Below are 56,455 nucleotides of genomic sequence, written 5' to 3'. Positions count from 1 at the left end.
CCTGGGAGTCGGTGATCCGGCGCTGCGCCAGGACGCCCAGCTCGTCGCGGGCGGGATCGGCGGGGGCGCCGGCCGGCCACCACGCCACCACCGGCGCGTCCGGGGCCAGCAGCGGGAGCACCACCGAGCCGGCCTGGGTGGTGAGGTCGCCGTGCAGGCGCAGCAGCACGATCTCCCCGGACCCGGCGTCCGATCCCACGCGCAGCTCGGCGTCGAGGCGGGTCCGGCGGCGGCGTTCCGGGCCGCGGGAGGTCCGCTTGATCACCGCGATGATCCGGCAGGGGTGCTCGCGCGAGGCCTCGGAGGCCGCGCGCAGCGCGTCGTAGGCGTTCTCCTCGTCCGTGACGATGACGAGGGTCAGCACCAGCCCCATGGTGGGGCTGCCCACGGCGCGGCGGGCGTCGAGGAGCGCCCGGCCGATCTTGCTGGACGTGGTGTCGGTGAGTTCGGTCCGCATCCCCCGAGTCTGTCAGCGCCCGACGCGGGGCCGACAGCCGGTTCGCTCGACTCCGTCTGGAGGAGCGGCGGGGTGACGCGGGTTCAGCGGCGCCGCCGTGCCGTCCCGAAGACCGACCGCGAGATCTCCCGTCCCAGCTGTGTCCCGATCGACCGCGCCAGGGAGCGGAACAGTCCGCTTCCCACGACCTGTTGGACCAGCGAGGGTTCCGCTTCCGGCGCGCCGCGTGCGGCCCCGCCCGCCTTCCCCGCTTCCGCCGCGCGCTTGCGGGACTCCTCGGCCGCCGCGGCCGCCTCCGCCTCGGCCTCCGCGGCGGCCTGTTCGGCGGTGATCTTCTCGTACGCGGACTCGCGGTCGACCGGCTCGGCGTAACGCGCGTACAGGGGGGACGAGGTGACGGCCCGTTCCAGGGCGTCGGCGCCGACCGGCCCCATCAGCGACTGCGGTGCGCGCAGCCGGGTGGCCGCCACCGGGGTCGGGGCGCCCGTCTCGCTGAGCACCGTGACGACGGCCTCGCCGGTGCCGAGCCCGGTGAGCGTCTCCTCGAGGTCGTACGGGGAGCGGGGGAAGGTCTTCACCGTGGCCCTGAGCGCCTTGGCGTCGTCCGGGGTGAAGGCGCGCAGGGCGTGCTGGACCCGGTTGCCGAGCTGGGCCAGCACGTCCGCCGGGACGTCCTTGGGGGTCTGGGTGACGAAGAAGACGCCGATCCCCTTGGAGCGGATCAGCCGGACGGTCTGGGTGACGGACTCCAGGAACGCCTTGGAGGCCCCGTTGAAGAGCAGGTGCGCCTCGTCGAAGAAGAACACCAGCCTGGGCTTCTCCAGGTCGCCGACTTCGGGCAGCCCGCCGTAGAGGTCGGCGAGCAGCCACATAAGAAATGTAGAGAAAAGCTGTGGTTTGTCCTGAACGGCCGGGAGTTCCAGTACGGAGACCACTCCGCGCCCGTCGGCGGCGGTCCGGAGCAATTCGCTCGTGTCGAATTCGGGCTCGCCGAAGAATTCCGTCGCGCCCTGCTGCTCGAACGCGGTCAGGGCGCGCAGGATCACCCCGGCGGTGACCGTGGAGAGTCCGCCGATTCCCTTGAGTTCGGACTTGCCCTTGTCGGAGACGAGGAAGGCGACCACCGCCCGGAGGTCCTTGAGGTCGATCAGCTCCAGGCCCTTGGAGTCGGCGTAGTGGAAGATCAGGCCGAGGGACTGCTCCTGCGTCCGGTTCAGCTGGAGCACCTTGGACATCAGCACCGGGCCGAAGGCCGTCACGGTCGCACGGACCGGGATGCCGGGCCCGATCCCGCCCAGGGAGTAGAACTCGCCGGGGCATCCGGCCGCCTGCCACTCCTGCCCGACCTGCGCGGCCCGCGCCGCGGTCCTCCCGTCCGCCGCGCCCGGCGCGGTGATGCCGGAGACGTCGCCCTTGATGTCGGCCAGGAAGACGGGCACCCCCTGGGCGGACAGCTGCTCGGCGATCAGCTGGAGGGTCTTGGTCTTGCCGGTACCGGTGGCTCCCGCCACGAGCCCGTGCCGGTTGAGCATCGCCAGCGGGATGCGGATCTGCCGCTCGGGCAGGCACGTCCCGTCCCAGAGCAGGGCGCCCAGGTCGAGCGCCGGGCCCGTGAAGGCGTACCCGGCGGCGATGTCGGCGGCGATGTCCCCGGCGACCCCGGCGGCGGCCGGAGCGGACGCGCCGGACGCGCGGGGCGGTCCGGCCGCGCCGGCTTCCCCGGCCGGGCCGGTCGCGTCCGACGGATCGGGCGAGTCGGTGCCCTGGCTCATGCATCCCTCCCGGAATAGCCTTGTCTGCCACTTTTGCACCGACCGGGCGAGGCTGCGCCCGGAGGCACCGGCCCGGTAGGCTTTCCGTGTGATCTTCAAGCGCATCGGAAGCGGGCGGCCGTACCCCGACCACGGCAGGGAAACCACCCGGCAGTGGGCGGACGTCGCCCCGCGCCCGGTCCGGCTCGACCAGCTCGTGACCACCAAGGGACAGCTGGACCTCGAGACCCTGCTCGCCGAGGACTCCACCTTCTACGGGGACCTCTTCGCCCACGTCGTGAAGTGGCAGGGCGACCTCTACCTGGAGGACGGGCTGCACCGCGCCGTGCGCGCGGCCCTCCAGCAGCGCCAGGTCCTGCACGCGCGCGTCCTCGAGATGGACTGATTGCGCCTTTCGGGTCGCCCTCACCCGATCAACTCATCATTTAGTAGGCATCATTCCGGTACGGCACTACGCTGCCGCTCATGAGCATGCTCACTCCCCCCGGCATGGGCGGAAAGTACCGCGTCACGGGAGCTGCCTACCCCCGTATGAGCCGCCCCCGGCGGCGCCGGAAGATCGTCTTCGCCCTGCTGGGATGCGTCCTGGCCCTGGGCCTCCTCGGCTACGGAGCGCTGCAGCTCATCGACGTGTTCGGCGGCGACGGCAGCGGCGAGCGCACCACGGCGGCGGGCCGCGGGGACTGCCCGACGGCCTCCGCCAAACCCGCGAACGCCGTGAAGCCGGCCACCGCGCCCGACGCCGGTCCCGCCGCCTCCAAGGCCCCCGCGGTCACCCTCCCGCAGCCCGGCCAGATCACCGTCAACGTGTACAACGCGACCCCGCGCTCGGGCCTGGCCAAGGCCGTCGGCGACGAGCTGAAGAAGCGCGGCTTCACCGTCGGCCACGTCGGCAACGCCCCCGCCGACTTCGACAAGAAGGTCCAGGGCACCGGGATACTGCTCGGCTCGCCGCGCACCGACAAGGCGGCCTACTCCGTCCTCGGCACCCAGCTCACCGGGCTCACCACCCAGACCGACGCCCGTGAGGGCACGGACATCGACCTGATCCTCGGCGACGCCTTCAAGGAGCTCAGCACGAAGGAGGACGCGGACAAGGCGCTGGCCGTCCTGGCCAACCCCGCGCCCGCGCCCTCCGCGCGCTGCTGATCCCGCCCGGGGGAAGGACTACTCGGCCGAGCCGTACATGCGGTCGCCCGCGTCGCCCAGGCCCGGAACGATGTAGCCGTGCTCGTTGAGCCGCTCGTCCACGGCGGCCGTCACCACGGTCACCGGCGTGCCCGCCAGCTCGCGCTCCATGATCTCGACGCCCTCGGGCGCGGCCAGCAGCACCACGGCGGTCACGTCGTCGGCGCCGCGCTTGATGAGTTCCTGGATCGCGGCGACCAGCGTGCCGCCGGTGGCCAGCATCGGGTCGACGACGTACACCTGACGGCCGGAGAGGTCCTCGGGCATGCGCGTCGCGTACGTGGAGGCCTCGAGGGTCTCCTCGTTGCGGACCATGCCCAGGAAGCCCACCTCGGCGGTCGGCAGCAGCCGCACCATGCCGTCCAGCATGCCGAGGCCGGCGCGCAGGATCGGGACGACCAGCGGACGCGGGTGCGACAGCTTGACTCCGGTGGTCGGACCGACCGGGGTCTCGATGTCGGACGGCTCGGTGCGCACGTCACGGGTGGCCTCGTACGCGAGGAGCGTCACCAGCTCGTCGGCCAGCCGCCGGAACGTGGGGGAGTCGGTGCGCTTGTCGCGCAGCGCGGTGAGTTTGTGCGCCACCAAGGGGTGATCGACGACCTGCAAACGCACAACATCCTCCAAGACTCAGCCGGCTTCGATCTGCGATCCGCGAACTGCGAGACCCTGCCACCTGCGAAAACGGCCGCCTGTTCGCGACCCACTGACAAAAGGCTACGCGCTGTGCGCACCGCTCCGCGTCCGCCGCCGGCCCCGGGATGCGGGGCGCCGCGCCCCCCAGCACCCTGGAGTCGTGAGCAACGGACCGGTCATCGCGGCCGTCGACGGATCCGAGCACAGCCTCCGCGCCCTGGAATGGGCCCGCGGGGCGGCGGTGCGGCACGGCACCGGGCTGCTGGTCGCCCACGTACTGCCCGACGTCACCCAGCTGTACGCCGGCCGCCGCTCGGCCCTGCACGACCCGAACCAGCCCGAGGAGCACGCCGACCCGGTGACCGACCGCGTGCGCGCCGTCCTGGAGGCCTCCCCCGAACTGCCCCGGGAGGTCCGCTACGAGTCGCTGGAGGGCTCGGTGCCGGCGGCCCTGCGGGTGATCAGCGCCGAGGACTCGCCCCGGATGCTGGTGATGGGCTCCCGGGGGCGCGGCGGGTTCGCCGCCCTGCTGCTCGGCTCGAACAGCAGGGCCGTGGCCACCAGCGCGTCCTGCCCGGTGGTGGTGGTCCCGCACGCCGGCCGCGACGCGGCGTCCGGCGCCGCCGGGGAGGCGGCGGAGGCCTCCGCCGGCAAGGTGGTGCTCGGGCTCCACGTCACCGAGACCCCGGAATCGGTACTGGCCTTCGCCTTCGCGGAAGCCGCCGCACGGGCGACCACCGTCCAGGTGGTCTCCGCGTACGCCGTCCCGCCCGGCCCGACCAACCTGCTCGGCGCGCCCTTCGCGGTGGTCCCGCCCGAGGCGCTCGCCGACGCGGGGGACACGGTGCCGGCCGAACGGGAGACCCTGCGGGCCCAGACGCGGCGGCTGGAGCCGATGCGGGCCAGGTACCCGGACGTCCCCGTCGAGCAGGCCACCGAGCCCGGGAACGCGGCGGGGCGGCTGGTGGAGGCGTCCCGGTCGGCCGCGCTGGTCGTGGTGGGCCGCCACCACCCGCGCGTACGGTCGCTGCTGATCGGGTCGGTGGCGCACGCGGTGCTCCAGCACGCGCACGGCCCCGTGGCCGTCGTACCGACCCTCGCGGAGGAGGACGGCGGGCCCTGACGGCCGCCTCCCCGCCCCCGGTCCCGCGGCCCGACCCCTGACCTGGGGTGATCTGCGCGGAGGTGGCATCAAACGAGCCGGCCGGGGGAAGGTGGGCATCCGGGGGGTCTGCTTCGCGACGGCGGAGGAGGACGACCGGACCAGCCTGGGGTGGTGCCGATGCCGGAGACGCAGCCCAACGACACCGACGGGAGAGAGGCGTACGAGGCGCCGGAGACGGCGGCGCAGCGCAGGGCGCGACGCGCGCAGTTCCTGCGCGATCTGAACGAGGCCAGAGAGCTGCGCGACCGGGTCCAGCCTCGGCGCGCCCGCGCGGCCCGGATGCGGCAGCAGATGCGGATGCGGACCTTCCGCTGGTGAGCGGGGGTGCGCCCGGGCGCGTCGCGGCTCGCGCCGGCGGCGCCCGCCCCCCTCCCGGAACCGCCCCCGCGACCCGGCGTACGACCGGCGCCGCGACACGGCCGCCGTGCGGAAGACCTCTCGCAACGCCGCTGTTTCTGCCACGATGCCGATTGGGCGGGGTGCGGACGGCGGCGTCACGGCCGTGCACACCCCACCTTCCGGCCGGGGGGACCTCCAACCGGCACGCCTATGACCAGTGGGAGAGTCACGGTGTACTTCGCCGCACTGCTCGCGCGCACCGAAGACGGGTGGGAAGCGAGCGACATGGAACTCGACGACGTCGAGTCCCTCAGTGATCTGATCGATCTCGCACGGTCCGCCGCTGTCGACGACGACACGGTGGTCGCCCTCATCGAGCAGGAGGACGCCTGGTTCGGCGTCATCCGCGTGGACGGAGAGGAGGACCCTCGGTACTTCGTCTCGAACGCCTCCGTGGCCGACCGCAGCTCCTACGGATCGATGCTGACGAAGGAGCTGCTGGGCAGCGACGAGGAGGACGACGACCTCGACGCACTGGACCTGGACGGCACCGAGGACGGCGACGGTGAACCGGTCGCCGCCTACACGGACGAGACCGACGACGAGGACGACGAGCCGCGCTCCGGCTCCGAGCCCCTGCCCGCCGGCCCCCTCGGCGACCCCCGCCTGCTGGACGACCTCGGGGTGGGCCACAAGGAACTGCTGACCCTCGACGGAGACGCCCTCACGGAGATCGCCGACGCGCTCGGCGCCACCGAGGTACTGGAGGCCGTCCGCTAGTGATCTCCGAGCACCACACCCCGTACGACCCCGATCCCGTACGGGACCCCTGGCGGGACTCCATGCGCCTGGCGCTGAAGGAGGCCGCCCTGGCGGTACCGGCCGGCGACGTGCCGGTCGGTGCCGTCGTGCTCGGTCCCGGCGGGGAACTCCTCGCCACCGGGCACAACGAACGGGAGGCCGTCGCGGATCCCACGGCACACGCCGAGGTACTCGCGCTGCGCCGGGCGGCCGCCCGGCTCGGCGAGTGGCGGCTGACGGGATGCACACTGGTCGTGACCCTGGAGCCGTGCGTGATGTGCGCGGGCGCGCTCGTGCAGTCCCGCGTGGCGCGGGTCGTCTACGGGGCGGGGGACGAGAAGGCGGGCGCGGCCGGGTCGCTCTGGGACCTCGTGCGCGACCGCAGGCTCAACCACCGTCCGGAGGTGATCCGCGGGGTGCTGGAGGAGGAGTGCGCGCGGCAGCTCACGGACTTCTTCCGGGAGCGGTGAGCAGCGCCACGTGGCGCTGATTTGCAAACCACTCCCCACCGTGGGCTAGGATCTCTCTCGGTAGTGTGTCCGAGTGGCCGAAGGAGCTCGCCTCGAAAGCGAGTATGGGGCAACCCATCGGGGGTTCAAATCCCTCCACTACCGCTCTTGAGAGCCCCGGTTCGTACGAACCGGGGCTCTCGTGCGTCCCCGCCGTGACCGGCCGTCCGCTCGGCCGTTGACACGGCATGACCAAGACCCAGCGCATGCTCGCCGCCTTCGCCCTCGCGGGGGCCGCCGCGGGCCTCGCCGCACCTGCCGCCTCCGCCGCGCCCGTCGGCGTGACCCCCCTGGCCCTCCCGGACCTCCCGGCCGCCGCCCCGGGCATGCCCTCCGGCGCTCAGCCCTCCGTACCCGAGATCGGCGCGAAGCTGAGCGACGGGGCCAACCAGCTCAACCAGCTGGCCGCCCTGCCCGACCACCTGACCCCGGTCATCGCGCCCGTCGAGCCGGTCCTGGGCCTCCTGGGCGCCATCCAGTAACGCCGCCGCCACACCGGACGCCCCTCCCCCTTCCGCTACCCCGCCCCCTTCCCCGCCCCCGACGCGAAAAAGGCCCCGGCCGGAGCCGGGACCTTCGACGGTGGGGACGGGGGAAGTGGCCATCGGGGGGACGAGCCACTTCCCCCGGTGAGGACGGGACCCGCCAGCCCGGGCCGCGATCAGGGGGAAGCCCGCGGCCCGGACCCCGCAGTGAGGCCCGGTCCCTCACCCACCGGTTTCCTGCCAGAACCGGTGGGCTCGCGTTCCATCCTGCTGCTCCCCCGACCCGACGCTCAGCGGCAAAGGGCCCCAACCGGCGGGCCATTGGTCCTTAAAGGTCAGGTGAGTGACCAAACCTGACCGGTTAGACTCACCCGACTTTGCAGCGCCGGTTGGGGAGGCCGACACCGTTCATGGACACCAAGAAGCTCATCACGGGCGTCCTCACCGTGTTCGTCCTCTTCGTGATCATCACTCAGCCCAAGCGGGCGGCGGAGATGGTGGGAATAGGCTTCCAGGGCATATCGGACGCGGCCTCCGGCATCGGTGAGTTCATCACCGAACTGGTGAACTGAAACCGTACGCCGAAGCGATTTCCGGACTTCCAGGTCCCTCACTCCGACGGGTGGGGGATCTTTCGCGTTCACGGCCCGTGGAGCCGGTAAAAAGAATAACCCTAAATGCCCAACTTGCCCTCAACACGGCTATATACGGTGCTTGCACATAGTGCACATCTCTTGTGATGCTATGACCGCTTTTGACCGATGAGTTGACCGAAGGGGTGGCGTGACCGTGCCGGCCAGTACTGCGCCTCAGGTGCCTCCCCAGCAAGAGCTCCGCCCGCACGAGCCGCGCCGCCAGGAGCCGCGTACGTCGGAGCCGCGTACGAGCGAACCCCGGGCAGCGGAGCCGCGGGCGTCGGAGCCCCGGACGGGCGAGCCCCGGACGGCCGAGCCGCGGGCGTCGGAGCCCCGGACGGCCGAGCCGCGTACCGGGGCGCGTACCGGGTCCGGGCCGCACGAGCCGTGCCCCGAGTCCGGGCCGCAGGAGGCGTCCGAGGCCCCCTCGGAGCCCCTCCAGGACGCGAGCGAGGTGCCGGACGAGCCGCCGCAGCCTCCCGCGCGGCCCCAGGGCCGGGGCGCCGACACCAGGGCCCTGACGCAGGTGCTCTTCGGCCAGTTGAAGGGCCTGGAGCCGGGCACCAGCGAGCACCACCGGGTGCGCGGGGCGCTGATCGAGGCGAACCTCCCGCTCGTCCGGTACGCGGCCGCCCGCTTCCGCAGCCGCAACGAACCGATGGAGGACGTCGTCCAGGTCGGCACCATCGGCCTGATCAACGCGATCGACCGGTTCGACCCCGAGCGCGGGGTGCAGTTCCCCACCTTCGCCATGCCGACCGTCGTCGGCGAGATCAAACGGTACTTTCGCGACAACGTCCGGACCGTCCACGTCCCGCGCCGCCTCCACGAGCTGTGGGTGCAGGTCAACGCCGCCACCGAGGACCTCACCACCCTCCACGGCCGCACCCCGACCACCGCCGAGATCGCCGAGCGGCTGCGCATCGGCGAGGACGAGGTGCTGTCCTGCATCGAGGCCGGGCGCAGCTACCACGCGACCTCCCTGGAAGCCGCCCAGGAGGGCGACGGCATGCCCGGCCTGCTCGACCGGCTCGGCTACGAGGACCCGGAGCTGGCCGGCGTCGAGCACCGCGATCTCGTGCGCCACCTGCTGGTCCAGCTGCCCGAGCGGGAGCAGCGGATCCTCCTGCTGCGCTACTACAACAACCTGACGCAGTCGCAGATCAGCGCGGAGCTGGGCGTCTCGCAGATGCACGTGTCACGGCTGCTCGCCCGGAGCTTCGCCCGTCTGAGATCCGCAAACAGGATCGAGGCTTAACCGGAACGGGTGGAGCCGTCACCGCGTTTCCCTACAGAATCGGCTCATTCCGCTCGGTCGCCCCTCTGTCGCTGGAGATACTTGTCGACATGGCGCTACAGCGTGTTGCCGACATGTGACATTCTGCTGGAACCGCGTTTGCCGCAGCCCCGCCTCCGGTATTCAGGTGGAGGCTGCGTTCCTCCGACGGGCGCAGAGACGCGACCGTCCGCGACCTCAAGGGGGTGGCATGTCCGTAGAACAGGGCAGCTCCAAGGTGCTCACGCTCGACAAGCGTGAGCTGCCGGCAGTGGCCGACCGCTCGGAAGCCATCGACACCCGCACCCTCTCCCGCACGCTCTTCCAGCGACTCGCCGCCCTGGACGCGGACAGCCCCGAACGGGCGTACGTACGCGACACCCTGATCGAGCTGAACCTGCCGCTGGTGCGCTACGCGGCGGCCCGGTTCCGCAGCCGCAACGAGCCGATGGAGGACATCGTCCAGGTCGGCACCATCGGCCTGATCAAGGCGATCGACCGGTTCGACTGCGAGCGCGGCGTGGAGTTCCCGACGTTCGCGATGCCGACCGTCGTGGGCGAGATCAAACGATTCTTTCGGGACACCTCCTGGTCCGTCCGGGTCCCGCGCCGGCTCCAGGAACTGCGCCTCGCGCTGACCAAGGCGAGCGACGAACTGGCGCAGAAGCTGGACCGGTCCCCGACCGTCCCGGAGCTGGCGGCCGTGCTCGGCGTGTCCGAGGAGGAGGTCGTCGACGGCCTCGCCGTCGGCAACGCGTACACCGCCTCCTCGCTCGACTCGCCCTCCCCGGAGGACGAGGGCGGCGAGGGGTCCCTCGCGGACCGGCTCGGGTACGAGGACAGCGCGCTGGAGGGCGTCGAGTACCGCGAGTCGCTCAAGCCGCTGCTCGCCAAACTCCCGCCCCGGGAGCGGCAGATCATCATGCTGCGCTTCTTCGCGAACATGACGCAGTCGCAGATCGGCGAGGAGGTCGGCATCTCCCAGATGCACGTCTCCCGGCTGCTCACCCGGACGCTCGCCCAGCTGCGGACCGGCCTGATCGGGGACTGAGACAGGAGCGCGGGGTTCACATTTGACAGAGCGTCAGGAACACTGGCGCGATGCGAACGGGATCCCGCGCTGCGCTCGCCCTCGCCCTCACCCTCTGCTGCACGGCCTCCGGCGCCCTCACCGGCTGCGGCCGGGACCGCGCCGGCCACGTCGCCGTGGGCGCGGTCGCCGCAGGGCCCGAGCGGGGCGCGGGGGAGAACGTGCCGCCCGGGGGCCGGGTGGAGTTCCAGCCGCTGGCCTCCGCCGGATCGGCCGAATCCGCCGACGCCCCCGTTCCTACGCCTCCCGGCGCGCCCGGATCCCGGTCCCCCGGCGGCTCCGCCCAGGGCGGAGGGACGGCCGCCGCTCCGGGCGGCTCCGCGCCCGCACCCGGCACCCCGCCGGACCCGGGTTCCCCGGCCCTCCCCGGCGGCGCCGGGGGCGCGGGGACGGGCGGCACCGCCCCGGGCCCGTCCGGCACCCCGGGCCGGCCGGACCGGCCGACCCCACCCGGCACACCGAGCACCCCCGGCACCCCCGCCCCACCCACCCCACCGGCCCCACCGGCCCCACCCGCCCCCGAGCCGCCCGCCCCGCCGGCCACCCCGGCGCAGCTCACGCTCGGCGCCCCGGTCCGTACGGCGGCGTCCGACCGCTGGTGCGAGCGCGTCGCGGTGACCTTCACCAACACCGGCACCACGGCGGCCCGCTCCGGCACGGTCAGCTTCGCGACGCACGTCATCGGGGCCCTGGGCATCGACTGGGCCACGGTCACCACGACCCAGGCCCTGCCCGCCCCCCTCGCGGGCGGCACCTCGAAGACGCAGGTCTACACGGTCTGCGTGGAGCCCTGGCGGGTCCCGCTGGGCATGCACGTCGAGACCCGGAAGGTCACCGCCGCCTGGAACTGACCCCGGCGGCGCCCCCCGGCCCGACGGCGGTTTTCCGATTCCTTTACCGCTCCCACCCCCCGAATCATTTGCCTGTAGCAACCATGCGGTTCTATGGTTGCCTTAAGCAACAAGATGGGGGCGGTTCCCGGTGACCACGCAGACGGCCCAGCACACCCGCTACGAGGAGCTGGCCCGCCAGCTCACCGGAATCGGCGCGGTCAAACGCGACCTGGCCCGGATGCTGCCCGCGCAGTGCCCGCCCGGCTCGGCCACCGTCCTCACCATCCTCGACCGGCACGGCGAGATGCGGCTCAGCCGGCTCACCGAGTTCATGGGCGTCGACATCTCGGTCAGCAGCCGGCACGTCGCCCACGTGGCGCGCCACGGCTGGATCGAACGGGAGACCGACCCCGGTGACGGCCGCTGCCGGATCCTGCGCCTCACCGACGCGGGGCGCACCGTGCTCACCGAGCTCGGCGCCCGCTACACGGACGCGCTGGAGAGAGCCCTGGCCGACTGGCCGGCCGAGGACATCGACGTACTGAACACCCTGCTGGCCCGACTCCGATCGAGCTTCTAGGCAAAGGAAACACATGGCTACGACCACACCCGACGGTGTGCGGGGAGGCGGCCGGTCGGAGACCACGTCCGACGGCGCACCCATGACGCACCCGCAGATCATGAAGGCGCTGTCCGGGCTCATGCTCGGCATGTTCGTGGCGATCCTGTCCTCGACGATCGTCTCCAACGCCCTGCCCCAGATCATCAGCGACCTCGGCGGCACCCAGTCCTCCTACACCTGGGTCGTCACCGCCGCCCTGCTGTCGATGACGGCCGCCACCCCGCTGTGGGGCAAGCTGTCCGACCTGTTCAGCAAGAAACTGCTCGTCCAGATATCCCTGGTCATCTACGTACTCGGCTCGGTGATCGCCGGCATGTCCCAGAACACCGGGATGCTGATCGCGTGCCGCGTGGTCCAGGGCATCGGCGTCGGCGGCCTCTCCGCCCTCGCCCAGATCGTGATGGCCGCGATGATCTCCCCGCGTGAGCGCGGCCGCTACAGCGGCTACCTCGGCGCGGTCTTCGCCGTCGCCACCGTCGGCGGCCCGCTGCTGGGCGGCGTCATCACCGACACCGAATGGCTCGGCTGGCGCTGGTGCTTCTACGTCGGCGTGCCGTTCGCGGTGATCGCGCTGATCGTGCTCCAGAAGACCCTGCGGCTCCCGGTGGTCCGCCGCGACGTCAAGGTCGACTGGCTCGGCGCCTTCCTGATCAGCGGGGCCGTCTCGCTGCTGCTGATCTGGGTCACCCAGGCCGGGGACTCGTACGACTGGATCTCCTGGACCACCCTGGCGATGACCGGCGGCGCCGTGGTGCTCGGCCTGCTCTTCCTCCTGGTCGAGTCCCGCGCGAGCGACCCGATCATCCCGCTGCGGCTGTTCCGCAACAAGACCATCAGCCTGGCCTCCGCCGCCTCGCTCTTCGTCGGCATCGCGATGTTCTCCGGCACGGTCTTCTTCAGCCAGTACTTCCAGCTGGCCCGGAACGAGTCCCCCACCATGTCCGGCGTCCTGACCATCCCGATGATCGGCGGCCTCTTCGTCTCCTCCACGGTCTCCGGCCAGGTCATCACCAAGACCGGCAGGTGGAAGGCCTGGCTGGTCTCCGGCGGCGTGCTGCTGACCGCCGGGCTCGGGCTGCTCGGCACCCTGCGCTACGACACCCCGTACTGGCAGATCGCGCTCTGCATGGCGCTGACGGGGCTCGGCCTCGGCATGATGATGCAGAACCTGGTCCTCGCGACGCAGAACCAGGTGGCCCCCGAAGACCTCGGCGCCGCCAGCTCCGTCGTCACCTTCTTCCGCTCGCTCGGCGGCGCCGTGGGCGTCTCGGCGCTGGGCGCGGTCATGGCCAACCGGGTCACCCACTACGTCCAGGACGGGCTGGCCGCGCTCGGCCCGAAGGCGGCGGCCCTCGGACACGGCGGCACCGCCGGGGGCGGGATCCCCGACCTCGACAAGCTGCCCGCGCCGTTCCGCACCGTCATCGAGTCCGCCTACGGGCACGGCGTCGGCGACGTGTTCCTGTACGCCGCCCCGACCGCGCTGCTCGCGCTGCTGCTGGTGCTGTTCATCAAGGAGGTCGCGCTGAAGTCGAAGCCGTCCCTGCACAGCCCGGCCGCCGAGGGCGGCGGTACGGACGCCGCCGCGACGGCCGCCAGGAACCCCGCCTCGGACGCCGCCACGAACGCCGCCAGGAACCCCGCCACGGACACCGCCACGGACACCGTCCGGGCCGGGGCCTGAGCCGGACGGGCTGAAGCGGGCGGGCTCCGGGCGGCCCGGGCCGGGACCCCGACGGGGTTCAGGCCCGGGCCGCCGCCGTGTGCGCGGCCTTGGCCTGGATGCCGGCGATCAGGACGTCGAGGGCGAGGGCGAACTCCGCCTCGGCCGCCCGCCGGACCGTGCCGCCGCATCCGTTCAGGGCGCAGCCGCTGAGGAACTGGGAGACCGCCAGGTGCGCGCCGGTGCGGGCGGCGCCCACCAGGCCGGTGGCCTCCAGCATCCGGTGCAGGGCGGCGTCGAAGGCCCGGGCGTGCGGGCCGATGTTCGGGTAGGCGACGCTGAGCGGCGCCACCCACGGGTGTTCCGCGAGCAGTCGCCGGTAGCCGCGGGCGAGGGACCGCAGCCGGGCGGGCCAGCCGCCGCGAGGGGGCGGTCCCGCGGGCAGCCGCTGCTGGCCCAGCGCGCTGTCCAGGGCCAGTTCGAGCAGGTCGTGCTTGGTGTCCACGTACCAGTACAGGGACATCGCGGTGACCCCGAGTTCGGCGGCCAGCCGGCGCATCGAGAACCGGCCGAGCCCCTCCGCGTCCAGCAGCCGCACGGTGGCGGCGGTGATCCGGTCCCGGTCCAGGCCCGAAGGCGCCTCGCTGCGCCGTCTGGCGGGGGCGGCGGGCCTGGCGGCCAGCCACACACTGGTCCTGGTGTCGCCCGGATCGGCCTCGGTCACCATGGAGGCGCCCTCCTCACCACAAGGGGATCAGCCCGGAATGCCCGGTCCGCCCTCTTGATGCTAGGGGGTGGCGCGTGGATCGGGGGAGGATCAGGACGGGCCGGGGCCGGGGCAGGGGCGGGGCAGGGGCGGAAGAGGGGCGGGGCAGGGCCGGGAGAAGGACGGGGCAAGGGCGGGGCGGGGGCGGAAGAGGGACGGGGCAGGGGCGGCGCGGGGGCGGGGCGGGCGGGCGGGAGCCCTACTCGGCCGGTTTGATCAGGTAGCCGGCGCCGCGCCGGGTGTGGATCATCGGGGGCAGGCCGGTGCCGGCCTCCAGCTTCCGGCGCAGGTAGGAGATGTAGAGCTCCACCACATTGGCCTGGCCGCCGAAGTCGTAGGACCACACCCGGTCCAGGATCTGCGCCTTGCTCAGCACCCGGCGCGGATTGCGCATCAGGTAGCGCAGCAGCTCGAACTCGGTGGCGGTCAGCCGGATCTCCCGGCCGCCCCGGACCACCTCGCGGCTGTCCTCGTCGAGGCGCAGGTCGCCGACGGCCAGGACCGGACCGCCGCGCGCGGCCCGCGCCGCGCCGGAGCGGCGCACCAGCCCGCGCAGCCGGGCCACGACCTCTTCCAGGCTGAACGGCTTGGCGACGTAGTCGTCGCCGCCCGCCGTCAGGCCCGCGACGCGGTCCTCCACCGAGTCCTTGGCGGTCAGGAACAGCACCGGGACCTGCGGGAGTTCCCGGCGCAGCAGTCCCAGGACGGCCAGCCCGTCCATGTCCGGGAGCACGACGTCGAGCACCACCACGTCCGGCCGGAACTCCCCCGCCGCCCGTACCGCGCCGGCCCCGTCACCGGCGCCGCGGACCTCGCAGCCCTCGTAGCGCAGGGCCATGGAGAGCAGTTCGGACGGGGACGCCTCGTCGTCGACGACGAGGACCCGGCAGGGTCCGCCGTGCGGCCCCAGCAGGGCCGTCGGGGCGCCGGTGGACGGGGACGCGTGGGAAGTGGTCGTCGCGGTCATGACCCCACGTTGGCGTCCGCCCCTGAGAGCGTCCTTGCGCCTGTCTGTGAATCTCCTGAGAAACACCGGGCTCAGAGAGCGAGGCCGAACAGGCGGGCGCCGTTGTCGTGGCAGACCGCGCGCAGCCAGTCGTCACCCAGCCCGAGCCGTTCCAGGGCCTCAAGCTGGTGCTCGTAGGGGTAGGGGATGTTCGGGAAGTCGGTGCCCAGCAGGATCCGGTCCCCGAGGTCGGCGAGCCGCCCGAGCGCCCCGGACGGGAAGGCGCTGAGCCGCTCGGCGAAGTCGGTGAAGACCATGGTGGTGTCGAGGCGCACCTCGGGGTACCGGTCGGCGAGGTCGAGGAAGTCCGTGTACTCGGGCATCCCCATGTGGGCGACGACCAGCGGCAGCCGCGGGTGGCGGGCCAGCAGGCGGGCGATCGGCCCCGGTCCGGTGTGCTTGCCCGGGACCGGGCCCGAACCGCAGTGGACGACGGCCGGGATCCCCGCCTCGGCCAGCAGCCCCCAGACCGGCTCCAGCCGGTGGTCGTTGGGGTCGTAGCCGCCGACCTGGAGGTGCGCCTTGAAGACCCGCGCCCCGCCCGCCACGGCCTGAGCGGTGTACGCCGCCACGTCCTCCTCCGGGAAGAACGTCGCGGTGTGCAGGCAGTCGGGGGTGCGGGCGGCGAAGTCCGCGGCCCAGGCGTTGAGCCAGGCGGCCATCGCCGGCTTGTGCGGGTACAGCATGGAGGTGAAGGCACGGACCCCGAACTCCCGCAGCAGCGCCACCCGCTGCTCCTCCTCGTGGCGGTAGGTGATCGGCCACTCGACGCCGGTCAGCGGGCCGACGGCGTCGAAGTAGTCCCAGACCTTGTCCAGCACGCGCTCCGGCATGAAGTGCGTGTGGACGTCCACCAGGCCGGGCCGTCCGAGCCGCTCCCGGAAGGCGCGGACCGCGTCAGCCGTTGCGGGCAAAGCCGTGGCTCCGCTCGACGGTCGCGACGTGCAGGGTGTAGCTCTCGTACCACTGGGCGCGGCCCTGCTTCATAGCTGCCTGGTGCTCCAGGTCCTCCCGCCAGGCGCCGAGGGACTCGTGGTCGCGGAAGTAGGCGACGGTGATGCCGAGGCCGCCGGGCGTGCGGGCGGACTCGTAGCCGAGGAAGCCGGGGTTCTCCCGGACGATCTCGTTCATCCGGTCGCTGGTCTCCGGGTAGCCGCTCTCGTCAGAGGTGCGGACATTGCTGAATACGGCCATCACGTACGGCGGTTCGAACGCCGGAACGGGCTGAATGCTCATGCCCACACCCTCCGCGGAAGTCCCCTGGTGTGTCCACGAAAAGCGGCCTCCGCGGGCCAAAGGGATCCAAGTTTTGACCTTGCTCCCCGGAGCGGGAGGAGACCCGGGGGCGGACGGTGGGGGTCAGAACAGTCCGCCCTGTTCGGCCCCGGACGGCGCGGGCGCGAACACGGTGACGGGTGCGTCGGTCCGCGCCCCGTCCGGAGCGGCGGCGAGCTCCCATCCGGCCAGCAGCCGGGTGTCCACCACGAGCCCGTCCGCGAAGTGCAGGTCCGGCCCGGCGGCCCCCGCCAGCCGCCCCACGACGGCCGCGCCGGGCACCAGCTCCGTGACCAGGCGGACCGGGACCGGCAGCCCCGCCAGGGCGAAGGCCCCGGCATGGTCGGTGATCTCGCACCCCAGCCGTTCCAGGGACTCCGGCCAGCCGGGCAGCGCGGCGGCCCGCGCGTGCAGTGCGGCGACCTCCCGGGCCCGCTCGGGCTCCGGCGGCAGCTGGGCCCGTACGGCGCGCTTGCGGGCGTACGCGATCCGGTCGGGCACCCCCAGGGCGGCCCGCAGCAGCTCCTCGGTCCGGCGGGCCGCCATCAGCGGCCCGCGCCCCAGCCAGGCCCAGGTCACCGCCCCCTGCTCGAGCAGCCGCACCGGCCCGCGCTCCTCGGCGGTGATGCCGACCTTGACCATCCCCGGCCCGAACCAGGCCAGGTACACCCGATAGGTGCGCGGATCGGCGACGTTGGTGTCGGCGGCCACCGAGAAGGACCGGTCCAGCCGGGCGCACTCGGGGCACTGGGCACTCCCCGCGCGGCCCGGTACCGGGCGCGTCGCGGGACACGGCGTCCGCTTCCCGGCCCGCCGCACGCCCAGGCAGTGCCGCTCGCCGCGGGCGGCGAAGGCCAGCCGCTGCCCGGGGACGAGCGGGCTGCCGCGCTCCCCACGCCCGCACCACCCGATGGCGGGACCCCGCGCGCTCCACCGGATCCCGGTACACCACCAGCCCCCGGCGGCCGCGGTCACAGGGGGAGCGGCCGCTCGAAGAAGGTCTCCAGGACCACCGTGGCCTGCGTTCCGCTGACACCGTCGATGGCGTAGAGCCGGCGCAGGACGTCCTGGAGCTGCTCGGTGGTGGCCGTGCGCACCTTGACCAGCACCGAGGCGCTGCCCGCGATGATGTGCGCCTCCTGGATCTCGGGGATGGCGGCGAAGTCCTCCGCGGACTCGCCCATCCACGCGTTGGAGTCCACCATCACGTAGGCCAGCACCCCGCTGCCGACCGCGGCCGGATCCACGTCGACGGTGGTCCGCCGGATGACCCCGCGCTCGCGCAGCTTGCGTACCCGCTCATGGGTGGCTCCGGCCGAGAGGCCCACGGCCGCCCCCAGGGCGGCGTAGGACTGGCCCGCGTCCTGCTGGAGGCGCTGGACGAGCGCCCGGTCGATGTCGTCCACGCCGTCTTCCTCCCGTGGGGCCGCCGGCCCCTTGAGCCGCCTGAGACCTCGGTTCCGGCAAAGACGGTACCTGATCCTGCCATCGCGCCATCCAGCCGAACAGAATTCGGCGCTTCACCCAGCGGAGGGAATTCGGCGGATCATCCCTGACCCTCTTCCCGGACATCACGGACGACCACTCCCCGCACCGGCCACTCCCCGCACCGGCCGCGCGCCGACGGCCGCACCCGTCGGGCCCGGCTCCACGCCGGCTGCCGCCGCCCCGGAGCCGTTCGCCGCTCGGCCCGCACGGGCGTCCAGCCGACGTCCGGCTAGCGCGCGACGAACTGCGTCAGGACCGCCTGCATCTCGTAGATGTCGACGCCCTTGGTGAAGGTCTTCTCGATCGGCGCCGGGCTGCCGGATATCCAGATCTTCAGCTCGGCGTCGAGATCGAAATGCCCGGCGGTCTCCACCGAGAAGTGCGTGATGCTCCGGTACGGGATGGAGTGGTACTCCACCTTCTTGCCCGTCAGCCCCTGCTTGTCGACGAACACCAGCCGCCGGTCGGTGAACAGGATCGTGTCGCGCACCAGCAGGTACGCGGCGTAGACCTGCTCCCCGTTCCCCAGCAGCCGCGCGTAGTCCCGCTGCGCCGACGACGGGTCGACGGTGTGCGCGTTCCCGAACAGTCCCATGAGAGCCCCCCACCAAGGTTCGAACGATCTTCGAAACCCTAGCGGGGCGGCCGCGTGGTCCACGTCCCCCTCAGGAGCCATCCCGCCCCTGAGTTCTTCCGGGGGACCTCTCCCCCTCCGGTACTGCCACCGCACACGAAAGAGGCCCTCAGGACTTGTCCTGAGGGCCTCTCGGCTGTGCACTCGGCAGGATTCGAACCTGCAACCTTCTGATCCGTAGTCAGATGCTCTATCCGTTAAGCTACGAGTGCTTGGGCTTCCCGGGGTTTTTCGCCCCGTTGGCCTTGCGAGAACAACAATACATGGACCTCGCCGGGACGCGAAATCCATTAGCTCCAACGCCTCTGACCTGCGGAAACGCCCCGGGAGAAGATCATCCGGGAGGATCCACGACACAGCTCCGGGCCCGGCGGGCTACCCCTCAGGGGCCGCCCCAAACCCCTCCAAGGCCTGAACGCACCGGCGCGGCTCACGCCCGGCGCCCGTCGCCCCGCAGCCGCCGTGACGCACACACCGCCACCAGCCGTCGGCCCGCCCTGCGACTCCGACGCGCACCGGTGCCCGGAACGCACCGAAGCCCCGGTCCATCAGGACCGGGGCTTCGGTGAGGTGCGGAGGCGGAGGGATTTGAACCCTCGATGGGGTGTAAGCCCCAAACCGCATTAGCAGTGCGGCGCCATAGACCGGACTAGGCGACGCCTCCAGCACACCTTCGCGTACGAAGGTGCGTGCAGATGATGACACAGGCGCGGGGCCGGTCACCAATCCGCTCCCAACGGTACAAGGAGCCGGGGCCGCAGGGCAAAGGCTTAAGCACGCAACGTCCGGGCGGGAACGTCGTTGGTGAGGCGTACGACGTACGGACGACCTGGAGTGCCCCATGCTGCGTCTCGCCGCCTTCGCCGTCACCTCCGCCCTGGCCGCCGCGGCTGCCGGACCGCTGCCGCCTCTGCCCCTGGGACGGCTGCTGACCGCACCCGACCGGCTCACCATCGAGATCTCCAAGAGCGGCAACCGTCTCGTCGACGGCACGCACCGACTGGAGTGCCACCCCGCCGGCGGCGACCACCCCTTCGCCGAGAAGGCCTGCGCCCGTCTCGACACCCTGTCCAGGCAGGGCAAGGACCCCTTCGCCGAGCCGGACTCCAAGAACTGCTCCTTCCAGTACGGCGGGTCGGCCGTCGCCCGCATCACCGGAACGTGGCGCGGCGAGAAGGTGGACAGCACCTTCCAGCGCACGAACGGCTGCGACATCGCCCGGTGGAAGAACCTGGAACCTGTGCTTCCGGGGGAGCATTCCTGACCTGCGACGATGCGGCGGATGCGCGCTTTCCCCCGTACATCCGCCACCTCGCGGCAGGGCGGTGCCCTTAGACTCCTCCCGTGACATGCCGGTAGTCGTGGTCAGGGAGGAAGCTCGTCGTGAGCAGCAGGCCATCCCGAGGCGCTGCTCGCCTCGCAGCAATACTCGACGCGCTCCCGGACGCGCTGTTGCTCGTCAACGCCAACGGCACGGTCGTCAACGCCAATTCGATCGCCCTCGAGGTCATGGAGAGCCCCGGCACCGGGCTCGTCGGCCGAGGAGTGCTCGACCTCCTGCCGGAGTTCGACTCCAAGCAGATCCCGGGATCGATGCGCCGCCCCGGCGACCGCGAAGAGGGCCGTTCCCGGCCGAAACGGATGATCGCGCGCCGCACCGACGGCAGCGAGTTCCCCGTCGAGGTCACCAGCGCCCACCTCGACGGACGTGACGCCTACCGCGAGCCCCAGCCCTACACCGGCGACGAACTCCTGATGCTCGTCGTCCGGGACCTCTCCGAGACCGTGGACACCGAGGCCGAGCTGGCCCGCTCGCAGCGGCAGACGGAGATGATCCTGCGCGCCGCCGCCGAGGGCGTCGTGGGTACGGACACCGAGGGCCGCGTCGTCCTCGTCAATCCGGCCGCCGCGCAGATCCTCGGGTACCGCGCCACCGACCTCGGCAACCGCGAACTGCACGGGCTGGTCCAGCACTCGCGGGCCGACGGCTCGCCCTTCCCCTTCGACGAGTCCCCGCTCGCCGACACCCTGCGCAGCGGGCGCAAGCACCGGGTGCGCGGCCAGGTGCTGTGGAACAAGGCCGGACAGCCCGTCGCCGTCGACCTGACCACCTCGCCCGTACGGGACGGGGAGCTGCTCGTCGGCGCGGTGATGACCTTCACCGACCGCCGCCCGTACGACGCCCTCGCGGCGCGCCACGCCCAGCTGCTGGCCGTCCTCAAGGACTCCCTGCGCGGTCCGCTGGAGGAGCTGCGCGGGGAGCTGGCCACGCTGGCCGCGGACGACGGCGGACAGCTGTGGCCGGAGGCCAACCAGCTGCTGCACCATCTCGCCGCCGGCTACTCGCGCATGACCACGCTCGTGGACAACGTGCTCGAGTACCAGCGCCTGGACGCGGGCAGCGACAAGCTCAAGAAGAAGAACGTCCTCATCAACGCGGTCGTCGCGGCGGGCGTCGACGGTGCGGTCGAGCTGATCGGTCCCGGGCGGGCGCAGTTCGCCGTCCATGCCCCGACGATCGAGGCCGAGGTGGACGCGGAGCGGATCGCGGCCGCCCTCGCGCACCTGATCACGGATGTCGCCGGGGTGGACGCCACCGGCAAGACCGCCCAGGGCAACGGGTACGGCGACTCCACCATCGTGGTGGCCGCAGCCCAGCGGGGCGACGTCGTACGGATCGAGGTGCGCGGCCCCTACGAGGGCGGCAACCCGGTGCACGAGCCGATCGTGCGGGGCATCGTGACCGCGCACGGCGGGGTCCTGCAGACGGTCGAGGTGCCCGGCGCGCCCGGCGGGGCGTACGTGCTGGAGCTGCCCCTGGGTTCGGGCGCCGGGACGGTGACCCTGCCCGAGCCGGAACAGCAGCCCGCCATGGAGCCCGAGGCCGCCCCCGCGACGGTCTCCGGCGGCCGGCGGGGCAGGCGCGGCGTCGACGCCTTCCTGGAGGACGGGGCCGCCGGGGCGAAGGCCGCCGGGGCGCGCGAGGGCGGGGGCGCGCTCGCGCTGCCTTCGGGGCGTCGCCGGGTGGAGGGCGAAGTCCCCGCGCAGGCCGTCCCGTCCGGGCCGGCGGAGCTGGCGCAGTCCCCGGTGAACCCGGCGGGGCTCGGTACCGGGCGCCGGCGCGGCCGCGACGGCGATGACGCCCCGCACGAGCGGCCGGTGCCCCCGCAGGGCACCGCCATGCCCGCGCTGCCGCCCGTTCCGACGGTGCCCCCGGTCCCGGTGACCGAGCACCCGGCGGGCCGCCGCCGGGCGCTGGGGCCGGCCGGGGCGGCCGCGCAGCCCGCGGGCCCGGTGCCGGGAGCCGGGATCCCGGCTCCCGCCGCGCCCCGCCCCATCGCCCCCGAGGGTGGTTTCGCCCTGCCCGCCGGGCCCGCCGCAGGTTCCGCTTCCGCCGAGGCCGACTCCGACGGCCCGGGTGGGCGCCGGGGCCGACGGGTACTCGGGGCACCCGCGGCACCCGAGCCGCCGGAGCCGGCGGCCGGTGCGGAGCCCGGGCCTCCGACCGGACGGCGGCGCGCCCTGCCCTCGACTCCCGCCTGGCCGGTTCCCGCGGCCCGCACCGCTCCCGAGGACGGAGCAGCCGCCGGGCAGCCCGCCGTCCCCGGTGCCCGCCGGCCCGGTGAGGCTCCGGCGAACGGGGCGCAGCCGATCAGCGTGCGTGCTCTCGGCACCCTGGGCCAGGGCATCTCCGTGGACCCGGCCGCGGCGGGCGCGGAAGGTTCCGGTTCCGGCCGGCGCCGGCGCCTCGCCGAACCCGCGCCGCAGGGGCGGGCCTTCGCCATAGGGGCACCCGAGGCGGGCGCCGCCGAGGGTCCCGAGCCGCTGGACGGCCCCGGGGGTGCGGTCGAGGTGGTCAACCGGCCCGTGCCGCAGCCCGTGGACGACGAGCTGCCGCCGGAGCCGCTGGACAACCCGCGCCGGCTGCTGGTGTGGCCGGCTCCAGACGCGCAGACGCAGCAGGCACTCAGCGAGCGCGGCTACCGCCCGGTGATCGTGCACTCGCGCGAGGAGGTGGACGCGCAGATCGCGGCGTTCCCCGCCGCGCTGTTCGTCGACCCGCTCACCGGGCCGATCACCCGGACCGCCCTGCAGTCCCTGCGCCAGGCCGCGGTGGCCGCCGAGGTGCCCGTGCTGGTGACGGCCGGGCTGGGACACGCCACGCGCGAGGCGGCGTACGGCGCCGACCCCGCCGTCCTCCTCAAGGCGCTCGCGGCGCGCGACAGCGAGCAGCACCCGTCCCGGGTCCTGCTGATCGAGGAGCACGACGAGATCGCCACCGCGCTGACCGCCGCGCTGGAGCGGCGCGGCCTCCAGGTCGCCAGGGCGGGCGCGGACACCGACGCCGTGGAGCTGGCGACCCGGATGCGGCCCAACCTGGTGGTCATGGACCTGATGCAGGTCCGCCGCCGGCGGGCCGGGATCGTGGACTGGCTGCGCGGGCACGGACTGCTGAACCGCACCCCGCTGGTCGTCTACACGACCGCCGGGATCGGTCCGGCCGACCTGCCGCGGCTGGCCTCCGGCGAGAGCGTGCTGTTCCTCGCCGAGCGGGCCACCACCGCCGACGTGCAGGGCCGCATCGTGGACTTGCTCGCCAAGATCGGGACCAACTAGCGATCCTGGCCCCATGGCCATCACCGACGCGTCCGAGCGCCCCGTTCCCGCCGACAACGGGGAGGTCAACCTGCTCATCGCCCGGCAGGTGGAGCCCGGCCACGAGGAGACGTTCGAGGCTTGGGCCCACGGGATCCTGGAAACGGCCGCCGCGTTCCCCGGGCACCTCGGGTACGGACTGTTCCGGCCCGCCACCGAGGGCGGGCCGTGGTTCCTGGTGCACCGCTTCCGCGACCAGGCGGCCTTCCAGCGCTGGCAGGACTCCCCCGAGCGGGCCCAGTGGTTCTCGAACTGCCTGGGGCACCACCACACCGAGATAGCCCGCCGTGAACTGCACGGCATGGAGACCTGGTTCGCCAAGCCGGGTACGGCCCGGCCCGCGCCGCCGCGCTGGAAGATGGTGATCAGCTCGGGGCTGGCCATCTTCCCGATCTCGCTGGCGGGCAACGCGCTGCTCGGGCCGTACCTGGTGGACCTGCACTTCGTGGTGCGGACGGCCGCCTTCGCGGTCGTCTTCAGCACCCTGATGACCTACGTGGCCATGCCCGCCGTCAGCCGGCTGCTGAGGTCGTGGCTCACGCGCGGCTGATCCGGCGGGACAGGTCGGCTAGCCGAGCGTGGTGACGTCCAGCTCGCCGTCGGCGTACTGCTTGCGGATCACCTTCTTGTCGAACTTGCCGACGCTGGTCTTCGGCACGGCACCGACGATCGCCCAGCGCTCCGGGAGCTGCCACTTCGCGATCGACTGGGCGAGGAACGCGCGCAGTCCGGCGTAGTCCACGGTGGCGCCCTCCTTGAGGACGACCGTGGCCAGCGGGCGCTCGCCCCACTTGTCGTCCGGGACGGCGACGACCGCCGCCTCGGCCACCTCGGGGTGGGCCATCAGGGCGTTCTCCAGGTCAACGCTGGAAATCCACTCACCCCCGGACTTGATGACGTCCTTGGCCCGGTCGGTGAGGGTGAGGAAGCCGTCGGGGCTGATCACGCCGACGTCCCCGGTCTTGAGCCAGCCGTCCGCGCTGAACTTGTCCTCGGGACGGTCCGGGGCCCCTGTGGCGCCGCCGTAGTAGGAGGAGGCGATCCAGTTGCCGCGGACTTCCAGCTCGCCGGCGGACTCGCCGTCCCAGGGGAGGTGGTCGCCGTTGGGCCCGACGAGGCGGGCCTCGACACCGGCCGGGAAGCGGCCCTGGGTGACCCGGTACGGCCATTCCTCCTCGGCGGTCAGCCCGGCCGGCGGGTGCGCCATGGTGCCCAGAGGCGAGGTCTCCGTCATGCCCCACGCGTGGCAGAGGCGGACGCCGAGCTTGTCGTAGGCCTCCATCAGGGAGGGCGGACAGGCCGCGCCGCCGATGGTGACCTGCTTCATCGAGGTCAGGTCACGGGGGCGGGCGGTGACCTCGGCGAGCAGTCCCTGCCAGATGGTGGGGACTGCCGCGGCGTGCGTGGGCTTCTCCCGTTCGATCATCTCGGCGAGCGGGGCCGGCTGGAGGAACCGGTCCGGCATCAGCATGTTGATACCGGTCATGAAGGTGGCGTGCGGCAGTCCCCAGGCGTTCACGTGGAACTGCGGGACGACGACCAGCGAGGTGTCCCGGTCGGTGAGGCCCATCGACTCGGCCATGTTGACCTGCATGGAGTGCAGGTAGATGGACCGGTGGGAGTAGACGACGCCCTTGGGGTCGCCGGTGGTGCCGGAGGTGTAGCACATCGCCGCGGCCTGGCGCTCGTCCAGCTCGGGCCAGTCGTAGTGCTCGGAGCGGCCTTCCAGGAGTTCCTCGTACTCGTGCACGCGGACGCCGAGGCCGTCCAGGGCGGAGCGGTCGCCGATACCGGAGACGACGACGTGCTCGACGGTGGGCAGGTGCGGCAGCAGCGGGGCCAGCAGCGGCAACAGGGTTCCGTTGACGAGCACGACCTTGTCGGCGGCGTGATTGACGATGAAGACGAGCTGCTCGGGGGGCAGACGCAGATTGAGCGTGTGCAGGACGGCGCCCATGGACGGAATCGCGAGGTAGGCCTCGACGTGTTCCGAGTTGTTCCACATGAGCGTGGCAACGGGGTCGTCCTGCCGGACTCCGAGCTCGTCACGCAGGGCGCTGGCGAGGCGGGTGGCGCGGGCACCGATCTCGGCGAAGCTGCGGCGGTGCGGCTCGGCCTCCCCGGTCCAGGTCGTGACCTGGGACTTCCCGTGGATCGTCATCCCGTGCTGCAGTATGCGGGTGACGAGGAGTGGTACGTCCTGCATGGTGCTCAGCAAAGCGTCCTCCCGGTGAGCGCTGCGGCGCTGCGGTGGCTTTAGGGTGCAGCCGATTCTGCGCACGTACCGGTCGGCATGTCACTACCCGGGAGTACAAACGGAGCGGCTGATCATTGTGACCAACCCCTCTCCCGCCGTTGTTTCACGTGAAACGGCCATGGTTCAGGCGAAACAGCTAGCCGTTTCACGCCAGAAAGCCAGCCGTTTCACGTGAAACACCAGGCGCTTTCCATGGGAAAGGCGGTCCGTTTCACGTGAAACAACGCCGGGGATTCAGCGCACCGGAGTGAGTTCGGGGTCCTCACGCAGCTTGACCAGAGCCCGCGAGACCGCGCTCTTGACCGTGCCGACCGAGACACCGAGCAGTTCGGCCGTTTGCACCTCGCTCATGTCCTCGTAGTAGCGCAGGACGACCATGGCCCGCTGTCGGGCGGGCAGCCGGGTCACCGCGCGCCACATCGCGTCCCGCAGGGCCTGTGCCTCCGCCGGGTCGGTGCCCTCCAGCGCCTCGCTCTCCGGGATCTCGTCACAGACGAACTCGTCGACCTTGCGCTTGCGCCACTGTGAGGTGCGCGTGTTGACCAGGGCCCGCCGGACATAGCCGTCCAGGGCCCGGTGGTCCTCGATGCGGTCCCAGGCGACATAGGTCTTCGCCAGAGCCGTCTGGAGCAGGTCCTCGGCGTCACAAGGGTTGGCGGTGAGGGAGCGCGCGGTGCGCAGGAGGACGGTGCCACGGGTACGGACGTACGCCGAGAACGACGGGTACGGCGTCGGATTCGAGGCGAGCGTGCATACAGGCGTGGTCATGGCTCCACGCTAGAAGCGGCACGTCCCCCTGGGATCGGCCCCAGGTGCCGAAGCCGGATCCCTCTCAGGTTGTACGGCCGGGCCGCGGCCCACCTCCTGAAGGTGGAGGGCCCGCCCGGCCACCGGGACCGGGGTCAGAGCCCGGTCCCAAGGATCAGGCCGGAGGTCGGCACCCCCGTACCGGCCGTGACCAGTACGTGCTCCGCTCCGGGCAGCTGGTTGACAGAGGTGCCGCGCAGCTGGCGGACGGCTTCGGCGATCCCGTTCATGCCGTGCAGGTACGCCTCCCCGAGCTGCCCCCCGTGGGTGTTGAGGGGGAGCGCTCCGGCCGCCGTGAAGTCGGCGGCCTCCCCCGGGCCGCAGAAGCCGAACGCCTCCAGCTGCATGAGGACGAAGGGGGTGAAGTGGTCGTAGAGGATGCCCACGTCGATGTCCGGGGGCCGCAGCCCGCTGGTGCGCCACAGCTGGCGCGCTACCACGTCCATCTCGGGCAAGCCGGTGAGGTCGTCGCGGTAGAAGGAGGTCATGGCCTCCTGGCGGCGGCCGGCGCCCTGCGCCGCCGCGGTGATCACGGCGGGCTTCTGGCGCAGGTCACGGGCCCGCTCCGCCGTGGTGACGACGAGGGCCTGACCGCCGTCGGTCTCCTGGCAGCAGTCCAGCAGCCGCAGCGGTTCGACGATCCAGCGCGAGGCCGCGTGGTCGGCGAGGGTGATGGGTCTGCCGTGGAAGTAGGCGGCGGGATTGTTCGCGGCGTACCTCCGGCCGGTGACCGCGACGTGGCCGAAGGCGTCCGGGGTCAGGCCGTAGGCGTACAGGTAACGCTGGGCGGCCATGGCCACCCAGGACGCCGGGGTGAGCAGCCCCCACGGCAGGGACCAGCCGAGGGCCACGCCCTCCGCCGAGGGTTCTCGTTGCTGGACGCCGGACCCGAAGCGGCGGCCGGAGCGCTCGTTGAAGGCGCGGTAGCAGACCACGACCTCGGCGACCCCGGTGGCGACGGCGAGCGCGGCCTGCTGGACGGTGGCGCACGCCGCGCCGCCGCCGTAGTGGATGCGGGAGAAGAAGGAGAGCTCTCCGATGCCGGCCGCCTGGGCCACGGTGATCTCGGGGCTGGTGTCCATGGTGAAGGTGACCATGCCGTCGACGTCGGCGGGGGTGAGCCCGGCGTCGTCGAGGGCGGCGTGCACCGCCTCGACGGCGAGCCTCAGCTCGCTGCGGCCCGAGTCCTTGGAGAACTCGGTCGCGCCGATGCCGACGATGGCGGCCCGGCCGCCGAGGTCGTCGCGGCTGCGGACGCTCATGCCCCCGCCCCCAGGCGGACGGTCACGGTACCGGTGACATGGTGGCCGATGCGATTGGATCCGACGACCCGGATCTCGGCGGTGTCCCCGTCGATGGCGGTGACCGTGCCCGTGAGGGTCATGATGTCGCCCGGGTAGTTGGGGGCTCCGAGGCGGATGGCCACCTTGCGCAGGATCACGCGCGGGCCGAGGTGGTCGGTGATGTACCGGCCGACCAGGCCATTGGTGGTGAGGATGTTCATGAAGATGTCCGGCGACCCCTTCGCGCGGGCGAGTTCCGCGTCGTGGTGCACGTCCTGGTAGTCGCGGGAGGCGATCGCCCCCGCCACGATCAGGGTGCGGGTGACCGGGATCTCCAGCGGCGGCAGCGCGTCGCCGACGTTCATGCCTGTTCCCCCTCGGATAGGAGCGCGCCCAGTTCGGCCAGCAGCTCGCTGCCGCAGCCCAGGTAGGCGTCCAGCTGGCGGCCCCACAGGAAGTGCCGGTGGACGGGATGGTCGAGGTCGGCGCCCGTCCCGCCGTGCAGGTGCTGGCCCGCGTGGACGACCCGCTTGCCCGCCTCGGAGGCCCACCAGGCCGCCGTGAGGGCGTGCTCGCGGGCCGGGAGTCCTTCGTCGATCCGCCAGGCCGCCTCGTACGCGGTGACCCGGATCGCCTCCGTGTCCATGTGGGCGTCTGCCGCGCGGAGCATGACTCCCTGGTTCGTGGACAGCGGCCGCCCGAACTGCTCGCGCGTGGAGGTGTGTTCCACGGCGCGTGCCAGTGACCCCGCGCAGACCCCGGCCTGGAGTCCGGCGAAGGCGGTGCGGGCGGTCTCCAGTACCCGGCCGTAGGCCTCGGGGCCGCCGAGCCGCTCCGCCCGTGCCCCGTCCAGGGTGAGGGTTCCCGCCGACCAGGGCGCGGTCGTCTCCACCGGCCGTGCGGTGACTCCGGGCCCGTCCGTCCGTACGAGCCACAGGGACCGGCCGGTGTCGGGGACCAGCACGTGCGTGGCGTCGCGCAGCCAGGGCACGACGGGTGCGGTGCCGGTGAGGCGGCCGTGGGGCGTGGCGGTGAACCGGCCGCGCTCCGGGAAGGCGCCGGTGGCCACGGCCTCGCCGGAGCCGAGTGCGGGCAGCATCCGGGCCCGCTGTTCGGGGGTGCCGTGCGCGGCCACCGGCAGGACGCCGTACGCGCAGGTGGCGGCGTACGGGACCTGCGCGGTGGTGCGGCCCTGCTCCTCGAGCAGCAGCACCAGGCCGAGGAGGCCGATGTCCTCGACGGCGGCGGTCAGTCCGGCGGAGGTCAGGGCCTTCCAGAGCTCGGCGTCGCTGCCGGTGCCGGCGGCGGCGAGGCGCTCGTGGGTGGCGAGGTCGCCGAAGATCCTGGCGGCCAGACCGGCCGCGGCGGCCTGTTCCTCGGTGGGGCGGAAGTCCATGTCAGCCGGCCTCCGCCCGGAAGACGGGCAGTTCGAGGGAGTCGTCGACGCGCAGGAACTCCAGCTGTACGGGCAGGCCGATGCGGACCTTGTCGTGGGGGACGCCGGTGATGTTGCTGATCATGCGTACCCCCTCGGCCAGCTCGACCAGGGCCACCGCGTAAGGGCGCGCCGCGTCGGCGGGATCCTCGTGCGCGGTGAAGGCGGGGAAGGGCGGGTGGTGCATGACGACGTACGAGAAGACCGTGCCCGCGCCGCCGGCCTCGACGGTGTCCCAGTCGGGGGAGGAGCAGGCGTTGCAGCCCGGCAGCCAGGGAAAGCGCGGGGTCGCGCAGGCGGTGCAGCGCTGGATCAGCAGTCTGTGCTCGCGGACCCCGTCCCAGAAGCCCTGGTTGTCGCGGTTGATCACGGGGCGCGGCCGGGACGGGGCCCCGGAGCGGCTGCGTTGCGAGTGGGACCGGGTCTCCGGGCCGCGTTCCGGCCCGGCGGCCGGGGCGTATTTCAGAATGCGGAAGCGGTGGGTGCCGACGGGTTCGCCGTTCGCGCGGACGTCCATCCGGGTCGTCACGAAGTGACCGGTGCCCAGCTTGGTCGTCTTGCGCGGCGAGACCGACTCGATCACGGCGTCGAAGGTCACCTCGTCGCCCGGGCGCAGCGGGCGCAGGTACTCCTGCTCGCAGTCGGTGGCGACCACGGAGGTGCAGCCCTGGCCGTCGAGGAGGGCGAGCAGCTCGTCGTAGGCGCGGGAGCGGTCGGTGTGGCCGGAGAGGCCGCCCATCGTCCAGGCCTGGAGCATGGTGGGCGGGGCGATGGCGTCCGGTCCGGTGTAGGCGGGACTGGTGTCGCCCATCGCCTCGCACCAGTGGCGGATCATCGCCTCGTTGACGGCGTCCTTGGCCCGGCCGGCGGTGGCGGCGGGCAGCCCCTCGAAGGCCTTGAGCCGCTCGTGGAACCGGTCGCTGTCCCCGCCGGTCATCGCTTCCTCCCCTTCATTCCGAGCCGCGTCATGGCGACGATCTCCCGCTGGACCTCGCTGACCCCGCCGCCGAAGGTGTTGATCTGGGCGGCGCGGTTCATCCGCTCCAGCTCGCCGCCCGCGAAGGCCCGCGGGCCGCGTACGAGGGCCTCCTCGCCCACCGCCTCCTGGCAGATCCGGTACACCTCGACGGTGGACTCGGTGCCGAGGAACTTCACGCCGCTGGCGTCTCCCGGGGCGAGGGTGCCCGCTCCGACGTCCTGGACGAGGCGCCAGTTGAGGAGGCGTACGGCGGCCAGCCGGGCGTGTGCCTCGGCGAGCCGGGACCGCACCCAGGGGTGGTCGGCCGGACGCTCGCCGGTGGCGGGGTCCCTGGTGCGGGCGTGGCGCAGCGCCTGCTCGTAGAAGTCCTCGGCCTGCATGCCGATGGCGGCAAGGGCGATCCGTTCGTGGTTGAGCTGGTTGGTGATGAGGCCCCAGCCGCCGTGTTCGGGGCCGACGAGGTTGCCGTCGGGGACCCTGATGCCGTCGTAGTACGTAACGGTGGTGGTGAGGCCGCCGACGGTCTCGATGGGGGTCCAGGAGAAGCCGGGGCTGTCGGTGGGCACCAGGATGATCGATATGCCCTTGTGCTTGGGGGCCTGCGGGTCGGTGCGGCAGGCCAGCCAGATCCAGTCGGCGTTCTGGGCGTTCGAGGTGAAGACCTTCTGCCCGTCGATCACCCACTCGCCGCCGTCGCGGACGGCCCTGGTGCGCAGTGCGGCCAGGTCGGTGCCGGCCTCGGGCTCCGAGTAGCCGATGGCGAAGACGGTCTCGCCCCGCAGGATCCGGGGCAGGAAGTAGTCCTTCTGGTGCTGGGTGCCGTACCTCATGAGGGTGGGGCCGACGGTGTTGAGCGTGACCATGGAGACGGGGGCGCCGGCACGGTAGGCCTCGTCGAAGAAGACGAACTGCTCGTCGGGCCCCCGTCCCTGTCCTCCGTACTCGACGGGCCAGCCGAGGCCGAGCAGCCCGTCGGCGCCGATGCGGCGCAGCACCGCGCGCTGGGCGGCCGGGTCTTCGGGCAGTCCGTGGGAGAGCAGGTCCCGGAAGTACGCGCGCAGTTCGGCGCGCAGGCGTGCCTGGCCTTCGGACGGGGCGAGGTGCACGGCGCTGGCCTCCCGGCATCACATCGGACGCATTGACCTGACTGTCCGTCAGATTCGCTGTGGATGTCAAGGTCGCGCGAGCCGGCGGTCGGTACGCGCACGAGGGCGCCCGCACGACGGGACCCCAGCCGGTCCGGTCGTACGGGCGCCCTCATCGGCCAAGCGGCCAGGGCGGTGCCGCCTACCGCCGGGGGAGGCAGTTCACCGCGCGACGTTGGGGTTGGCCTGCTGGATCGCCGTGTACGCCGAGCCGTTGACCTGTGCGGTGTTGTTCCGGTGGGACGCTCCGGAGCCGGTGGCCACCTGCTGCGAAATGGCGTTGTTGCCGCTGTTGCCGCCGCCCACACCACCGCCGACGACGCTCGCGACGCTCACGTTCGATTGACGACGTCGCGGATCCAGAGTCGCCCACCGAATCCCCGCCAAACCGGCCCGCCCCGGACATGCCGAAAAGGGCCGCTCCGTCCGGGAACCCCACCGTCTCCCGGCCCTGCGGCCCTGCCGTACCAGCCTGCACACCCCCGCACGCCCCGGACGAACGCCGGTGCGGCCCCCTGCGCCTCACTCCCGGAGGCGCTGCGCGGCGCGCCCGCGCCGCATCCTGCCGTCCCTTGCCGATCTGCCGCGCGGCAGCTCCTGCCGCCGCTCCCCGCTAGGCGGCGAGGGAGAGCCGGCCCCGGTCACCGGAGGGAACGGGGGCGACGGGGGCCTCGGCGGTGACGGCGGTGGCGGCAGCATCGGGGGCGAGGGCCGGGACAGCGGCGGCGACGGCACCGGCGGCGCGGGAAGCGGCGGTGGTCGAGCGCCGGACCGACGGGGCCTTGCCGTGGGCCTCGGCCCGGATCCGCTGCTTGATCGTCGGCGGGAGCGAACCGCCCCGCATCACCGCCCGCCACGTCCGCCGCGCCACCGCACCCGGCCGCCGGCGCACCGTCGGAGCCGCGGGGGCGGCGACCGCTTCACCGGCGGCGGCCCGGGCCGCCTTCCCACCGAGACCGAGTGCGGCCAGGAGCGCCACGAGCGCGGCGAGGACGGTGGTCCAGATCGAGGCGATGCTGCGGTGCGACATGACGGGCCCTCCATTGCGGGATGTTCCGACGGGCGGATCTGCATACATTCGTCATGATGTGGCCGCAACCGCACGACCCCCACCTCGCGCGCCGATCTTCCGACAAACACCACCCGGAAGGCCCAGGGGCGGCCACCCCACCCCACGGGGACAGCACCTCACGCCGAAGGGGCGCCCCGGATCGGGACGCCCCTTCTTGGTCAGCGCGTGCGCTGAGGTGTGGCGGTGGGTGTGGGATTTGAACCCACGGTGACTCGCGCCACGACGGTTTTCAAGACCGTTCCCTTAGGCCGCTCGGGCAACCCACCTGGCCGGTACAGAGTACCGGGATGTGGGGGTGGGTGGGGTGGGTGTTCCGGGCGGCCGGGTCAGGAGGCCTGGGCCTTGTCGTAGGCCGCCTTCGCCTCGTTGCCGAAGTAGGGCCCGAACATCGTGTTCGGCAGGAAGGTGTAGCCGAAGCTGTTCACCGAGACCTGGGTGCCGAGGCCCGTGGACTCGTTGAAGTCCTGGAACCAGGGGCCGCCGCTGGAGCCGCCCGTCATGTTGCACGCCATGCTGTGGTCCTTGGTCAGCAGGAAGTCCTTGCCCGTGTTGGCGCTGCAGTAGACGAGCTTGGTGCCGTCGTAGGGCGCGGCCGCGGGGAAGCCGAAGGAGTACATGCGCTTGTTGTAGCCGCCGTTGAACAGGAGGCCCTGCGCGCCGACGACCTGGCTGAGCTTCTGGCCGTTCAGCGGGGCGACGACGGCGAGGCCGACGTCCATGTTCATGTCCTCGTTCGCCGCCCACTGGTCGGTGGCGAAGGTCTTGGTCGCCGGCCACTGGCCGAACGGGGCGTTGCCGTTGTCATACGCGGGCACGAAGATCCAGTTGGTGTGCCAGGCACCCTGGTACTTCACGCAGTGCCCGGCGGTGATCACGGTGCTGCCGTTCTGGCTGGTGATCGAGTCGCCGGAGCAGGAGGCCGTGCGGCCCTGGAAGGTGAAGAACACCCGGCCCGAGGTCCTCACCACGGCTCCGCCGCTCGTCCAGGCGCCGCCGGCCTGCGGGAACGCCATGACGGACGTGGGTGAGGTCGGGGGGATCCGGGTCGGGAGGGCCGTCGTCACGGGCGCCTTCGTCGTGGGCGCCGTACGCGCGCCGCCGGGGGCCGCCGTCAGGTCGAGCGGGGTGGCCTGACGCATCCGCTCGGCGGTCCAGAAGCCGGGGGTCTGCACGGGCCGGTACGAGGAGGGCGATTCGGCGGCCGCCGAGGGGGAGGCCGCCGTCAGGGCGCCCGCGAGCAGGGCGCCCGCGGCGAGGAGGACGGATGCCGCCGTGCGATGACGATTCACGCAGACTCCTTCTGCCGTGCCCGTGCCGGATCGACCCGGGCAGGGGTGGGGGTGAAGAGCTGTCGGTGCGGATCGGCCGTTCGACTTGCGGGGGCAGAGTCGCACGGGTTCCCGGAGATGTCAGCGGGCAGCCCGGACGTTCGGTCGGTTCAGGCCACGGAATGGCCAACTCGCCCCCTGTCGCGGCGTCATGTGGTCGCGAGGACCCCTGCGTACGAGACCCCGGCCACCACCACCCAGGCACCGAGCCCGAGCAGTGCGGCGCGTCCGCCGGTACGGGCCAGGGTCGGCAGGTGGACCGCGCTCCCCAGCCCGAACAGGGCCGCCGCGAGCAGGGCCTCCTGCGCCGTGTGGGCCCAGTCCAGTGCCGCGCCCGGAAGCAGACCCGTGGCGCGCAGCCCGGCCGCGGCCAGGAACCCGGCGACGAACAGCGGCACCGGCGCCGGACGCCGTCCCGAGGACGTGCGTACGCCGCGCCGCCGGGCCCGCATCGAGAACGCCACCGCCGCCACGAGCGGGGCGAGCAGGGCCACCCGCATCAGCTTGACCAGCACCGCCTCGCCGAGTGCCGCGGGGCCCGCCGTCTGGGCCGTCGCCACCACCTGGCCGACATCGTGGACGCTCGCCCCCACCCACCGGCCGAAGGGCAGTTCGGAAAGGCCCAACGGCCCCTGGAGGAGCGGGAGTACCGCGATAGCCAGCGTCCCGCACAGGGTCACCAGTGCCACCGACGCGGCCACGTCCTCCTCGTCGCTGCCGGACACCTCGCTCACCGCGCCGATGGCCGAGGCCCCGCAGATCGAGTACCCGGTGGCGATCAGCAGGGGCTGATCCCCCGGGAGCCCCAGACGGCGGCCGAGCCAGACCGTGCCGAAGAAGGTGGCGGCCACCACGGCGCTCACCATGGCCACCGTCGCCCAGCCCAGCCGCAGCACCTGGTCCAGGCCCAGACCGAGGCCCAGCAGGACGATGCCGATCCGCATCAGCCGCCGGCCGGCCAGGGACAGGCCCGGGCGGGCCGGTCCGCGCACGACGGTCCGTATGCCGGGGAGGTGGGCCACCGCGATCCCGAGCACCACCGAGGCGGTCAGCATCGGCACGCCGGGCAGCAACTGGTGCACGCCCCAGGCCACCAGCGCACCGGCGGCGGCCATTCCCAATCCCGGCCAGGAGGTGGGCGTTTCACGTGAAACATGGCGGACCGCCTGGCTGTGGGGGCGGTGGAGGAGGGCCATCAGTCGACAGGGAGCGTGTAGACGCGGCGGATGCTGCTGCCCAGGCGGGAGACGTCGGCACCGTAGACGTGGATCGATATCGCCTTGTCGGTACAGGAGTTGCGTACCTTGTGGATGTCCCCGGGCGGCGCGAAGCCACAGACCTCGCCCTGGGCGTTGACCACGTCCTCGGTGGCCACCAGGCGGGCGGCGTCCGCGCCGGGCGCGAGCCGGTAGCGGCGCTCGCTCTCCTCGCCCTGGTGGACACCGGCCACACACCACGAGACGTGGTCGTGGATGCAGGTCTCCTGGCCGGGCATCCAGACCAGGGCCACGACCGAGAAGCTGCCGTCGGACTCCGCGTGCAGGATGTGCTGCCGGTAACGCTCCGGGTCGCCCTCCTGCTGCTCGGCGGTCAGCAGGTCAGGCGTGCCCAGGTGCGGGGCGAGCCGTTCACCGACCAGGTAGGCGGTCAGGTCGGGGGCCAGACCCCGGTCGACGACGCTGCGGATCTCACGGACGAGGGCGGCCATCCTCGTGGTCGTACGGGCCGGCGTGGTGGTGGTCATACAAGCAGCGTCCGTTGGCACATCCATCACGTCCAACGACAGTTATCACCTGAAATCCCAAGCGGAGCTTATGGATCTGACGGCCAGGGGATTCCTCAGTCAGGGCATTCCTCGGTCAGGGCATCCCTCGGTCAGGGCATTCCTCGGTCCGAGCCGGGGAGCCGTCGGGTCAGCAGCCGACGCGGTTGGACGCAACCCTCTTCAGCTCGTCGAGCACCACCGCCGTAGCCGGTATCCGCAGGTGGTCACGGTAGACGTACGCGGCGATGTGGCGGCGGGCGGCCGGCTCCAGCACCCGTCCGCAGACCCGGCTGAGGGAGAGGGAGGGGAGCACCAGGGCGGGCATCATCGCCACGCCCAGCCCCTGGGCGACCAGGCTCTGGACCACCAGGTTGTCGTCGGTCGCGAAGCGGATGTCGGGTACGAAGCCCAGCTCGGCGCACTCGTGCAGCAGGTTCGCGCGGCAGCGCGGACACCCCGCTATCCAGCGTTCCTCGGCGAGGTCGGCGAGGTGCACGGCCCTGCGGCGGGCGAGCGGGTGGCCGGTCGGCAGCAGCACCGTGAGCTGGTCCTCCAGCAGCCTGACCTCGGCCACCTCCTCCGGGACCTCCTCGTGCAGGCCGGGGTAGGTGAAGGCGAGGGTGATGTCGCACTCGCCCCGCTGGAGCCGGCGCAGGGACTCCGGGGGCTCGCCCTCCAGCAGTTCGACCTGCACGCCGGGATGGTCCTTGGCGAGGCCGCTGAGGGCTTCCGGGACGAGAGTGACATTGGCGCTGGGGAATCCGCAGACCCGCACCCGGCCGGTGCGCAGCCTCGTGTACGCCTTCAGCTGGGCCTCGGCGGCGGAGAGGCTGCCGAGGATCGACTCGGCGTGGCGGGCCAGGGACTCACCGGCCTCGGTGAGCTTCATCCGGCGGCCGACGCGGGTGAACAGCGGGGTGCCGACGGCGCGTTCGAGCGCCTTCATCTGCTGGGTGATCGCGGGCTGGGTGTAGCCCAGGACGCGAGCGGCCGCCGAGTACGAGCCCGCGGCGACCACTTCATGGAATGTCCGTATGTGCCGTGAATCGAACACGAGCGAAGCATAAGCAGATATTGGGAGGGACCGTAGGCGGAATCCCGGCCACGGCCCCTCCCATCAAGCCACTGTCGAGCGGCCGCTCGCCGCTTCGTCCGCGCGTCCGCCGCTGCTCGCGACCGCTCGCGGCTACGCGCGGCTTCTCACGACTGCTCGCGGTTACTTGTCACCGACGCGCGAGCCGAGCGTGATGTCGACCGTGGTCGGCTTGCCGGCGCGCAGGTAGGTCAGCTTCACCGTGTCGCCCGGCTTGTACGTCCAGATCAGGCTGATCAGGGTCGGGCCGCTGTCGACCTGCTTGCCGCCGAACTCGGTGATGATGTCGCCGGGCTTGAGGCCCGCCTTGCCGGCCGGACCGTTGGGGTCGACCAGCTCGTTCGGGGGCGCGCCCTGCTCGGAGATCTTGGCGCCGTCCACCTTGGACTGGAGGTCCACGGAGACGGAGATCACCGGGTAGACCGGCTTGCCCGTCTTGATCAGGGACTCCGCGACGTTCTTGGCCTGGTTGACGGGAATGGCGAAGCCGAGTCCGATCGAGCCGGCCTGGCCGCCGCCGAACCCGCCGTTGCCGGCGGACTGGATGGCCGAGTTGATGCCGATGACCGCGCCGCGGCCGTCGAGCAGCGGCCCGCCGGAGTTGCCCGGGTTGATGGAGGCGTCCGTCTGCAGGGCGCTCATGTACGAGTTCTTGCCGCCGGAGCCGTCACCGGAGGCGACCGGGCGGTTCTTGGCGCTGACGATTCCGGTGGTCACCGTGTTCGACAGGCCGAAGGGGGCGCCGATCGCGATCGTGGGATCGCCGACCGCGACCTTGTCGGAGTCCCCCAGCGGCAGCGGCTTGAGGCCCGCGGGCGGGTTCTTCAGCTTGAGCACGGCCACGTCGTAGCCCTGGGCCCGGCCCATCACCTCGGCCTCGTACTTCTTGCCGTCGGAGAAGGTCGCGGAGAGCTTGCCGCCGTTCGCGGCGGAGGCCACCACGTGGTTGTTGGTGAGGATGTGGCCCTGCTGGTCGTAGACGAAGCCCGTGCCCGTCCCGCCCTCGCCGTCACCGGCCGAGGCCTCGATGGTGACGACGCTGGGCAGGGCGTTCGCGGCGAGACCCGCGACGGAGCCGGCGTCGCGCTTGAGGTCCTTGGGGGTGTTGCCCGCGGTGATGGTGGTGGAGCCGAAGCCGCCGCTGTCGTTGCGCTCGGCCGCCCAGTAGCCGACGCCGCCGCCGACGCCGCCCGCCAGCAGGGCCGCCGCCAGGACGGCCGCCACCAGGCCGCCCTTGCCCTTCGGCTTGGGCGGCGGGGTGCCGTCGGTGGTGAGCGGGGCGCCCCAGGCACCACCGCCGTGGCCGCCGTGGCCGCCGGTCGCCCCGTACGCGGGGACCGCGGGCGGCGGCGGGGGCCAGGCTTCGGCGCCGTACGCCGTCTGAGCGGCGGGGGCCGGGGCCTGCGGGTGCCCGTAGCCGTAGGCGGGGGGCGCGGAGGGCGGAGCCGCCGGGGTGGGCGGCAGCTGCTGGGTGTGCTCGGCACCCTGCGCGGGGGCGGGCGCCGGGACCTCCGGCGGCCGTCCGGGCGCACCCTCCTGGGCCACCGCGGCGGCCACGGGCGCGGCCGGGGCGGACGGGGCCACGGGAGCGGCCTCCGGCGCGGCCGGGGCCTTCGCCAGGTCGGGGGTGGAGGCGGCCGGCGCGGGGGGTACGGACGGGGCCGCGGGGGGCGTCGGGGCCGCGGTGCCCTCGTTCTCGGTGCTCACAGCGCTCTCTCCTCGTCACACACGGCTTACAGGCTTACACGGCTGCACAGGCTCTGGGCGTCCCATGCTCTGGGCGTCCCAGGCTCTGGACGTCCGGCTCTGGTCATATCAGGCGAAACCGGGCCGACGCCCACCGGGCATCGGTCCGACTGAACGTTCGACGTGCCGTACAAGTTCCAGAGTGAAGCCTTTCCCATGACCCGTCAGGGCACTGTAAGCCGGACCTGTGCATCTCCCTCCATCCTTTATATCCGACATATCAGACGCATCCCCAGGACTCACCCCGACGCCGGAGGCTCCTCGGTGGCACCATGACCGGGTGACCCACGCATTGCCGAGTCCCATCCAGGTCGTCGCCCACCGCGGTGCCTCGGAGGACGCCCCCGAGCACACCCTGGCCGCGTACCGGAAAGCCATCGAGGACGGCGCCGACGCCCTCGAATGCGACATCCGGCTGACCGCCGACGGACACCTGGTCCTGGTCCACGACCGCCGCGTGAACCGCACCTCCAACGGCCGCGGCGCCGTGTCCGCCCTGGAGCTCGCCGATCTCGCCGCCCTCGACTTCGGGTCCTGGAAGGACCGCGAGGAGTCCCCCGACTGGGACGCCGACCCCGAGCGCACCTCCGTGCTCACCCTGGAACGGCTGCTGGAGCTGGTGGCCGACGCCGGCCGGCCCGTCCAGCTCGCGATCGAGACGAAGCACCCCACCCGGTGGGCCGGACAGGTGGAGGAACGCCTGCTCTTCCTCCTCAAGCGTTTCGGACTGGACGCCCCGCCCGCCGAGGGTCCGCACCCGGTCCGGGTCATGAGCTTCTCCGCCCGCTCCCTGCACCGGGTCCGCGCGGCCGCGCCGACGGTACCGACCGTGTACCTGATGCAGTTCGTCTCGCCGCGGATGCGCGACGGGCGGCTGCCCGCCGGGGTGCGGATCGCCGGCCCCGCCATGCGGATCGTGCGCAGCCATCCCGGCTTCATCCGCAAGCTCCAGGCCGCGGGGCACTCCGTGCACGTATGGACAGTGAACGCTCCTGAAGATGTTCAGCTATGCGCTGATCTGGGTGTAGAAGCAATCATCACGAACAGGCCACGCCAGGTTCTGTCACAACTCGGGCGCTGACGTCCCGATTTGCCCATGCGCCACACCCGCACCACGCGTGACAGGGAGTGCACCGGCGCATCCGCTCCGCATCCGACGGTCACGAATGCGTCAGGACGGTGTCAGTGGGCCTCCCCACGGCGGTTTCCGGTCCAGGCCATTGGGGCATCCAGACCATGGCGTGGGGCTAAGGAGGTTCCGGGGGTGGCGTTGGTGATGGCACAGGAAGTGCCCACGTCGTCGTGCATGGACATACGCCATGGTCCTGCGGGCGTGGGGGAGGCGAGGCACCGGATGCGCGAACAGCTGCGCATGACCGGCCTTTCCGAATCGGTCGTGGACGATGCCGAACTGATCCTTTCCGAACTGCTCAGCAACGCCTGCCGGCACGGCAGACCGCTGGGCCGGCGCGAGATCGGAGACGGTGAGATACGCGCCGCGTGGCGCGTCGACACGGCGGGGCGGCTGACGGTCGAGGTCACGGACGGCGGCGGCCCCACCCGCCCGATTCCGGCCACGCCTTCGGTCACCGCGCACGGCGGCCGGGGGCTGAACATCATCAGCGCGCTGGCCCAGGACTGGGGTGTCCGGGACGGAGCGGCGGGCGAGGTCACCGTGTGGGTGATCGTCGCGCGGGGGTCCCGGCACGACGACTTCGCTACGCGCGTCACCGCCCCGGCGATGGACTTCGTATCGGCCTTCGACGATCTGGACCCGTGAAGCGGATTCCCGGGCGGCCGTCCGGGAGCGCACGCCGACCGTGCTCCCGGCCGCACCCCACCGGTTCCGGCGGTACGAACGGCTAGGCTCGCGCCCAGAGACACCGCCGTACCGCCGCAACCGGGAGACACCCACGATGGCCAAGAAGCGCCCCGCCGCGAAGACCGCGAAGCCCCAGCTCGAGAACGGGGAGATCCCGGTCGTCGGCGCGCGCGAGCCCTGCCCCTGCGGGTCCGGGCGCCGCTACAAGGCCTGCCACGGCGCGGCCGCCTCGCACGCCGCGACCGAGCACGTGCAGCGCCCGTTCGAGGGACTGCCGGGCGAGTGCGACTGGGTGGCGCTGCGCGAGCTCGTCCCCGCGGCCACCGTCCCGCTGACCCTCAAGGGCGGTCTGCCCGAGGGCGTCCCCTCCGTCACGCTGGTGACCGTGCTGCCCATGGCCTGGCCGGCGCTGCGGCGTGAGGACGGCTCGGTCCTGCTCGGCCTGCAGAACGAGTCCAACACCGGCGACCTGTCCCGCGACATGGCCGACACCCTGGAGCGCGCGCTCGTCGCCGAGCCGGGCACCCCGGTCCCCGCCCGCCGGGTTCCGGCGGAGGGTCCCCGACTTCAGGATCTCCTCGATCCGGAGGGCGTTTTCGAGCCGGTTGTGCACACGGGCTTCGAATTCTGGATTCCGGAGGCGGAGAGCACCCAGAACGCCTCCCCGGAGATCGCCGCCTCGCTGGAACGCGCCAACGCCGCCGCCATCCCGACCGTCAAGCTGACGGGCGTGGACGCGGCCTACTGGTGCGAGACCCCCGACAAGAACCACCTGCGCTGGGTCATGCCGCACCCCGAGGAGAAGCTCCTCGACGCCCTCGCGCGGCTGCACGCGGCGGGCACGTCCTCCCTCGGCGAGGGCACGAAGCTCGTGGGTTCCTTCCGCGCCCACGGCCTCGTCGTCCCGGTCTGGGACCTGCCCACCGGGGTCTCCGCGGAGGACGTGGAGAAGCCCGCCGCCGAGTTCGCGGAGCGGCTGGCCACGGCCCTGTCCACCGACGCACCGCTGACTGCCGACGAGCGCCGGGCGCGCGGCGGGCTCACCAACCGCCAGGTCACGCTCAGCTGACGCACGGACAGCTACGGGTCCGGTGACTGGCGTCACAACTCCCGCTAATCGCCTGCAAATCGATGTCTGAATATCAGAGATCGAATTTGCGAACAGGCGATCTCTTGTTACCGTTCTTGTAGCCCGGTCGCTGGTGCATCCCCCGTCGCCAGCGACCGGGCCTTGTCTTTCCGGTGGCGCTCAACCTTCGCCCGCGGCCGGTGAGTTGCTCCCGGACCGCAGCAGCAGCCGCCCTTCATCATCCGGAACTGCAAACTCCGCTACAGCCGAGTACTCCTCCGGAGCCCCGGCGGAATCCGCGCGGGGCGTCTCGCACAGCCCCGGCTCGTCGCCCGCGCCCACCGCACAGCGGATCTGCACGGTGCGTCCGGCCGGCCCCATCACGGTCAGTACGGCGTCGAGCGCCCGCCCGCCGGTGTTGCGGTAGTAGCTGCGGCCCCAGGTCTTTCCCGCGCTCTCCAGGACGCACGTCTGCGCCTCCAGCCCCTGCGGAGCGGACAGTTCAGGGCCGCAGCGGGAGTCGGTGCGCGGCTGTTCGGCAGGCCCGGGCCGCGACGGCACCGTGGCGGGCCGCGCCCCGTCCGGCGCGCCGGAGTCAGGGGAAAGACCGAGCGAGGAGAGCAAACCCCCGCCTTTTCCGTCACTCTGACCGGCGAAATCCGGCCCGGCGATCGCTCCGGCCAGGGGAAGCGACAAGATGATCAGCACACCGGCACCGATACCGATCAGGCGGAGATTCATTCGCCGAAGATAGCGACGCGGGAAAGGGGCACGGAGATCCCCGCGCCCATTTCCCTGGGAAACTCGTCGTACCGGCACCCGTACGAGTGATCCGGCGACCTCCCGGACACCCGGGACGGGCCGGACTGACCGGCGGACCGGCGGGCCGGACTGGCCTGGGGCCGGCGGGCCGGACCGGCATGGGGCCGGGCGGGCCGGACTCGCCTGGGGCCGGACGGACCGGCGGACCGGGCGGACCGCCCCGGACACCCGGGACGAACAGCCGGGCCGCCCGTTCAGTACGCCAGCCGGCTTCCCCCGCCGGGCGCACCACTGCTCGCCTCGACGAGCGCGTCCACGACCGCCTCGACCTCCGGCAGCCACATCCCGTACGGCCCCGGCTCCGGCACGGGTTCCCGCTCCCAGCGGACCTGCCCGCCGCCGCTGGCCGTGGAGGGCGGCAGCAGCAGGTAGCCGCCCTCGCCGTGGAAGCGCAGCGAGGAGGGCACGTGGTCCTTCGCGTAAAGGAGTTCGCCGAGCCGCTCCAGCGAGTACGGCGCCACCAGCAGGGACCACCGGGTGGGCGTGGCGACGACCGGACCGAGCCGCAGGCCCTGCGCGTCCAGCCGTACGACGGCCCGTGCGGCCGCCCCGGCCGGCAGGCTCACCGCGCACGGCGCGTTCCCGCCGGTGGCCAGCAGCACCGGGGCGGCCGGCCGCCTGGTCCACCACCAGGCCACCATCCGGGCGTCGGTCGTGGCGGCGAGCAGCCCCGGGTCGAAGGGGTGCGCACCGGGCACCACGCAGTCCGGGTCCGGGCAGGCGCACCGCGCGCTGTCGGCGCCGGCCCGGCCCACACCCGGCAGTACGGGCCAGTGCCAGGCGGTGGCGCAGGTCAGCGCCCCGTCCAGCAGGGAGGCGGCGGGGGCGCCGTCAACGGCTGCCACGGCCGGGCGGGAGGCGGCCCGCGGGAATTTCAAACGATCGCGGAGCCGCTGGAGACGCCTTCCGAGGATCTCGCGCATGAGCGCTCGTTCCTTTCCGTTGAACGCCGAAGGGCCACATCACACCATGTATCCGGTGTTTCACCACACGTACACGTTTCGCGTCACTGTCCGCCAGAAGCAGGTTCACACGGTTCGTGCCGTTTTCTTACGGGTCCGTCAAACCCCCGGCGGGGACCCGGAGCGAGCGGTCCGGCCGACCCGCACCGGTCTCGAAACCGGCTGCCGCCGCTAAGGACGGCCGGCCGCGCCGGGCGGTTCCCGGCGGTGCCGGGAGGCGTCAACTGACCCCGGGCACCATCGAGTACGTACCCGGAGCCCCTGGAGCGCCCGTACAGTCGATCGTAAAAACCGTCTGCTCGGCGCTTTTTCCGGCCAAGTTTTAGCCCTGGCTGGACCGTGAGTTGCCGTCCCACGGACACCAGTATTCCCGCCTGGGCAATGCTGGACATCGATCCTCGTGTGCGTGTAGATGTGGATCCATTGATGGCGGCGCAGCACGATCTGGGGGTTTGCGATGCTATATGGCGAATCGCACCAGGTGGAAAGGCGGACGCCATGAGCGCCCCGCATCTGCCGAAAGTGGCTGGAATCGATCCAGCAGTTACAGCGTCAGCGCACACTGCGGCGCCCGCGCCCGGCTCCACTCCCACGACATCCACCCCCCCGGCCGCGCCGGGACCTTCCGGCTCCGCTTCCGCCAGGACCACCCCCGCCCCCGGCGCCCCGCCCGCGGCGAGCAGCGTCATCCAGGACCGGCTGGCGGGCATGGTCTCCGATCTCACCACCCTCCACGAGCTCACCGAGCGCCTCGCCCGGGCCGTTGACCTCGACTCCTCCCTGCGGGAATTCCTGCGCGCCGGAGCCGCCCTCGTCGGCGCGCGCCGCGGACTGGTGGTCCTCGAGCCCTCCGACGGCCTCGGCCCCGCCACCACCATCGGACTCGGCCTGGGCCGCGCGGACCTCGGACACATCGAGACGGTGCCGCGCAGCGCCACGTCGTACGGCCGGATCCTGGACGGCCTCCCCGACGCCCACGGCGGCTCCGAAGTGCTGCCGGAGCCGGGCGCCGCGGCGGTACCCGGAGCCGGTGGGCACGAGCCCCCCGTCGACCCCCGCCACCGCGAGGTCGCGGCCCGGCTCGGCTACGCCGCGAGCTACGCGCTCCCGGTGACCGCCGATGCCGCCGGCCGGCTCGGTGCCGCCGTCTGGCTGTACGACGAGCAGGCCGAGCCGAGCGACCGCCAGCGCGACCTGGCCGGGCTGTACGTCCGGCACGCCGCCGAACACCTGGCCCGGATGGTGGAGGTCACGCGCTCGCGCGACCGGCTCGCCACCATCGCCGAGGAACTGCTGCCCAGCCGGCTGCCGCGGATCCCCGGCGTGCGGCTCGCCGCCCGGCACCGCAGCGGGCCGCACGGCGGCGGCGACTGGTACGACGCGCTGCCGCTGCCCGAGGGCGCCATGGGGCTGGCCGTCGGGTCCGTCACCGGCTCCGGCCCGAGCGCGGTCGCGGCGATGGGACGGCTGCGGGCCTCGCTGCGCGCGTACGCCGTGATGGAGGGGGAGGACCCCGTCGCGGTCCTGTCCGATCTGGAACTGCTGCTGCGCCTGACGGAGCCCGCGCGCTCGGCGACCGCGCTCTTCGCGTACTGCGAGCCCGCCGCCCGCAAGATCCTCCTGGCCGGGGCCGGGCACACGCCGCCGCTGCTCATCGGGGAGCGCCGGACCGAGTACGTGGAGACGTCCCTCTCCGCGCCGCTGGGGATGCTGGCGTGCTGGGAGGCACCGAGCGTGGAGATCGAACCCGCGCCCGGAGAAACGGTGCTTCTCTACACCGACGGGCTGCTGCGGCGCACCGGTGACGCCATGGACCGGGCCTACGCCCGGCTGCACGCCGCGGCGGCGGGGGTTCCGCGCGGTGCGCGGGAGGACCCGGCCGCCATCTGCGAGCACATCCTGCAGACGGTGCTGCCCGAGGAGGGGGCCGGCGCGGCCGAGGAGTCCGAGGACGTCGTACTGCTCGCGGCCCGGTTCGACTGAGGCGGCGGCGGACCGCCCGCGTCCGCGGTCGGGGCCAGCTGCGGCGGCTCGCGGAGGCTTGCACCCGGTTTGACTGATATGTCACAGGTCGAGCCGGGAGCCTTCCCTCCGCACATACGATGGACGGGGTCCGCACCCGGTCCTTGCATGTCGTAGCAGCTGAGGAGAAGACGTGGCTGACGAGCTCACCCCGGAGACCCCGGAAGAAGAGCAGCCCCAGAAGAAGCACAAGCAGCGCAAGAACGGGCTGTACCCGGGCGTCAGCGACGAGCTTGCGGAGAACATGCGGACCGGCTGGGCCGACACCGAGCTGCACGGTCTGGAGCCCGTCGCCCAGGCCGGCCACACCGCCGAGCGGCGTGCCGCGCTGTCCGCGCGCTTCCCCGGCGAGCGGCTGGTCATTCCGGCGGGCCGCCTGAAGACCCGCTCGAACGACACCGAGTACCCCTTCCGCGCCTCGACCGAGTACGCGTACCTCACCGGTGACCAGACCGAGAACGGCGTCCTGGTCCTGGAGCCCACCGGGGAGACCGGCCACCAGGCCACCGTCTACCTGCTGCCCCGCTCCGACCGCGAGAACGGCGAGTTCTGGCTGTCCGGCCAGGGCGAGCTCTGGGTCGGCCGCCGCCACTCCCTCGCCGAGGCCGAGCAGCTCCTGGGCATCCCGGCCAAGGACGTGCGCGAGCTCCCCCAGGCCCTCACCGAGGCCACCGGCCCGGTGCGCGTGGTCCGCGCCCACGACTCCGTCATCGAGTCCGCCCTCACCGACAAGGTGACCAAGGAGCGCGACGAGGAACTGCGCGTCTACCTCTCCGAGGCCCGTGCCGTGAAGGACGCCTTCGAGATCGGCGAGCTGCAGAAGGCCGTCGACTCCACCGTCCGCGGCTTCGAGGACGTCGTGAAGGTGCTCGACAAGGCGGAGGCGACCTCCGAGCGCTACATCGAGGGCACCTTCTTCCTGCGCGCCCGCGTCGAGGGCAACGACGTCGGCTACGGCACCATCGCCGCCGCCGGTGCCCACGCCTGCACCCTGCACTGGGTCCGCAACGACGGCGCGGTCCGCTCCGGCGACCTGCTGCTGCTCGACGCCGGAGTGGAGACCCACTCCCTCTACACCGCGGACGTCACGCGCACGCTGCCGGTCAACGGCACGTACAGCGACATCCAGCGGAAGATCTACGACGCCGTGTACGAGGCCCAGGAAGCCGGCATCGCCGCCGTCAGGCCCGGCGCCAAGTTCCGCGACTTCCACGACGCCTCGCAGCACGTCCTGGCCGAGAAGCTGGTCGAGTGGGGCCTGCTGGAGGGCCCGGTCGAGCGCGTCCTGGAGCTCGGGCTGCAGCGCCGCTGGACCCTGCACGGCACCGGCCACATGCTCGGCATGGACGTCCACGACTGCGCCGCCGCGCGCACCGAGGCGTACGTCGACGGCACGCTGGAGCCGGGCATGTGCCTCACCGTCGAGCCCGGTCTGTACTTCCAGGCCGACGACCTGACCGTGCCCGAGGAGTACCGCGGCATCGGCGTCCGCATCGAGGACGACATCCTCGTCACCGAGGACGGCAACCGGAACCTGTCGGCCGCACTGCCCCGCACCTCGGTCGAGGTCGAGGCGTGGATGGCGCGGCTCAAGGGCTGACGCCGGCGACCCGACGTACCGGACGCACCGGACGAGGGCAGGGCGTACGGGTATACGGGCGGGCGTATGAGCGGGCGGGAACCGGTTGCGGTTCCCGCCCGCCGTCGTCCTACGAGACCCTCAGCAGCGCGTCGTCGCGCCACTTCAGCGTCTTGTCGAAGCTCACCACGGCGCCGCGGCCCGGCCGGTTGCGGAAGCGGACGTGGTCGGAGAGCTGCTCGATCAGGTGCAGTCCCCGGCCGTTCTCGGCCAGCCGGGGGCCGCGCGACCCCGGGCGGGCCACGGCCGAGGGCGGGAATCCCGGACCCGAATCGGTGACCTCGATGCGGCAGCGGTCCCCGTCCAGATAGGCCGTGACGTGGTACGCCTCCGTCCCGTCCGCGACGCCGCCGTCCGGTGTCCCGCCGAGGCCCCCGCCGGGAAAGCCGCCGCGGCCGCCGTGCTCGACCGCGTTCGCGCAGGCCTCGCTCAGCGCGACCGACAGGTCGTGGCAGATGTCCGGGTCCACCCCCGCGGTCTCCATCGTCCCCAGCAGCAACCGCCGGGCGAACGGCACGCTCGCGGCTTCGCGCCTCAAGTGGAGAGACCACCAGATGCTCATACGCATACCTATTGCCTTCCGTACCGGGCCGTAAGCGCACAGGAGCCGGCACAGCCCTCATTCGGCCGATGCGCGGTTCCCCGGCGGCGGTGTACGCACCCGTCGGAGCACGGCCGGCAGCGGGCGCCCGGCTGACCCGTCCCGACCCGGGACGGACCGGGCCCCGGCCCGAGACCGGAACCCGAGGGTCCCTCCAGCACCTGCCGTAGGCAGGGCCCCACCTCAGTGCGATGATGGCCCGGCCATGACTGCCACCCACACGACACGCCCCGGAGCAGGCCTCCGGATGACCCGGGCCGCGGTGTTCACCGCGGTCTGTGTCGTGCTGTCCGCAGCCGGCCACGCCGTGGCCTCCTGCGCGACCGTGCCGTGGTGGGCCCTGGCCCTGGCCTTCGTCGCCGTCTTCGCGGTCGCCGCCCCCCTCGCGGGACGCTCGCGACCGCTGCCCGGCATCGCCGCCGGGCTCGCCGTCGGCCAGCTCGGGCTGCACACGCTGTTCGGGCTCGGCCAGCACGGCACCACCGCCACCGCCGCCCAGGCACCGGCCGGCAACGGTGACGCCTCGCTCGCGGCGCTCGCCGCCCAGCTGGTCTGCGGGGGCAACTCCGTACCGCTGAGCGCGGCCGACGCCCGGCGGATCCTGGAGGCCGCCGGGCTGGACCCGGCCGCCGTGGTCGCCCAGGCCGCCGCGCAGGGCCACGCGGCCCACGCGCACCTGGCCGGGGACACCGCCGCCCCGGCGACCGGACTGTTCAGCCCGGCCATGCTGACCGGCCACCTGCTGGCCGCGCTCGCCGCCGGCTGGCTGCTGGCCCGGGGCGACGCCGCGCTGTGCCGGCTCCTCGAACTGTCCCGGCTCTCCGCCGAAGCCGATCCCGTACGTCCGCTGCGCGCCGCGCTGGCCTTCGTACGCGCCCTCGCGGCCGGACTCCCCGGCGCGCCCGCGCGCGGCCCCCGGGTCCGCCGGAGCGCCGACACCCCCGTCGCGCCGACCGGCCGGGACGCACTGCTGCACACCGTGATCCGGCGCGGCCCGCCGGCGACGGCGCTCGTCCTCGCAGCCTGACGCGGCACCCCGTCCGCTCCCCGGAACACCCGGCCGGAGCACCGGTGCCGCGACCTCCGCGCGCGCCCGTACGCGGAGCCACTGTCACCACTGCTTCCGTGGAGTGTTCACGCCATGAAGACCTCTCGCGTCTCCTTCGCCGCCGCCCTCACCGCCGGCGCCGTCCTCGCCCTGTCCGGTACCGCCTTCGCGCACGTCAGCGTGCAGCCCGGCGAGGCCGCCAAGGGCGGCTACGCGACGCTCAACTTCAAGGTCCCCAACGAGCGGGACAACGCCTCGACCACCCAGCTCGAGGTCAACTTCCCGGCCGACCAGCCGCTCACCTCCGTCATGCCGCAGGAACTCCCGGGCTGGACGTCCACCGTCGAGAAGACGAAGCTCGACAAGCCGCTGACCGTGCACGGCAAGCAGATCAACGAGGTCGTCACCAAGGTGACCTGGACCGGCGGCAAGATCGAGCCCGGCAAGTTCCAGCAGTTCCCGGTCTCCGTCGGCAAGCTTCCCGAGAACGTCGACAAGATGGTCTTCAAGGCGATCCAGACGTACGACAACAACGAGGTCGTCCGCTGGATCGAGGAGCCCAAGGAAGGCGCCGCGGAGCCGCAGACCCCCGCGCCGGTGCTGAAGCTGACCGCCGCCAAGGGCGGGGACGGCCACAACGACGGCGCCGCCAAGGCGGCTGCCGACGGGGCGAAGAACGGCGACTCGAAGGCCGCGAAGGAGGAGAAGGACGGACACGACGAGGCCTCGAAGAGCGCCTCCGACACGACCGCCCGCACCCTCGGCATCGTGGGCATCGTCGTCGGTCTCGCCGGCGTCGCCTTCGGCATCGCCTCGCGCCGCCGCGCCTCCTGAGGCGACGGCCCACCGGGCCGCCGGGCCTACCGGGGCCCGGTGCTCCACGCCGCACCACGACATCCGTCATCCCCGATCCCAGGGACATTTCCTCATGCGCACCACACGTGTGACGGTCGCCGCCCTCGCGGTGGCGACCGCGCTCGCCCTCACCGCCTGCGGCGGTGAGACCGCTCAGAAGACCGGTTCGGTCACCCAGATCTCCGGCGAGACCAAGGCCGGGGCCGCGACCGTCCTCGACCGCCCCTTCGACAAGCCGGACCTCGTCCTCACGGACACCACCGGCAAGCCGTGGAACCTGCGCGAGCAGACCAAGGGCCGGCCGACGCTCATCTACTTCGGCTACACCAACTGCCCCGACGTGTGCCCGCTGACGATGAGCAACCTCGCCGTCGCCAAGAAGGCACTCCCCAAGGCGGACCAGGACAAGCTCCAGGTCGTCTTCGTCACCACGGACCCGGAGCGGGACACCCCCGACTCCCTCGGCGCGTGGCTCAGGGCCCAGGACCCGTCCTTCACCGGACTGACCGGGGACTTCGCCACCATCCAGGCCGCCGCCCGATCTCTCGGCATCGGTATCGAGGCCCCCAAGAAGGAGGCCGACGGAACCGTCGTCTCCATGCACGGGGCCCAGGTCATCGCGTTCTCTCCCAAGACCGACGAGGGCTACGTCCTCTACGGCGAGGGGACGACCGTCGACGACTACACCAAGGACCTGCCGAAGATCGTCAAGGGAGAGAACCCGTGAACGCCCGCACCATCCGCACCATCGCCGCCACCCTCTCCCTGACGGCGGCACTCGCCATATCGGGCTGCTCCTCCTCCGACTCGGACTCCGGCCCCGGTGCCGCCGCCTCGGCCGGCACCAAGGCCTCCGCCGACACGAAGGCCCCCGCGGGGGCGGAAGCCGGCAAGCCCGCCCTGACGGTGAGCGGGGCCTTCATGCCCGAACCGGTCAACGACAAGATGGCCGGCGCTTTCATGGTCATCAAGAACGACTCGAAGGCCGCCGACAAGCTGGTCTCCGTCACCAGCCCGCTCTCGGACGATCTCCAGATCCACGAGACCAAGGACCAGAAGATGCAGCAGGTCCAGTCGATGGACGTGCCCGCGGGCGGCGAACTGCGGCTGCAGCGCGGCGGCAACCACATCATGTTCATGGGGCTCAAGAGCCAGCCGAAGGTCGGCGACAAGATCACCATCGAGCTGCGCTTCGAGAAGGCCGACCCGGTCAAGGTCGAGCTGGACGTCAAGGAACGGACGTACAACGCGCCGAACTCCAATGCCCACTGACGGACCGAGGAACTGACACGCCATGACGGCCACCGCCCCCGCTCCCTACCCGGCCCGCGCCCGGGCCACGGCACTCCTGCCGCGTCTCGCGCTGGTTCTCGCAGCCCTGCTGGCCACCCTGTTCACCACGGCAGGCCCGGCCGCAGCGCATGCGGCACTCACGGCGAGCGACCCCCAGGACGGGGCGGTGGTCGCCACGGCGCCCGCCCAGGTCACCCTCTCCTTCTCGGAGCAGGTCGCCATGGGTGACGACTCGATCCGCGTCATGGACCCCCAGGGCAAGCGCGTCGACACCGGCGAGCTGCGCGACATGTGCAGCGGATCCGTCATCCGCTACGGCACCGCCCTGCACTCGGGTCTGCCCAACGGCACGTACACCGTCGCCTGGCAGGCCGTCTCCGCGGACAGCCACCCCATCTCCGGCGCCTTCACCTTCTCCATCGGCGCCCCGTCGGCGACCAGCGTCACCCTTCCCACCCAGAAGGTGGGTGGCGGTCCCGTCGGCATCGCCTACGGCATCGCCCGCTACGCCGCCTACGCCGGGTTCACCGTCCTCGTCGGCGGTGCCGCGTTCATCCTGCTGTGCTGGCGCCGGGGCTCCGCGGAGCGCCCGCTGCAGAAGCTGGTGGTCCGCGGCTGGGTCACCCTCACCGCGGCCACCCTGGCGATGCTGGTGCTGCGCACCCCGTACACGGGGTCGGGGAAGTTCGCCGACGCCTTCGACCTCGACGGACTCAAGGCCGTCCTGGACACGAAGACCGGTGCCTCCTTCCTCTCCCGGCTGCTGCTGCTCGGTGCGGCCGCGCTCTTCATCGCCGTGCTCTTCGGTGCTTACGCCCGCCGCCAGAAGCTCTCGGCCGACCTGACGGGGGCCGACGGCTCCGAGGGTCGCGCCGAGGAAGAGAAGGAGACCAGCGACCTCGCCTTCGGGCTCGGCATCGGCGGGACGGTCGTGGCCGGCGGCATCGCCGCCACCTGGGCCCTTTCCGAGCACGCCTCCACCGGCATCCAGCCGGCGATCGCGATGCCGGCCGACATCCTGCACCTGCTGGCGATGGCCGCCTGGCTCGGTGGGCTCACCGCACTGCTGATCGCCTTGCGCAAGGTGCCGGACATCGAGCGGGAGGCCGTCCAGCGCTTCTCCCGGGTCGCCTTCGTCAGCGTCCTGGTCCTCGCCGTCACCGGCGTCTACCAGTCCTGGCGCCAGGTCGGCAGCTGGTCGGCCCTCACCGGCACCAGCTACGGCAGACTGCTGCTGATCAAGGTCGCACTCGTCGCCGTGCTCATCGGCATCGCCTACCTGTCCCGGAAGTGGACGGCTCGGCTCGGGGAGGTCCGGGCCGAAGAGCCGGCGAAGGTGCTCGCGGGAGCCGATGTTTCACGTGAAACATCGACCGGTACCCGTGCGGCCAGTTCGGCCGGAACCGGAGCATCGGAAGGGACCGCAGGGGTTGCAGGGGCCGGCTCCGACGGCTCCGGCTCCGACGGCTCCGGCTCCGGCTCCGACGTCGAAGCCGACGCCGCCAGCGCTGCCGCGGGCGCCGACCCGAAGCGGGCCGCCCAGCTCGCCCGGCAGCGGGCTGCCCGGGACAAGGCCCGCGAGACCCGCGCCCGCGATGCCGATCCGGGCCGTGCCGGGCTGCGCCGCTCCGTACTCGCCGAGGCCGGTGTCGCCGTCGTGCTGCTGGCCGTCACCACCGTCCTGACCAGCACCGAACCCGGCCGTGCGGTGGAGCAGGAAGCCGGCCGGGGCGGTGCGGCCAGCACCGCCGTACCCAACCGCCCGGTCAAGATCACCCTGCCCTTCGAGACCGGCGGCCAGAACGGCAAGGGCACCGTCCGGCTGGAGCTCGACCCCGGCCGGGTCGGCGCCAACACCCTCCACCTGTTCGCCGACGGCCCCGACGGCAAGCCCATGGACCTCCCGGAGGTCAAGATCGCCTTCACGCTCCCGGCCAAGGAGATCGGTCCGCTTCCGATCAACCCGGACCGGGCCGCTGCGGGACACTGGACCGCCTCCGGGGTCCAGCTGCCGCTCGCGGGCGAATGGCGCATCGACGTGACCGTACGCACCTCCGACATCGACCAGACGACCGTCCAGAAGAACGTGAAGATCGGCTGAACAGCGTGACCGACAGCACCACCAGCTCCCCCGACATCGAGATCTCCCGGCGCCGACTGCTGGGCACGGTCGGCGCCACGGGCGCCGCAGGGCTCGCGCTCGGCGCCACGGGCGGCGCGCTCGTACGGTCAGCGGTCTCCGACTCACCGGCCGGCTCCCCCGGAGCCGCCGGCTCCCTCGCGTCCCTCGGTGCCACCCAGGTCGCCTTCCACGGTGACCACCAGGCCGGAATCACGGACCCGCTCCAGGCCAAGGGCCACGTCCTCGCCTTCGACCTGGCACCGGGCGCCGGGCGCAAGGAGGCCGCCGCACTGCTGCGCCGCTGGTCCGAGACCGCCCGGCGGCTCATGGCGGGCGAACCCGCGCCGACCGCCGACAGCGGGATCGCCCTGGACGCGGGGCCGTCCTCCCTCACCCTCACCTTCGGCTTCGGCCACTCCTTCTTCGACCGCACCGGCCTCACCGCCCGGCGCCCGGTGGCCCTCGATCCGCTGCCCGACTTCTCCTCGGACCGGCTCGACCCGCAGCGCAGCAACGGCGACCTGTGGGTCCAGATCGGTGCCGACGACGCACTGGTCGCCTTCCACGCCCTGCGCGCCGTACAGAAGGACGCCGGGGAAGCCGCCCGCGTGCGCTGGCAGATGAACGGCTTCAACCGGTCCCCCGGAGCCACCGCCTCGCCCATGACCGCCCGGAACCTGATGGGCCAGGTCGACGGCACCGGGAACCCCCGGCCCAAGGACCCCGACTTCGACAAGCGGATCTTCGTACCGGACGCCGGTCCCGGGCCGGCCGAGCACGCCTGGATGGCCGGGGGCTCGTACGCCGTCGTCCGCCGGATCCGGATGCTGCTCGACGACTGGGACAAGCAGTCCCTCGCCCAGCAGGAGCAGGTCATCGGCCGGACCAAGGCCACCGGAGCGCCGCTGACCGGCGGCGACGAGAAGACCGCGATGGCCCTGGACAAGCTCGGGCCGGACGGCAAGCCGGTCATCCCGTCCAACGCCCACGCCCGGATCTCCGCCCCCGCGCAGAACGGCGGGGCGGCCATGCTCCGGCGGCCCTTCTCGTATCACGACGGAATCGGCCCCGACGGGACGCCCGACGCCGGGCTGCTCTTCATCTGCTGGCAGGCCGATCCCCTGCGCGGGTTCGTCCCCGTCCAGCGCAAGCTCGACCGCGGCGACGCCCTGTCGGCGTTCATCCGGCACGAGTCCAGCGGGCTGTACGCCGTCCCGCCCGGGCCGCGCGACGGGGAGTACGTCGGGCAGCGCCTGCTCGAAGGGTGAACAGCGCCGCACCGGCGGGTGGCACGGCATTAGGCTGACCGCATGTCGGCCACCCGCTTCACGTATCTCGGTCCCGAGGGCACTTTCACCGAAGCCGCCCTGCGCACGCTGCCGGAAGCCGCCACCCGGGAACTCGTCCCGATGGTGTCGGTTCCGGCCGCCCTGGACGCCGTGCGCAACGGCGAGGCCGCGGCGGCGCTGGTGCCGATCGAGAACTCGGTGGAGGGCGGGGTCACCGCCACGCTCGACGAACTGGCCTCCGGCGAACCGTTGATGATCTACCGCGAGGTGCTGCTGCCGATCGCGTTCGCGCTGCTGGCGCGGCCCGGGACGAAGCTGTCGGACATCAAGACGGTCACGGGGCATCCCGTCGCCCAGCCGCAGGTGCGCAACTGGCTGCGGACGCACCTGCCCGACGCGGTGTGGGAGTCGGCGGCCTCCAATGCCGACGGCGCCCGGCTGGTGCAGGAGGGCCGCTTCGACGCGGCCTTCGCGGGCGAGTTCGCCGCCGCCACCTACGGCCTCGAGGCGCTGGTCACCGAGATCCACGACGCGCAGAACGCCGAGACCCGCTTCGTACTCGTCGGGCGGCCCGCCCGGCCGGCCGCCCCCACCGGTGCCGACAAGACCTCCGTCGTCCTGTGGCTCGGCGACGACCACCCCGGTGCCCTGCTGGAACTGCTCCAGGAGTTCGCCGTCCGCGGGGTGAACCTCATGCTGATCCAGTCCCGGCCGACCGGCGAGGGCATCGGCAACTACTGCTTCGCCGTCGACGCCGAGGGCCACATCTCGGACCGCCGGGTGAGTGAGGCGCTGATGGGGCTGAAGCGGACCTGTCCGCAGGTCCGCTTCCTCGGGTCCTATCCGCGTGCCGGTGTCACGCCGAGCGAGGTGCGGGCCGCGCGGCCGGGAACGTCCGACGGCGACTTCACCGAGGCTTCCGACTGGCTGACACGTTGCCTCGACGGCCGGGCCTAGGGCTCCTTCCACTGTCCACAGAGTTATCCACAGGCCGAGACGGCGACCTGGGGACAAGTCGACAGAGCAGCGCGACAAGGTCGACATATCGGCCGGGTGGCTCAGGTTTCGCGCGAGGGAGCGGCAGGTGAACGGCGTCACCCCTGTATCACCGATCAACTCTTTGGGGCGAGCCATTCCCACCCGAATGAGTGTGTGAGGGCGGTTTGAACCCTGATCGGCCGAGACCGGTCCGGGGTCCCTATTGATCTCATTCGATGTCCACAGATCCGGCACACAGCCTGTGGATAAAAGGGGTTCCGAGAGAATTCCTGTGGACAAGGTCCCCCCTCCAGCCGCTCTCCCGCCCTGTTCAGGCACCTCGCGAGGGTTACCGTTGTGCCCCCTTTTCGGGGAAAGGGGCGGTTTCTATCGCGGGGCCCGCAGGGGCTGGATCCGGCCGCTGCGCGCGCGTGCGACGAGCAGCGACCGCCCCTTTCCATTCGCCCCAATCGGGGCATAGCGACACGCAGCGTGATATCGGTGTGAGCCCGGGAAGCCCAGCCCGGTAGCCTGGAGGGGTGATTGACCTCCGGCTGCTCCGTGAAGACCCCGACCGTGTCCGCGCCTCGCAGCGCGCCCGTGGAGAGGACGTCGAACTCGTCGACGCACTGCTCTCCGCCGACGAGCGCCGCAGGTCCTCCGGCATGCGCTTCGACGAACTGCGCAACGAGCAGAAGTCGCTCGGCAAGCTCATCCCCAAGGCGTCTCCGGAGGAGCGGGCCGAGCTGCTGACCAAGGCCGAACAGCTGAAGCAGGACGTCAAGGCGGCCGAGGCCGAGCAGAACGAAGCGGACGAGGCTGCCAAGCGGCTCCTGCTCAAGCTCGGCAACATCGTCCACGAGGACGTCCCCGTCGGCGGCGAGGAGGACTTCACCATCCTCGAGACGCACGGCACCGTCCGCGACTTCGGCGCCGAGGGCTTCGAGCCCAAGGACCACCTGGAGCTCGGCGAGGCCCTGGGCGCCATCGACGTGGAGCGCGGCGCCAAGGTGTCGGGCTCGCGCTTCTACTACCTCACCGGCGTCGGCGCCCTGCTCGAGCTCGCCCTGGTCAACGCGGCGATCGCGCAGGCCACCGAGGCGGGCTTCATCCCGATGCTGACCCCGGCGCTGGTCCGCCCGCGCGCCATGGAGGGCACCGGCTTCCTCGGCCAGGCCGCGGAGAACGTCTACCACCTGGAGAAGGACGACTACTACCTGGTCGGCACCTCCGAGGTACCGCTCGCCGCGTACCACATGGACGAGATCATCGACGCCGACAAGCTGCCGCTGCGGTACGCCGGCTTCTCCCCGTGCTTCCGCCGCGAGGCGGGTACGTACGGCAAGGACACCCGCGGCATCTTCCGCGTCCACCAGTTCGACAAGGTCGAGATGTTCTCGTACGTCGCGCCGGAGGACGCCGAGGCCGAGCACAAGCGGCTCCTGGAGTGGGAGAAGCAGTGGCTGACCAGCCTGGAGCTGCCGTTCCAGGTCATCGACGTCGCGACCGGCGACCTGGGCGCCTCCGCCTCCCGCAAGTTCGACTGCGAGGCCTGGATCCCGACCCAGGGCAAGTACCGCGAACTGACCTCCGCCTCGAACTGTGACGGCTTCCAGGCCCGCCGCCTGGCGATCCGCTACCGCGACGGCAAGAAGACCGCTCCGCTGTCCACGCTGAACGGCACCCTGTGCGCCGTCCCGCGCACCATCGTCGCCATCCTCGAGAAC

Annotated in this window: 56 protein-coding genes and 4 tRNA genes (2 of these 60 only partly in view); 30 read left to right on the top strand and 30 right to left on the bottom strand. The window is 72.4% G+C overall.

The genetic code is table 11. The features are described 5' to 3' along the window. On the bottom strand, nt 1-457 hold the 5' portion of the coding sequence (opcA, locus tag ACZ514_RS12525) for a glucose-6-phosphate dehydrogenase assembly protein OpcA (RefSeq protein WP_468164247.1). 476 nt of this gene lie to the left of the window's left edge; only the first 457 of its 933 coding nucleotides appear in the window; the start codon lies at nt 455-457; its stop codon lies beyond the left edge, outside the window. A gap of 83 nt (nt 458-540) precedes the next feature. Further along, entirely contained in the window at nt 541-2,229 is a 1,689-nt protein-coding gene (locus tag ACZ514_RS12520) for a helicase HerA-like domain-containing protein (RefSeq protein ID WP_469124666.1), read from the bottom strand. Nucleotides 2,230-2,317: 88 nt separating this feature from the next. Between ACZ514_RS12520 and ACZ514_RS12515 the strand changes: the two genes are divergently transcribed. Then, nucleotides 2,318-2,614, top strand: a complete 297-nt coding sequence (locus tag ACZ514_RS12515) for a type II toxin-antitoxin system VapB family antitoxin (protein WP_008740979.1) — start codon at nt 2,318-2,320, stop codon at nt 2,612-2,614. Between the two features lie 80 nt (nt 2,615-2,694). After that, the gene (locus ACZ514_RS12510) at nt 2,695-3,378 is read left to right on the top strand and encodes a LytR C-terminal domain-containing protein (RefSeq protein ID WP_468164243.1); all 684 of its coding nucleotides are present in this window, start codon (nt 2,695-2,697) and stop codon (nt 3,376-3,378) included. Nucleotides 3,379-3,396: 18 nt separating this feature from the next. Here ACZ514_RS12510 and upp read toward each other — a convergent pair whose 3' ends face one another. Next, nucleotides 3,397-4,032: a uracil phosphoribosyltransferase gene (gene upp, locus ACZ514_RS12505; RefSeq protein ID WP_468164241.1), complete on the bottom strand. Its 636-nt coding sequence runs from the start codon at nt 4,030-4,032 to the stop codon at nt 3,397-3,399. 181 nt (nt 4,033-4,213) lie between these two features. Between upp and ACZ514_RS12500 the strand changes: the two genes are divergently transcribed. From ACZ514_RS12500 to ACZ514_RS12445, 12 genes are all read left to right on the top strand, one after another. Beyond that, the gene (locus ACZ514_RS12500) at nt 4,214-5,176 is read left to right on the top strand and encodes a universal stress protein (RefSeq protein ID WP_469124665.1); all 963 of its coding nucleotides are present in this window, start codon (nt 4,214-4,216) and stop codon (nt 5,174-5,176) included. Between the two features lie 159 nt (nt 5,177-5,335). Then, a complete protein-coding gene (locus ACZ514_RS12495; protein ID WP_050779660.1) occupies nt 5,336-5,536 on the top strand; it encodes a hypothetical protein in 201 nt (66 codons plus the stop codon). Nucleotides 5,537-5,788: 252 nt separating this feature from the next. Then, complete coding sequence (locus ACZ514_RS12490) at nt 5,789-6,337, top strand: tRNA adenosine deaminase-associated protein (protein WP_468164372.1); 549 nt, start codon at nt 5,789-5,791, stop codon at nt 6,335-6,337. A 62-nt stretch (nt 6,338-6,399) separates the two neighbouring features. Then, nucleotides 6,400-6,828 carry a tRNA adenosine(34) deaminase TadA gene (tadA, locus tag ACZ514_RS12485; RefSeq protein ID WP_468164370.1) on the top strand — a complete coding sequence of 143 codons (429 nt, stop codon included), beginning with the start codon at nt 6,400-6,402 and terminating at the stop codon, nt 6,826-6,828. Nucleotides 6,829-6,887: 59 nt separating this feature from the next. Continuing rightward, nucleotides 6,888-6,972 (top strand) — tRNA-Ser (locus tag ACZ514_RS12480). Nucleotides 6,973-7,055: 83 nt separating this feature from the next. After that, entirely contained in the window at nt 7,056-7,349 is a 294-nt protein-coding gene (locus ACZ514_RS12475) for a hypothetical protein (RefSeq protein WP_469124664.1), read from the top strand. Nucleotides 7,350-7,762: 413 nt separating this feature from the next. Further along, the gene (locus ACZ514_RS12470; RefSeq protein ID WP_164720920.1) at nt 7,763-7,924 is read left to right on the top strand and encodes a hypothetical protein; all 162 of its coding nucleotides are present in this window, start codon (nt 7,763-7,765) and stop codon (nt 7,922-7,924) included. Nucleotides 7,925-8,441: 517 nt separating this feature from the next. Then, complete coding sequence (locus tag ACZ514_RS12465; protein ID WP_468164235.1) at nt 8,442-9,245, top strand: RNA polymerase sigma factor SigF; 804 nt, start codon at nt 8,442-8,444, stop codon at nt 9,243-9,245. 229 nt (nt 9,246-9,474) lie between these two features. After that, complete coding sequence (locus ACZ514_RS12460; protein ID WP_388932479.1) at nt 9,475-10,314, top strand: RNA polymerase sigma factor SigF; 840 nt, start codon at nt 9,475-9,477, stop codon at nt 10,312-10,314. 50 nt (nt 10,315-10,364) lie between these two features. Then, nucleotides 10,365-11,204 carry a hypothetical protein gene (locus ACZ514_RS12455; RefSeq protein ID WP_468164233.1) on the top strand — a complete coding sequence of 280 codons (840 nt, stop codon included), beginning with the start codon at nt 10,365-10,367 and terminating at the stop codon, nt 11,202-11,204. A gap of 130 nt (nt 11,205-11,334) precedes the next feature. Then, nucleotides 11,335-11,766 carry a MarR family winged helix-turn-helix transcriptional regulator gene (locus ACZ514_RS12450; RefSeq protein ID WP_468164231.1) on the top strand — a complete coding sequence of 144 codons (432 nt, stop codon included), beginning with the start codon at nt 11,335-11,337 and terminating at the stop codon, nt 11,764-11,766. An 82-nt stretch (nt 11,767-11,848) separates the two neighbouring features. After that, nucleotides 11,849-13,492, top strand: a complete 1,644-nt coding sequence (locus ACZ514_RS12445; protein ID WP_469124698.1) for an MDR family MFS transporter — start codon at nt 11,849-11,851, stop codon at nt 13,490-13,492. A gap of 58 nt (nt 13,493-13,550) precedes the next feature. Here the strand turns inward: ACZ514_RS12445 and ACZ514_RS12440 are convergent, their stop codons facing one another. The 9 genes from ACZ514_RS12440 to ACZ514_RS12400 form a co-directional block, all read right to left on the bottom strand. After that, nucleotides 13,551-14,198, bottom strand: coding sequence for a TetR/AcrR family transcriptional regulator (locus ACZ514_RS12440; protein ID WP_469124663.1), 648 nt, complete (start codon nt 14,196-14,198; stop codon nt 13,551-13,553). Nucleotides 14,199-14,436: 238 nt separating this feature from the next. Continuing rightward, nucleotides 14,437-15,204 carry a response regulator transcription factor gene (locus ACZ514_RS12435; protein WP_469124662.1) on the bottom strand — a complete coding sequence of 256 codons (768 nt, stop codon included), beginning with the start codon at nt 15,202-15,204 and terminating at the stop codon, nt 14,437-14,439. Between the two features lie 71 nt (nt 15,205-15,275). After that, nucleotides 15,276-16,157: an amidohydrolase family protein gene (locus tag ACZ514_RS12430; RefSeq protein ID WP_469124661.1), complete on the bottom strand. Its 882-nt coding sequence runs from the start codon at nt 16,155-16,157 to the stop codon at nt 15,276-15,278. Continuing rightward, nucleotides 16,141-16,479 (bottom strand): antibiotic biosynthesis monooxygenase family protein, encoded by a 339-nt coding sequence (locus ACZ514_RS12425; protein WP_468164221.1) that lies wholly within the window; start codon nt 16,477-16,479, stop codon nt 16,141-16,143. The genes ACZ514_RS12430 and ACZ514_RS12425 overlap by 17 nt, the downstream gene beginning before the upstream one ends. Before the next feature lie 123 nt (nt 16,480-16,602). Further along, nucleotides 16,603-17,493: a DUF2797 domain-containing protein gene (locus ACZ514_RS12420; protein WP_469124660.1), complete on the bottom strand. Its 891-nt coding sequence runs from the start codon at nt 17,491-17,493 to the stop codon at nt 16,603-16,605. Continuing rightward, nucleotides 17,490-17,924, bottom strand: coding sequence for an Lrp/AsnC family transcriptional regulator (locus tag ACZ514_RS12415; protein WP_468164217.1), 435 nt, complete (start codon nt 17,922-17,924; stop codon nt 17,490-17,492). Before ACZ514_RS12415 ends, ACZ514_RS12420 begins: the two co-directional genes overlap by 4 nt. A gap of 311 nt (nt 17,925-18,235) precedes the next feature. After that, the gene (locus ACZ514_RS12410; protein WP_468164215.1) at nt 18,236-18,601 is read right to left on the bottom strand and encodes a PH domain-containing protein; all 366 of its coding nucleotides are present in this window, start codon (nt 18,599-18,601) and stop codon (nt 18,236-18,238) included. Between the two features lie 178 nt (nt 18,602-18,779). Beyond that, nucleotides 18,780-18,852 (bottom strand) — tRNA-Arg (locus ACZ514_RS12405). A 361-nt stretch (nt 18,853-19,213) separates the two neighbouring features. Continuing rightward, a tRNA-Ser gene (locus tag ACZ514_RS12400) sits at nt 19,214-19,304 on the bottom strand. A gap of 177 nt (nt 19,305-19,481) precedes the next feature. On the opposite strand from ACZ514_RS12400, the gene ACZ514_RS12395 reads away from it, so the two are divergent. From ACZ514_RS12395 to ACZ514_RS12385, 3 genes are all read left to right on the top strand, one after another. Further along, nucleotides 19,482-19,904, top strand: a complete 423-nt coding sequence (locus ACZ514_RS12395; RefSeq protein ID WP_468700628.1) for an SSI family serine proteinase inhibitor — start codon at nt 19,482-19,484, stop codon at nt 19,902-19,904. Nucleotides 19,905-20,023: 119 nt separating this feature from the next. Further along, nucleotides 20,024-23,257, top strand: coding sequence for a response regulator (locus ACZ514_RS12390; protein WP_469124659.1), 3,234 nt, complete (start codon nt 20,024-20,026; stop codon nt 23,255-23,257). Between the two features lie 13 nt (nt 23,258-23,270). Beyond that, a complete protein-coding gene (locus ACZ514_RS12385) occupies nt 23,271-23,846 on the top strand; it encodes an antibiotic biosynthesis monooxygenase (protein ID WP_468164209.1) in 576 nt (191 codons plus the stop codon). Nucleotides 23,847-23,864: 18 nt separating this feature from the next. Here the strand turns inward: ACZ514_RS12385 and ACZ514_RS12380 are convergent, their stop codons facing one another. The 15 genes from ACZ514_RS12380 to ACZ514_RS12310 form a co-directional block, all read right to left on the bottom strand. Beyond that, nucleotides 23,865-25,514: a long-chain fatty acid--CoA ligase gene (locus ACZ514_RS12380; protein WP_468164207.1), complete on the bottom strand. Its 1,650-nt coding sequence runs from the start codon at nt 25,512-25,514 to the stop codon at nt 23,865-23,867. 273 nt (nt 25,515-25,787) lie between these two features. Further along, entirely contained in the window at nt 25,788-26,321 is a 534-nt protein-coding gene (locus ACZ514_RS12375) for a SigE family RNA polymerase sigma factor (protein ID WP_468164205.1), read from the bottom strand. A 134-nt stretch (nt 26,322-26,455) separates the two neighbouring features. Next, complete coding sequence (locus tag ACZ514_RS12370) at nt 26,456-27,622, bottom strand: lipid-transfer protein (protein ID WP_469124658.1); 1,167 nt, start codon at nt 27,620-27,622, stop codon at nt 26,456-26,458. Next, on the bottom strand, nt 27,619-28,008 hold the full coding sequence (locus ACZ514_RS12365) for a MaoC family dehydratase (RefSeq protein ID WP_469124657.1): 390 nt from the start codon (nt 28,006-28,008) through the stop codon (nt 27,619-27,621). Before ACZ514_RS12365 ends, ACZ514_RS12370 begins: the two co-directional genes overlap by 4 nt. Continuing rightward, the gene (locus ACZ514_RS12360) at nt 28,005-29,039 is read right to left on the bottom strand and encodes an acyl-CoA dehydrogenase family protein (RefSeq protein ID WP_469124656.1); all 1,035 of its coding nucleotides are present in this window, start codon (nt 29,037-29,039) and stop codon (nt 28,005-28,007) included. The genes ACZ514_RS12365 and ACZ514_RS12360 overlap by 4 nt, the downstream gene beginning before the upstream one ends. 1 nt (nt 29,040) lies before the next feature. Then, entirely contained in the window at nt 29,041-30,015 is a 975-nt protein-coding gene (locus ACZ514_RS12355; RefSeq protein WP_469124655.1) for a bifunctional MaoC family dehydratase N-terminal/OB-fold nucleic acid binding domain-containing protein, read from the bottom strand. Further along, the gene (locus tag ACZ514_RS12350) at nt 30,012-31,163 is read right to left on the bottom strand and encodes an acyl-CoA dehydrogenase family protein (protein ID WP_469124654.1); all 1,152 of its coding nucleotides are present in this window, start codon (nt 31,161-31,163) and stop codon (nt 30,012-30,014) included. Before ACZ514_RS12350 ends, ACZ514_RS12355 begins: the two co-directional genes overlap by 4 nt. Before the next feature lie 201 nt (nt 31,164-31,364). Then, nucleotides 31,365-31,538: a hypothetical protein gene (locus ACZ514_RS12345; protein WP_468700614.1), complete on the bottom strand. Its 174-nt coding sequence runs from the start codon at nt 31,536-31,538 to the stop codon at nt 31,365-31,367. A gap of 277 nt (nt 31,539-31,815) precedes the next feature. Further along, the gene (locus ACZ514_RS12340) at nt 31,816-32,232 is read right to left on the bottom strand and encodes a DUF6344 domain-containing protein (RefSeq protein WP_469124653.1); all 417 of its coding nucleotides are present in this window, start codon (nt 32,230-32,232) and stop codon (nt 31,816-31,818) included. Nucleotides 32,233-32,452: 220 nt separating this feature from the next. After that, nucleotides 32,453-32,540 (bottom strand) — tRNA-Ser (locus ACZ514_RS12335). Between the two features lie 60 nt (nt 32,541-32,600). Further along, entirely contained in the window at nt 32,601-33,563 is a 963-nt protein-coding gene (locus tag ACZ514_RS12330) for a trypsin-like serine peptidase (protein ID WP_468700608.1), read from the bottom strand. A 188-nt stretch (nt 33,564-33,751) separates the two neighbouring features. After that, entirely contained in the window at nt 33,752-34,798 is a 1,047-nt protein-coding gene (locus tag ACZ514_RS12325; RefSeq protein WP_469124652.1) for a YeiH family protein, read from the bottom strand. Further along, nucleotides 34,798-35,346 (bottom strand): cysteine dioxygenase family protein, encoded by a 549-nt coding sequence (locus tag ACZ514_RS12320; RefSeq protein WP_469124651.1) that lies wholly within the window; start codon nt 35,344-35,346, stop codon nt 34,798-34,800. The genes ACZ514_RS12325 and ACZ514_RS12320 overlap by 1 nt, the downstream gene beginning before the upstream one ends. A gap of 169 nt (nt 35,347-35,515) precedes the next feature. After that, nucleotides 35,516-36,421, bottom strand: coding sequence for a LysR family transcriptional regulator (locus ACZ514_RS12315; protein ID WP_468164186.1), 906 nt, complete (start codon nt 36,419-36,421; stop codon nt 35,516-35,518). 162 nt (nt 36,422-36,583) lie between these two features. After that, nucleotides 36,584-38,167 carry a S1C family serine protease gene (locus ACZ514_RS12310; protein WP_469124650.1) on the bottom strand — a complete coding sequence of 528 codons (1,584 nt, stop codon included), beginning with the start codon at nt 38,165-38,167 and terminating at the stop codon, nt 36,584-36,586. Nucleotides 38,168-38,486: 319 nt separating this feature from the next. On the opposite strand from ACZ514_RS12310, the gene ACZ514_RS12305 reads away from it, so the two are divergent. The 3 genes from ACZ514_RS12305 (at nt 38,487) to ACZ514_RS12295 (ending at nt 41,097) form a co-directional block, all read left to right on the top strand. Then, a complete protein-coding gene (locus ACZ514_RS12305) occupies nt 38,487-39,287 on the top strand; it encodes a glycerophosphodiester phosphodiesterase (RefSeq protein ID WP_468164183.1) in 801 nt (266 codons plus the stop codon). 183 nt (nt 39,288-39,470) lie between these two features. Then, on the top strand, nt 39,471-39,986 hold the full coding sequence (locus ACZ514_RS12300) for an ATP-binding protein (protein ID WP_468164181.1): 516 nt from the start codon (nt 39,471-39,473) through the stop codon (nt 39,984-39,986). A 136-nt stretch (nt 39,987-40,122) separates the two neighbouring features. After that, the gene (locus ACZ514_RS12295; protein ID WP_468164179.1) at nt 40,123-41,097 is read left to right on the top strand and encodes a DUF5926 family protein; all 975 of its coding nucleotides are present in this window, start codon (nt 40,123-40,125) and stop codon (nt 41,095-41,097) included. 180 nt (nt 41,098-41,277) lie between these two features. Here the strand turns inward: ACZ514_RS12295 and ACZ514_RS12290 are convergent, their stop codons facing one another. Both ACZ514_RS12290 and ACZ514_RS12285 read right to left on the bottom strand, forming a co-directional pair. Beyond that, nucleotides 41,278-41,838: a hypothetical protein gene (locus ACZ514_RS12290; RefSeq protein ID WP_468700598.1), complete on the bottom strand. Its 561-nt coding sequence runs from the start codon at nt 41,836-41,838 to the stop codon at nt 41,278-41,280. A gap of 275 nt (nt 41,839-42,113) precedes the next feature. Next, nucleotides 42,114-42,842, bottom strand: a complete 729-nt coding sequence (locus tag ACZ514_RS12285) for a bifunctional DNA primase/polymerase (protein ID WP_468164175.1) — start codon at nt 42,840-42,842, stop codon at nt 42,114-42,116. 420 nt (nt 42,843-43,262) lie between these two features. On the opposite strand from ACZ514_RS12285, the gene ACZ514_RS12280 reads away from it, so the two are divergent. Together ACZ514_RS12280 and ACZ514_RS12275 are read left to right on the top strand one after the other, a co-directional pair. Further along, nucleotides 43,263-44,864, top strand: coding sequence for a PP2C family protein-serine/threonine phosphatase (locus tag ACZ514_RS12280; protein ID WP_469124649.1), 1,602 nt, complete (start codon nt 43,263-43,265; stop codon nt 44,862-44,864). Nucleotides 44,865-45,036: 172 nt separating this feature from the next. Next, nucleotides 45,037-46,503, top strand: coding sequence for an aminopeptidase P family protein (locus ACZ514_RS12275; protein WP_468164171.1), 1,467 nt, complete (start codon nt 45,037-45,039; stop codon nt 46,501-46,503). A 109-nt stretch (nt 46,504-46,612) separates the two neighbouring features. On the opposite strand, the gene ACZ514_RS12270 is transcribed toward ACZ514_RS12275, so the two are convergent. Further along, nucleotides 46,613-47,104 (bottom strand): ATP-binding protein, encoded by a 492-nt coding sequence (locus tag ACZ514_RS12270; RefSeq protein WP_468164168.1) that lies wholly within the window; start codon nt 47,102-47,104, stop codon nt 46,613-46,615. Nucleotides 47,105-47,348: 244 nt separating this feature from the next. On the opposite strand from ACZ514_RS12270, the gene ACZ514_RS12265 reads away from it, so the two are divergent. The 8 genes from ACZ514_RS12265 to serS all read left to right on the top strand — a co-directional run. After that, nucleotides 47,349-48,170 carry a hypothetical protein gene (locus ACZ514_RS12265; protein WP_469124648.1) on the top strand — a complete coding sequence of 274 codons (822 nt, stop codon included), beginning with the start codon at nt 47,349-47,351 and terminating at the stop codon, nt 48,168-48,170. Nucleotides 48,171-48,284: 114 nt separating this feature from the next. Then, nucleotides 48,285-49,025, top strand: a complete 741-nt coding sequence (locus ACZ514_RS12260; RefSeq protein ID WP_469124647.1) for a YcnI family copper-binding membrane protein — start codon at nt 48,285-48,287, stop codon at nt 49,023-49,025. Between the two features lie 94 nt (nt 49,026-49,119). Continuing rightward, nucleotides 49,120-49,773, top strand: a complete 654-nt coding sequence (locus ACZ514_RS12255; protein ID WP_468700585.1) for an SCO family protein — start codon at nt 49,120-49,122, stop codon at nt 49,771-49,773. Further along, complete coding sequence (locus ACZ514_RS12250; protein WP_468164159.1) at nt 49,770-50,318, top strand: copper chaperone PCu(A)C; 549 nt, start codon at nt 49,770-49,772, stop codon at nt 50,316-50,318. Before ACZ514_RS12255 ends, ACZ514_RS12250 begins: the two co-directional genes overlap by 4 nt. A 22-nt stretch (nt 50,319-50,340) precedes the next feature. After that, a complete protein-coding gene (locus tag ACZ514_RS12245; protein ID WP_469124646.1) occupies nt 50,341-52,440 on the top strand; it encodes a copper resistance CopC/CopD family protein in 2,100 nt (699 codons plus the stop codon). 5 nt (nt 52,441-52,445) lie between these two features. Then, complete coding sequence (efeB, locus tag ACZ514_RS12240; protein ID WP_468164155.1) at nt 52,446-53,729, top strand: iron uptake transporter deferrochelatase/peroxidase subunit; 1,284 nt, start codon at nt 52,446-52,448, stop codon at nt 53,727-53,729. Between the two features lie 42 nt (nt 53,730-53,771). Further along, entirely contained in the window at nt 53,772-54,707 is a 936-nt protein-coding gene (pheA, locus tag ACZ514_RS12235) for a prephenate dehydratase (RefSeq protein WP_468164153.1), read from the top strand. Nucleotides 54,708-55,267: 560 nt separating this feature from the next. Then, a protein-coding gene (serS, locus tag ACZ514_RS12230; protein WP_468164151.1) for a serine--tRNA ligase crosses the window boundary here: on the top strand, nt 55,268-56,455 show its 5' portion. Its footprint extends 90 nt past the window's final position; 1,188 of the gene's 1,278 nt are visible here — the first part of the coding sequence; the start codon lies at nt 55,268-55,270; its stop codon lies beyond the right edge, outside the window.

It is taken from the genome of Streptomyces sp. NPDC034086 (assembly GCF_055575515.1).
The sequence above is the reverse complement of the archived record's forward strand: the minus strand, read 5'-3'. Positions and strand labels throughout refer to the sequence as shown.

Coding starts and splice junctions, on each gene's coding strand:
- ACZ514_RS12520 (WP_469124666.1), bottom strand. CDS start 2,229: ATGAGCCAGGGCACCGACTCGCCCGATCCGTCGGACGCGACCGGCCCG.
- ACZ514_RS12510 (WP_468164243.1), top strand. CDS start 2,695: ATGAGCATGCTCACTCCCCCCGGCATGGGCGGAAAGTACCGCGTCACG.
- ACZ514_RS12495 (WP_050779660.1), top strand. CDS start 5,336: ATGCCGGAGACGCAGCCCAACGACACCGACGGGAGAGAGGCGTACGAG.
- tadA (WP_468164370.1), top strand. CDS start 6,400: ATGCGCCTGGCGCTGAAGGAGGCCGCCCTGGCGGTACCGGCCGGCGAC.
- ACZ514_RS12475 (WP_469124664.1), top strand. CDS start 7,056: ATGACCAAGACCCAGCGCATGCTCGCCGCCTTCGCCCTCGCGGGGGCC.
- ACZ514_RS12470 (WP_164720920.1), top strand. CDS start 7,763: ATGGACACCAAGAAGCTCATCACGGGCGTCCTCACCGTGTTCGTCCTC.
- ACZ514_RS12460 (WP_388932479.1), top strand. CDS start 9,475: ATGTCCGTAGAACAGGGCAGCTCCAAGGTGCTCACGCTCGACAAGCGT.
- ACZ514_RS12455 (WP_468164233.1), top strand. CDS start 10,365: ATGCGAACGGGATCCCGCGCTGCGCTCGCCCTCGCCCTCACCCTCTGC.
- ACZ514_RS12445 (WP_469124698.1), top strand. CDS start 11,849: ATGACGCACCCGCAGATCATGAAGGCGCTGTCCGGGCTCATGCTCGGC.
- ACZ514_RS12440 (WP_469124663.1), bottom strand. CDS start 14,198: ATGGTGACCGAGGCCGATCCGGGCGACACCAGGACCAGTGTGTGGCTG.
- ACZ514_RS12435 (WP_469124662.1), bottom strand. CDS start 15,204: ATGACCGCGACGACCACTTCCCACGCGTCCCCGTCCACCGGCGCCCCG.
- ACZ514_RS12425 (WP_468164221.1), bottom strand. CDS start 16,479: ATGAGCATTCAGCCCGTTCCGGCGTTCGAACCGCCGTACGTGATGGCC.
- ACZ514_RS12410 (WP_468164215.1), bottom strand. CDS start 18,601: ATGGGACTGTTCGGGAACGCGCACACCGTCGACCCGTCGTCGGCGCAG.
- ACZ514_RS12395 (WP_468700628.1), top strand. CDS start 19,482: ATGCTGCGTCTCGCCGCCTTCGCCGTCACCTCCGCCCTGGCCGCCGCG.
- ACZ514_RS12385 (WP_468164209.1), top strand. CDS start 23,271: ATGGCCATCACCGACGCGTCCGAGCGCCCCGTTCCCGCCGACAACGGG.
- ACZ514_RS12375 (WP_468164205.1), bottom strand. CDS start 26,321: ATGACCACGCCTGTATGCACGCTCGCCTCGAATCCGACGCCGTACCCG.
- ACZ514_RS12370 (WP_469124658.1), bottom strand. CDS start 27,622: ATGAGCGTCCGCAGCCGCGACGACCTCGGCGGCCGGGCCGCCATCGTC.
- ACZ514_RS12365 (WP_469124657.1), bottom strand. CDS start 28,008: ATGAACGTCGGCGACGCGCTGCCGCCGCTGGAGATCCCGGTCACCCGC.
- ACZ514_RS12360 (WP_469124656.1), bottom strand. CDS start 29,039: ATGGACTTCCGCCCCACCGAGGAACAGGCCGCCGCGGCCGGTCTGGCC.
- ACZ514_RS12355 (WP_469124655.1), bottom strand. CDS start 30,015: ATGACCGGCGGGGACAGCGACCGGTTCCACGAGCGGCTCAAGGCCTTC.
- ACZ514_RS12340 (WP_469124653.1), bottom strand. CDS start 32,232: ATGTCGCACCGCAGCATCGCCTCGATCTGGACCACCGTCCTCGCCGCG.
- ACZ514_RS12325 (WP_469124652.1), bottom strand. CDS start 34,798: ATGGCCCTCCTCCACCGCCCCCACAGCCAGGCGGTCCGCCATGTTTCA.
- ACZ514_RS12320 (WP_469124651.1), bottom strand. CDS start 35,346: ATGACCACCACCACGCCGGCCCGTACGACCACGAGGATGGCCGCCCTC.
- ACZ514_RS12295 (WP_468164179.1), top strand. CDS start 40,123: ATGGCCAAGAAGCGCCCCGCCGCGAAGACCGCGAAGCCCCAGCTCGAG.
- ACZ514_RS12290 (WP_468700598.1), bottom strand. CDS start 41,838: ATGAATCTCCGCCTGATCGGTATCGGTGCCGGTGTGCTGATCATCTTG.
- ACZ514_RS12285 (WP_468164175.1), bottom strand. CDS start 42,842: ATGCGCGAGATCCTCGGAAGGCGTCTCCAGCGGCTCCGCGATCGTTTG.
- ACZ514_RS12280 (WP_469124649.1), top strand. CDS start 43,263: ATGCTGGACATCGATCCTCGTGTGCGTGTAGATGTGGATCCATTGATG.
- ACZ514_RS12270 (WP_468164168.1), bottom strand. CDS start 47,104: ATGAGCATCTGGTGGTCTCTCCACTTGAGGCGCGAAGCCGCGAGCGTG.
- ACZ514_RS12265 (WP_469124648.1), top strand. CDS start 47,349: ATGACTGCCACCCACACGACACGCCCCGGAGCAGGCCTCCGGATGACC.
- ACZ514_RS12260 (WP_469124647.1), top strand. CDS start 48,285: ATGAAGACCTCTCGCGTCTCCTTCGCCGCCGCCCTCACCGCCGGCGCC.
- ACZ514_RS12255 (WP_468700585.1), top strand. CDS start 49,120: ATGCGCACCACACGTGTGACGGTCGCCGCCCTCGCGGTGGCGACCGCG.
- ACZ514_RS12245 (WP_469124646.1), top strand. CDS start 50,341: ATGACGGCCACCGCCCCCGCTCCCTACCCGGCCCGCGCCCGGGCCACG.
- pheA (WP_468164153.1), top strand. CDS start 53,772: ATGTCGGCCACCCGCTTCACGTATCTCGGTCCCGAGGGCACTTTCACC.